36 protein-coding genes and 2 tRNA genes are annotated in these 49,272 nt (G+C 41.2%); 16 read left to right on the forward strand and 22 right to left on the reverse strand.

Translation table 11 applies throughout. The features are described from left to right. Positions 1 to 164 precede the first annotated feature (164 nt). Positions 165 to 533 carry an alr0857 family protein gene (locus ACM5QX_RS24645; RefSeq protein ID WP_414755934.1) on the reverse strand — a complete coding sequence of 123 codons (369 nt, stop codon included), beginning with the start codon at positions 531 to 533 and terminating at the stop codon, positions 165 to 167. A gap of 202 nt (positions 534 to 735) precedes the next feature. Between ACM5QX_RS24645 and ACM5QX_RS24650 the strand changes: the two genes are divergently transcribed. Beyond that, positions 736 to 3,807, forward strand: coding sequence for a HEAT repeat domain-containing protein (locus tag ACM5QX_RS24650; protein WP_414755935.1), 3,072 nt, complete (start codon positions 736 to 738; stop codon positions 3,805 to 3,807). Between the two features lie 7 nt (positions 3,808 to 3,814). Here the strand turns inward: ACM5QX_RS24650 and pstB are convergent, their stop codons facing one another. The 5 genes from pstB to ACM5QX_RS24675 form a co-directional block, all read right to left on the reverse strand. Beyond that, on the reverse strand, positions 3,815 to 4,642 hold the full coding sequence (gene pstB / locus ACM5QX_RS24655) for a phosphate ABC transporter ATP-binding protein PstB (protein ID WP_414755936.1): 828 nt from the start codon (positions 4,640 to 4,642) through the stop codon (positions 3,815 to 3,817). A gap of 61 nt (positions 4,643 to 4,703) precedes the next feature. After that, positions 4,704 to 5,603, reverse strand: a complete 900-nt coding sequence (pstA, locus tag ACM5QX_RS24660) for a phosphate ABC transporter permease PstA (protein ID WP_414755937.1) — start codon at positions 5,601 to 5,603, stop codon at positions 4,704 to 4,706. Positions 5,604 to 5,609: 6 nt separating this feature from the next. Beyond that, on the reverse strand, positions 5,610 to 6,551 hold the full coding sequence (gene pstC / locus ACM5QX_RS24665) for a phosphate ABC transporter permease subunit PstC (protein ID WP_414755938.1): 942 nt from the start codon (positions 6,549 to 6,551) through the stop codon (positions 5,610 to 5,612). A gap of 70 nt (positions 6,552 to 6,621) precedes the next feature. Then, positions 6,622 to 7,623 carry a PstS family phosphate ABC transporter substrate-binding protein gene (locus tag ACM5QX_RS24670; RefSeq protein ID WP_414755939.1) on the reverse strand — a complete coding sequence of 334 codons (1,002 nt, stop codon included), beginning with the start codon at positions 7,621 to 7,623 and terminating at the stop codon, positions 6,622 to 6,624. A 49-nt stretch (positions 7,624 to 7,672) separates the two neighbouring features. Continuing rightward, positions 7,673 to 8,830: a sulfate ABC transporter substrate-binding protein gene (locus ACM5QX_RS24675; protein WP_414755940.1), complete on the reverse strand. Its 1,158-nt coding sequence runs from the start codon at positions 8,828 to 8,830 to the stop codon at positions 7,673 to 7,675. Positions 8,831 to 9,366: 536 nt separating this feature from the next. Here ACM5QX_RS24675 and ACM5QX_RS24680 point away from each other — a divergent pair. The 3 genes from ACM5QX_RS24680 to ACM5QX_RS24690 all read left to right on the forward strand — a co-directional run bounded on the left by ACM5QX_RS24680 (position 9,367) and on the right by ACM5QX_RS24690 (position 12,214). Continuing rightward, positions 9,367 to 9,708, forward strand: coding sequence for a hypothetical protein (locus ACM5QX_RS24680; protein WP_414755941.1), 342 nt, complete (start codon positions 9,367 to 9,369; stop codon positions 9,706 to 9,708). Positions 9,709 to 9,864: 156 nt separating this feature from the next. Then, positions 9,865 to 11,223, forward strand: a complete 1,359-nt coding sequence (locus tag ACM5QX_RS24685) for a radical SAM protein (RefSeq protein WP_414755942.1) — start codon at positions 9,865 to 9,867, stop codon at positions 11,221 to 11,223. Next, a complete protein-coding gene (locus tag ACM5QX_RS24690) occupies positions 11,216 to 12,214 on the forward strand; it encodes a hypothetical protein (RefSeq protein ID WP_414755943.1) in 999 nt (332 codons plus the stop codon). Before ACM5QX_RS24685 ends, ACM5QX_RS24690 begins: the two co-directional genes overlap by 8 nt. Positions 12,215 to 12,471: 257 nt before the next feature. Here the strand turns inward: ACM5QX_RS24690 and ACM5QX_RS24695 are convergent, their stop codons facing one another. Further along, a complete protein-coding gene (locus tag ACM5QX_RS24695) occupies positions 12,472 to 13,206 on the reverse strand; it encodes a PEP-CTERM sorting domain-containing protein (RefSeq protein WP_414755944.1) in 735 nt (244 codons plus the stop codon). A 627-nt stretch (positions 13,207 to 13,833) separates the two neighbouring features. Between ACM5QX_RS24695 and ACM5QX_RS24700 the strand changes: the two genes are divergently transcribed. Further along, complete coding sequence (locus ACM5QX_RS24700; RefSeq protein WP_414755945.1) at positions 13,834 to 18,885, forward strand: caspase family protein; 5,052 nt, start codon at positions 13,834 to 13,836, stop codon at positions 18,883 to 18,885. Between the two features lie 331 nt (positions 18,886 to 19,216). Here ACM5QX_RS24700 and ACM5QX_RS24705 read toward each other — a convergent pair whose 3' ends face one another. The 4 genes from ACM5QX_RS24705 to ACM5QX_RS24720 form a co-directional block, all read right to left on the reverse strand. Continuing rightward, positions 19,217 to 19,603 carry a hypothetical protein gene (locus ACM5QX_RS24705; protein ID WP_414755946.1) on the reverse strand — a complete coding sequence of 129 codons (387 nt, stop codon included), beginning with the start codon at positions 19,601 to 19,603 and terminating at the stop codon, positions 19,217 to 19,219. Positions 19,604 to 20,291: 688 nt separating this feature from the next. Continuing rightward, positions 20,292 to 20,678, reverse strand: a complete 387-nt coding sequence (locus ACM5QX_RS24710; RefSeq protein ID WP_414755947.1) for a type II toxin-antitoxin system VapC family toxin — start codon at positions 20,676 to 20,678, stop codon at positions 20,292 to 20,294. A gap of 2 nt (positions 20,679 to 20,680) precedes the next feature. After that, on the reverse strand, positions 20,681 to 20,929 hold the full coding sequence (locus ACM5QX_RS24715) for a type II toxin-antitoxin system Phd/YefM family antitoxin (protein ID WP_414755948.1): 249 nt from the start codon (positions 20,927 to 20,929) through the stop codon (positions 20,681 to 20,683). A gap of 364 nt (positions 20,930 to 21,293) precedes the next feature. Further along, complete coding sequence (locus ACM5QX_RS24720; protein ID WP_414755949.1) at positions 21,294 to 23,234, reverse strand: FAD-dependent oxidoreductase; 1,941 nt, start codon at positions 23,232 to 23,234, stop codon at positions 21,294 to 21,296. Between the two features lie 371 nt (positions 23,235 to 23,605). Between ACM5QX_RS24720 and ACM5QX_RS24725 the strand changes: the two genes are divergently transcribed. After that, positions 23,606 to 24,097: a hypothetical protein gene (locus ACM5QX_RS24725; RefSeq protein ID WP_414755950.1), complete on the forward strand. Its 492-nt coding sequence runs from the start codon at positions 23,606 to 23,608 to the stop codon at positions 24,095 to 24,097. 34 nt (positions 24,098 to 24,131) lie between these two features. On the opposite strand, the gene ACM5QX_RS24730 is transcribed toward ACM5QX_RS24725, so the two are convergent. From ACM5QX_RS24730 to topA, 5 genes are all read right to left on the reverse strand, one after another. After that, the gene (locus ACM5QX_RS24730) at positions 24,132 to 26,657 is read right to left on the reverse strand and encodes an HD family phosphohydrolase (protein WP_414755951.1); all 2,526 of its coding nucleotides are present in this window, start codon (positions 26,655 to 26,657) and stop codon (positions 24,132 to 24,134) included. Between the two features lie 263 nt (positions 26,658 to 26,920). Next, positions 26,921 to 27,856 (reverse strand): ADP-ribosylglycohydrolase family protein, encoded by a 936-nt coding sequence (locus ACM5QX_RS24735; protein WP_414755952.1) that lies wholly within the window; start codon positions 27,854 to 27,856, stop codon positions 26,921 to 26,923. A gap of 180 nt (positions 27,857 to 28,036) precedes the next feature. Further along, positions 28,037 to 28,486: a type II 3-dehydroquinate dehydratase gene (gene aroQ / locus ACM5QX_RS24740; protein ID WP_011316930.1), complete on the reverse strand. Its 450-nt coding sequence runs from the start codon at positions 28,484 to 28,486 to the stop codon at positions 28,037 to 28,039. A 19-nt stretch (positions 28,487 to 28,505) separates the two neighbouring features. Continuing rightward, entirely contained in the window at positions 28,506 to 28,604 is a 99-nt protein-coding gene (locus ACM5QX_RS24745) for a DNA topoisomerase I (protein ID WP_162470529.1), read from the reverse strand. 372 nt (positions 28,605 to 28,976) lie between these two features. Further along, positions 28,977 to 31,622 carry a type I DNA topoisomerase gene (gene topA / locus ACM5QX_RS24750; RefSeq protein ID WP_414755953.1) on the reverse strand — a complete coding sequence of 882 codons (2,646 nt, stop codon included), beginning with the start codon at positions 31,620 to 31,622 and terminating at the stop codon, positions 28,977 to 28,979. 379 nt (positions 31,623 to 32,001) lie between these two features. Between topA and ACM5QX_RS24755 the strand changes: the two genes are divergently transcribed. After that, positions 32,002 to 32,199 carry a hypothetical protein gene (locus ACM5QX_RS24755; RefSeq protein ID WP_414755954.1) on the forward strand — a complete coding sequence of 66 codons (198 nt, stop codon included), beginning with the start codon at positions 32,002 to 32,004 and terminating at the stop codon, positions 32,197 to 32,199. Positions 32,200 to 32,790: 591 nt separating this feature from the next. After that, positions 32,791 to 33,090, forward strand: coding sequence for an RNA recognition motif domain-containing protein (locus tag ACM5QX_RS24760; RefSeq protein WP_011316925.1), 300 nt, complete (start codon positions 32,791 to 32,793; stop codon positions 33,088 to 33,090). A gap of 316 nt (positions 33,091 to 33,406) precedes the next feature. On the opposite strand, the gene ACM5QX_RS24765 is transcribed toward ACM5QX_RS24760, so the two are convergent. Beyond that, on the reverse strand, positions 33,407 to 33,775 hold the full coding sequence (locus tag ACM5QX_RS24765; RefSeq protein ID WP_414755955.1) for a Lin0512 family protein: 369 nt from the start codon (positions 33,773 to 33,775) through the stop codon (positions 33,407 to 33,409). Positions 33,776 to 33,912: 137 nt separating this feature from the next. Between ACM5QX_RS24765 and ACM5QX_RS24770 the strand changes: the two genes are divergently transcribed. Together ACM5QX_RS24770 and ACM5QX_RS24775 are read left to right on the forward strand one after the other, a co-directional pair. Beyond that, positions 33,913 to 34,296 (forward strand): nuclear transport factor 2 family protein, encoded by a 384-nt coding sequence (locus ACM5QX_RS24770; RefSeq protein WP_414755965.1) that lies wholly within the window; start codon positions 33,913 to 33,915, stop codon positions 34,294 to 34,296. A gap of 734 nt (positions 34,297 to 35,030) precedes the next feature. Beyond that, positions 35,031 to 35,543 carry a hypothetical protein gene (locus ACM5QX_RS24775; RefSeq protein WP_414755956.1) on the forward strand — a complete coding sequence of 171 codons (513 nt, stop codon included), beginning with the start codon at positions 35,031 to 35,033 and terminating at the stop codon, positions 35,541 to 35,543. Positions 35,544 to 35,748: 205 nt separating this feature from the next. Here ACM5QX_RS24775 and ACM5QX_RS24780 read toward each other — a convergent pair whose 3' ends face one another. Further along, positions 35,749 to 36,423: an ABC transporter ATP-binding protein gene (locus tag ACM5QX_RS24780; RefSeq protein WP_011321637.1), complete on the reverse strand. Its 675-nt coding sequence runs from the start codon at positions 36,421 to 36,423 to the stop codon at positions 35,749 to 35,751. A gap of 320 nt (positions 36,424 to 36,743) precedes the next feature. Between ACM5QX_RS24780 and ACM5QX_RS24785 the strand changes: the two genes are divergently transcribed. Next, positions 36,744 to 37,682, forward strand: a complete 939-nt coding sequence (locus ACM5QX_RS24785; protein ID WP_414755957.1) for a Sll0314/Alr1548 family TPR repeat-containing protein — start codon at positions 36,744 to 36,746, stop codon at positions 37,680 to 37,682. Between the two features lie 79 nt (positions 37,683 to 37,761). On the opposite strand, the gene ACM5QX_RS24790 is transcribed toward ACM5QX_RS24785, so the two are convergent. Next, complete coding sequence (locus tag ACM5QX_RS24790; protein ID WP_414755958.1) at positions 37,762 to 40,017, reverse strand: RelA/SpoT family protein; 2,256 nt, start codon at positions 40,015 to 40,017, stop codon at positions 37,762 to 37,764. Positions 40,018 to 40,302: 285 nt separating this feature from the next. Between ACM5QX_RS24790 and patD the strand changes: the two genes are divergently transcribed. Then, positions 40,303 to 40,662 (forward strand): heterocyst frequency control protein PatD, encoded by a 360-nt coding sequence (gene patD / locus ACM5QX_RS24795; RefSeq protein WP_414755959.1) that lies wholly within the window; start codon positions 40,303 to 40,305, stop codon positions 40,660 to 40,662. A gap of 368 nt (positions 40,663 to 41,030) precedes the next feature. On the opposite strand, the gene ACM5QX_RS24800 is transcribed toward patD, so the two are convergent. Beyond that, the gene (locus ACM5QX_RS24800; protein WP_414755960.1) at positions 41,031 to 41,630 is read right to left on the reverse strand and encodes an RloB family protein; all 600 of its coding nucleotides are present in this window, start codon (positions 41,628 to 41,630) and stop codon (positions 41,031 to 41,033) included. Further along, positions 41,623 to 42,882 carry an AAA family ATPase gene (locus ACM5QX_RS24805; protein ID WP_414755961.1) on the reverse strand — a complete coding sequence of 420 codons (1,260 nt, stop codon included), beginning with the start codon at positions 42,880 to 42,882 and terminating at the stop codon, positions 41,623 to 41,625. Before ACM5QX_RS24805 ends, ACM5QX_RS24800 begins: the two co-directional genes overlap by 8 nt. Before the next feature lie 338 nt (positions 42,883 to 43,220). Here ACM5QX_RS24805 and ACM5QX_RS24810 point away from each other — a divergent pair, with 338 nt between their 5' ends. After that, positions 43,221 to 44,873: a dipeptide ABC transporter ATP-binding protein gene (locus ACM5QX_RS24810; protein ID WP_414755962.1), complete on the forward strand. Its 1,653-nt coding sequence runs from the start codon at positions 43,221 to 43,223 to the stop codon at positions 44,871 to 44,873. Between the two features lie 114 nt (positions 44,874 to 44,987). Here ACM5QX_RS24810 and ACM5QX_RS24815 read toward each other — a convergent pair whose 3' ends face one another. After that, positions 44,988 to 46,307 (reverse strand): NAD(P)/FAD-dependent oxidoreductase, encoded by a 1,320-nt coding sequence (locus tag ACM5QX_RS24815; protein ID WP_414755963.1) that lies wholly within the window; start codon positions 46,305 to 46,307, stop codon positions 44,988 to 44,990. Positions 46,308 to 46,597: 290 nt separating this feature from the next. Here ACM5QX_RS24815 and ACM5QX_RS24820 point away from each other — a divergent pair, with 290 nt between their 5' ends. The 3 genes from ACM5QX_RS24820 to ACM5QX_RS24830 all read left to right on the forward strand — a co-directional run bounded on the left by ACM5QX_RS24820 (position 46,598) and on the right by ACM5QX_RS24830 (position 48,856). After that, positions 46,598 to 48,415, forward strand: a complete 1,818-nt coding sequence (locus tag ACM5QX_RS24820; RefSeq protein ID WP_414755964.1) for an ABC transporter ATP-binding protein — start codon at positions 46,598 to 46,600, stop codon at positions 48,413 to 48,415. A gap of 226 nt (positions 48,416 to 48,641) precedes the next feature. After that, positions 48,642 to 48,724 (forward strand) — tRNA-Tyr (locus ACM5QX_RS24825). A gap of 60 nt (positions 48,725 to 48,784) precedes the next feature. Further along, positions 48,785 to 48,856: transfer RNA gene (locus ACM5QX_RS24830), tRNA-Thr, on the forward strand. Positions 48,857 to 49,272 lie beyond the last annotated feature (416 nt).

Here is a 49,272-nt window from a genome sequence, read left to right on the forward strand (position 1 = left end):
GTCCCCCAAGCCCCCTCCAAAAAATAGATCTGTTTTATGTGTAGCAGTTAATTTATTTTCTTAACTGAACCGTATTGAATTATAGCTGGGGATTGGGTGAAAAGTCTTGTTGTGTCTATGTTGTATCATCTATTGATGTCCTAACACTACTGGCAACAGCTATACTAAGCGTGGCAGAGTTGCTGCCTTTGAGATAATTGTTGGAGCAATAATTCTACAGATGAAATCAAATCTGTAACGAAAACCCCTGTCTCACTGTTTTCAGTTGATGTTATGTATATACCTTGGAGAGTAACTTCAAAGTATGAAGGATCACAAGGATAGAAATCTATCAAGTTGGCTTGGGCTAACTTTTCTAAAACAGCTAGGGGGGATGATTCGATAGGTAATAGAAAAGCCGCCGTGCTTGGTTCCGTGTAGATATTTGTGCCAGTGTTGAGAGCTAAATTTACTCTTTGATTTACCCAATTTTCTAAAGGTATGTCGAGATAATCTAAACTAACGCTATTTTCGGTATAAGTGAGTTTTAACATATGAATTAATAATATCTACATGGATATATATTCAAGTGTTTGGTTGTGTGCTTCGGATAAAATCAGAATATTCTGGTGAACTTCCCTGAAGCTAACTGTGGAGGTGCAACCGGAAATGCTGGTGAAATCAAGTTTAGATGGCTAGGGGAAGTTGCTAAACTTGGGGGAATCCCCGAACTTTGTTGAGTATGCAGCTACGATAATGGCAAGAGCGAGTTATGGCCCAGAGGCGAAAAGGCGATCGCGGCATTTATTAGAGGTACTATTAGCCTATGCTAATGATGAGCTAGGCTGCGATGAAGCGGCTTTAGATGCCCTGCGTCCCCAAATACAAACTCGCTGGCAAAGTGAAACTCGCCTAGTTGTCAGAACTAAAGTCAGATTTTTGCAGGCTTTAACGGGGTTAATATCAGATGAGTTAACATCTGAACAAATCAAAGAAGCTTTAAAACGGTTTGCAGATTTCTTAGAAATCTTAGAAGATAATCGCCCATCTCGCGGTGGTTCCGAAACTTGGCACTTCACCCTCAATCTTTGGTACAAACGCCAAGATACAGCAGCCAACTTACAACAATTTGATTCCCACTGGGAAAGTCGCCGTCCAGAAAAGTCCAAGGAAGTCACAGCAGCAAAAGCCGACAAACAAGCAAATCCCCCCACTCCCCAACTAAATTGGCAAGAACTATGTCGCGCCAACCTCAACAACCGCCTGACAACAAATCCCCTCACCAGTGCAGATGGTGTCACTTTTGAATTGAATCAGGTTTACGTACCTTTGGGCTTAGTGCAGCGAAAACAGCGTTTACGTCACCGTGATGATGTAACTCCCCAAGAGGGTTCGCGGTTATATGAACCAGAGGACTTGGATATTACCCAAACCTTTGACCATAATGAATTTATTCAACAGGTACTAGGACAAAAACAAAGTCAGCGAATTGCCATTGTTGGTGAACCAGGTGCAGGGAAAACTACTTTTTTGCAGAGAATTGCTGCTTGGGTGTTGGAAAATACCGCAGATTTACCAGTTTGGATTTCCCTAGCAGATTTACAAGGTAAAACTTTAGAACAGTATTTAATTCAAGATTGGTTACCTTCAGCTATGCGTAAACTTAGGGTTTCGCCAGAACTTGAAGACGCATTCTGTGAACAGTTTAACCAAGGAAGGGTTTGGTTACTGATGGATGCAGTGGATGAAATGGCAATTGAATCTACCAGCGCCTTGGCGAAAATTGCTAGTTTCCTAAAAGGCTGGGTAGGCGATGCCACAATTATTCTTACTTGTCGGCTGAACGTTTGGGATGCAGGGAAGAATGCTTTAGAAAATTTTGATACCTATGGCAATTTACATTTTACTTATAGCGATGAGCAAACACAGGATCGGATAGGGCAATTTATTTGTCGATGGTTTCAGTACAATCCAGCTTTAGGCGAAAAACTGCGACATGAGTTAAACCAACCAGAAAGACGACGAGTCAAAGATACGGTAAAAAATCCCCTACGCTTGGCTTTGTTGTGTCGAATTTGGGGCATCACTCAGGGAGAATTACCTTATAGTAAGGCGATGCTTTATCAGCAGTTTGTGGAAGCAATTTATGAGTGGAAACAAGACATTTTCCCTACTACTTCCACTCAGCGACAGGAGTTAAACCGGGCGTTGGGAAAATTAGCACTGTTGGCAATAGCCCAAACACAAACCAAGTTTCGTCTGAGACATCGTTTTGTCTGCCAAGTTTTAGGCACTCCCGATGATGGGTTGTTCCAACTAGCACTCCAGTTAGGCTGGTTGAATCAAGTGGGTATTTTAGAAACTCAAGGGGAGAAAGTTTATGCTTTTTATCATCCCACGTTTCAAGAATATTTTGCAGCTCAGGCGATTACGGATTTTTCAGGGGAAAGTAGTTACCGAAGAGGCGGAGGGGCAGGGAGCAGGAAGAGAAGTCGCAAGGAGGGTTTCCCTCAGGGCGAACTTCGGGAGCAGGGGGAGCAATCCCTGCCCAGTAGCCGTGAAGCGGAGCGAAACATCGGTACAAGCCTCGCCCTTACAGGGCGCTCTTGCCGGGTCGGAGTACAAGCTCATTCCCAGTTTTCCCCCTTGCTCCCTGCCCTCTGCTCCCCTGCCTCTTTTGACCGGATTTTTGAGCCGCAATGGCGAGAGGTAATACTATTGTGGCTGGGTAGAGATGATGTACCACAAGTAGAAAAGGAGGCTTTGATTAACGCACTGATTCAATTTGAGGATGGATGCGGGGGATTCTATAATTATCAAGCTTATTTCTTGGCAGCCCAGGGAATTGCTGAATTTACCGATTGTCAACAAGCTGAGGCAATTATTCAGCAGTTAATTAAGTGGCGCTTTGGCTACTTTGATTCACAAAAGCAAAAATGGTATAGATATCCATCACCAATTGTAGAAGGTGCGCGCATAGCTTTACTCAAAACCGATCGCCTAAAAGCGATAGCCTGCTTAGAACAATTTATCACTTCCTGCGACAATGAGTTTGATAGTTGGAATGCAGCCTACAGCTTAGGTAAGATTTTCGACCCTGGAAACAAGATTGCGATCGCTTCTTTGGAAAATCTTGTTAAAATAGCTCGGCATGAAACTATTCGTTGGCAAGCTGCCTATAGTTTAGGCAGAGTCGATGCAGAAAATCCCACGGCTATGACTGCATTGCTGCAAATTATCGCAACTACTGACAATGAATCTACTCGTCGTAAAGCTGCTTATAGTTTAGGTAAACTTGATTCCCACAACGCAACGGCTATTACCACATTAGAAAAAATCGCCCAATCAGCCACAGATGTTTCCCAACGCTGCCAAGCCGCCGAGAATCTAGCAACTTTACGCGGTGAAGAAATTACACATAAATGGCAAGGTAAACAACAACAAAAACAAAAGGTACTTTACCCTGTACCTGAAAAAATCACAGCCTTAATCCGTGGTATCTCTTCATGTGAGGATGAAGACACCAAAAGACGTAGAGCCTACAAATTAGCACAACTTGACCCAGGTAATAAGATTGCATTGATAACCTTACTACAATTGCTCAAGTCAACCCAACGCGAATCCTTACGCAAACGCGCAGCAGACAATTTAAAAGAAATCCTGATTGATGAACAGTTACCACAAGTAATCTTTTGCCTGAAAGATTGCTTTTCTCCCACAGTTAGGGAACACGAGTTGGAACTACACCGAGATTGTTACAAGTTACTGTGGTACTGTGCCGAAAATCTGACTTATCAGGAGTTTTACCAAGCTTGGCATAGCAGTTAATAAGAGTTTACCCAAAGCGTCCACTGATATATTCTTGTGCTTCTTGAGTATTAGGAGAATTGAACATTTGTACTGTAGGACTAAATTCTACTAATTTACCCCGACGCTTACCATATTCATCAATTTCCGTATTAAAGAATGCTGTCCAATCTGCTACTCTAGAAGCCTGCTGCATATTATGAGTCACCATAATTATGGTGTATTGCTCCTTCAGTTCTAAGCAAAGTTCTTCTACTTGACGTGTAGAAATAGGGTCAAGAGCAGAGCATGGTTCATCCATTAATAATACATCGGGCTTCATGGCGATCGCTCTGGCAATACACAGCCGTTGCTGTTGTCCACCAGATAAAGCCGTACCTTTGGCTTTGAGTTTGTCTTTGACTTCATTCCAGATAGCAGCACGTCTGAGAGAATTTTCTACTAATTCATCCAGATTCCCTTTATAACCATTAGCACGAGGGCTAAAAGCAATATTTTCATATATAGATTTAGGAAAAGGGTTTGGTCTTTGAAACACCATTCCTACTTGACGGCGCAATTTTACAGAATTAATTCTGGAGTCATAAATGTTGCGATCGCGGTAATGTAATCTCCCTTCTACCTTAGCTCCGGGGATTAAATCATTCATGCGATTAAAGCAGCGTAATAATGTACTTTTACCACATCCAGAAGGGCCAATAAACGCAATAATTTCCTTATCTGGTATTTGCAAATGTACATCAAGTAGCGCTAAAAATCCACCATAATAGACCTTGACACCTTCAACATTAAATACGGCTTGATTTTTCTGATTAATTGTGGCACTATCTCGTTGATTTCTACTGTTGTAGGACATAATTAAATTTTCCTCATCTGAATGAAATTTGGACTAATTTTATGAAGATTCGCTGGATTATTTAACGAATGGAAAATCGCTGTCGGATATAAATTGCCACACCATTTAAAAGTAAAATCAAGCTCAAAAGTGCAATAATTGTTGCTGCTGCTGCACTAGCAAAACCCGGTTCAGGACGAGTGATGTAACTGTAAATTTGAATAGGTAGTGCCATAAATCTCTGGAACAAACCAGGATCGAAAGTGAGAAAACCCACAGCACCTACAACAATTAACGAGGCTGCATCACCGATAGCGCGAGACACTGAGATAATCACCCCAGTCAAGATACCGGGAATAGCATAGGGTATGACATGACTGCGGATAGTCTGCCATTTGGTAACACCTAATCCGTAAGAAGCGTTTCTTAAAGAATCAGGAACAGCGCGAATGGCTTCTCTAGAGGTGACAATAATCACTGGTAAAGACAGTAAAGATAAAGTCAAGGCTCCAGAAATTAAAGCAGGGCCAAACCCTAATAAATAATTAAACACCCCTAAACCTAGTAACCCATAGACAATAGAAGGTACACCCGCTAGATTACTGATATTTATCTCAATAATCGCTGTCCACCAAACTTTAGGTGCATACTCTTCTAGATATAAAGCTGCTCCTACACCAATGGGAACAGTAACAAAAATCACAACAAGTCCCAAAAGAATGCTACTGATAATAGCAGGACGGATACCACCTTGGTCAGGAAAGCGAGAAGGGGTTTCCGTCAGAAAACCAGGTGTTAAAAATCTACCTAATCCGTCTCCAAAAATATCAAATAGTAGCAATGCTAGGACGAATATACCAATCAATAATCCTAACAAAAAAACTAATTCAAATATTTTTCCTATAGTCTCTCTTTTGTCAAAATTATCAGTAAATTCTGTTTCAGATGCCAAGGAATCATTCGATTGATAACTATTAGCCATACCTAATTACTCGTACTTTTCTTTATAACGATTAGCAATCCAGTAACTAACAATATTTAAGGATAGGGTAAGGACAAACAAAACTGCCCCCACAGCATATAAAGTCTTGAAATTGAGACTTCCACGCGGACTATCTCCTCCAGAAATTTGCGCCATGTAAGCTGTCATGGTTGCTATTGATTCTGCAAAGCTAATAGTCAGTTTTGGCTGTAGTCCAGCAGCGATGAGGACAGTCATTGTTTCACCTACGGCGCGAGAAATACCTAAAATAATTGAGGCAACAATTCCCGAAAGTGCTGCTGGTAAGACTACTTTAAAAATGGTTTCCAATTTAGTAATACCCAAAGCATAAGCTCCTTCCCGCAAAGAACGTGGAACTGAGCGAATAGCATCCAAACTAATAGAACCAACGGTAGGAGTAATCATTATTCCCATCATCAATCCTGCACTCAAGGCGTTGAATATTTCCAAAGGAATCAAATGCCGCAGTAATGGTGTGAGAAACAATAGCGCAAAGTAGCCATATACTACCGTTGGCACTCCCGCTAAAAGTTCCACCGCAGGGCGTAAAACTGCTGCTACTTTGGGTTGAGCATATTCACTCAAGTAAATGGCAGAAGATAAACCCAAAGGAATCGCCACCGACATAGCAATAGCTGTAGTCAAGAAAGTGCCATTAATTAAAGGCCAAACACCAAAATGTCTTTCTGCAAACAGAGGTGTCCATTTAGTATCGAGAAAGAATTGGGCAAAGGAAACTTCTTGGAAAAAACTAAATGTTTCCTGAAAGATAATTAAGACAATACCAAATGTCGTCAACACGGAAACTAAAGCACAAGCAAATAAAATTGCTCTCACAATCCTTTCTATTATATCTTCAGATATATTTTTATCTAGTGATTGTCTAGATAGTAAATAAGGATCATCGTGAAAAGTGTTATTTTGCATAGATATTGAATTTATAAATACAAATCAAATTACAAATGACCATGTTTGAATTGCTACAACTGGGTATTTTCTAAATGAAATTTGTGATTGGTTCACCTGGTTTGGCTTTTTGAAATTTCGTTCCAGTCTCTCCAGCAGCAAATTTTTGTTTTACTTTGACGTAGGCTTCATCAGGTAGTGCTACATAACCAGCGCCATCTACCCACTTCCAAGAATTTTCTAAATAAAAATCTACAAATTCTTTAACTACTGGTTTGTTATCTAAAGATATTTTACTGACGTAGATAAAGAGGGGACGAGACAAAGGTGTGTAGGTGTTTTTGAGTACGTTATCTAGAGGAACTGGCTTTTTACATTCACCTTTGAGATTTTCTATAGCAACTAAATTGAGCTTTTCTTGGTTTTGAATATAGTAAGATATTCCCACATAGCCCAATGCTGATTCATCGCCAGAAACACCTTGCACTAGTAGATTTTGATTATGACTAGGAGTGTAATCTGTGCGTCCATTTTTGGCTTTACCAGTAACAGCTTGAGTTAAATAATCAAATGTTCCTGTATCAGAAGCTGGAGCATAAAGCTTCAGAGGTAGCTTAGGAAATTTAGGATTAACTTGATTCCAAGTCAAGATTTTACCGTCTGATTTGGCGTTCCAAATCGTATTCATTTCTTTAATAGTTAGACATTGAGCAAATTTGTTTTTAGGGTTAGCAATTACAGCTACACCATCTAAACCTATGGGTAATTCTACAAACTCTATATTCTTACTTTTACATTTGGCAATTTCTTCATTTCTAATGGTACGAGAAGCACCAACAATATCAATATCACCATTACAAAACTTACTAAAACCGCCACCTGTACCACTAGAAGCAACGCTAACTTTTGCGTCAGCTTTAACTTTCTGGTATTCTTCGGCAACAGCTAAAGAGATAGGAAAGCCTACGGCTGCACCATCAATACTCACTTGACTTTTCAATTCTTGTCCACTGTTACAACCAGTGATAGTACTAGTAGAAAGTATTAAAGATGTTAAGCAAAAGCTATATTTAAATTTGTCATGAAATCTCATAAATTCCCAATTGAAATAAAGTGACTATTTGCTACATGAAAAGTGATGCTTACGCTTTTTTTGCAACTTGAATTTTGTCAAAAATTGCCCCATCTTCAAAAAACTTTTTCTGGATAAGCTCCCAACCACCTAAATCTTGTGAGGTGAATAAAGTTTTAACTGGCGGTTGCTGTGATACGACTTCTTGAGTAACGGTGGGGTTTACAGGGCGATATTGCAATTTAGCAAATTCCCGTTGCGCTTCTGTTGAATAAAGAAAATCAACAAGTGCTTGTGAAACTTCTCTTGTACCGTGTTTATTAACGTTTTTATCAACGAGAGCCACGGGATTATCAATGGAAATATTGACCTGAGGGACAATATAAGGCAGTTTGTTACCATTTTTACCTGCCAAAATGACCTCATTTTCGTAATTAATTAAAACATCTCCTTCGCCTTTCTGGAAAAATAAATCACTAGCTTCACGAGCATCTTTCGTTAGCACAGGAATATTCTTGTAAACCTTAGTGACATAATCTAATGCTGCTGTTTCATCACCACCCGTTAGGCTGACGGAACTCCAAAAAGCTAAGAATTCCCAAATAGCAATACCAGAAGTTTTTGGGTTAGCTGCAATTATTTTTACCCCATCTTTGGCTAAATCTGCCCAAGTCTGGATGTTTTTAGGATTACCCTCACGAGTAACGATCGCCGCCACTGATTTACTAACAATACCATTTCTGGGAGTTTTGATTTCCCAACCTGATTTAATTAAACCTGCTTGTTGGAGTTTGATGACATCTAAAGGTAGTGCTAAGTGTACTATGTCTGCTTCTTGCAAGCCTGCAATAACCGCCGCAGTTTGAGCGCCAGAACCTCCGTAAGTCGCTTCAACTGTGACATTTTGGTTATGTTCCCGTTTCCATTTCTCTACAAACTTAGGAATTATCTGATCATGTGCGGCTTTGGTGACAGAGAAGGAAACAAGCTTGAGTTTTACATCACCTTTGTTAGCAAAACCACTTCCAGAGCAGGAGGCGATCGCTACACTTAATATAGTACCTATCAAGAATAGGCTCATATACTTTTGATTAGAGCTTCTATTCCCGGTAATCTGCATAATTTTTTCAGCCGAAAGCTGTACAGTTTGCCCAGCCTTCACAACGCAAGTATGTATTCGCTGTATCTGGCAAGTTAATAAATGCACCCAATATTGCGACTTATTCATCTAAGTAATCACCCTCATAATCATCGGTATTCCGATCTGTATACCGTGATTTATGATCATTATCAAACATGAAAATCCGATAGCTGTCAAGAATGTAACTTATCCATTACAAATGTTTAAATTATGTAGTAAGGTGATACGCACCTAAATCAAATATTCTTGCGTCAGGGCTGTCCAGAGTCCAGAGTCAAAGGCTAGCTTGGACTGTGGACTTTTGACAACCTGAGCGCGAAATATACAATTTAAATTCGTAACAGCTTAATACTCAGACTGTCTAAACGTTTGAGTTTCATCAAAGTAACTTCAAGTATGGGTCATAGGTGATTGATCAATCACCAAATTCCTTTATGGGTAAGGATTTTCAGCAATAAGTTCACCACAGCAAAATTTTTTTTTTGAGAAAACTGCATAAAAAAATAAACCCCAACCTATGAGTAAGTGAAGGGTGAAACCTGAAAACAAAAATCTCAGTTTTTCAGTAGTTATCACACAATTCAACATCTGTTTATTCACTTCTTTCTATAGGGATATCTGTCATGTCTACTCAAAAATCCAGCAAAATCAAGTTCATTTTCAGCATGATTGCAATGACAAGCATTGCAGCTTTAAACCCAGCCGTTAATGCTCAAACTCCCCAACCTGGTGCTGTTGATAATTTCCTGAACCGCGCTAATTTAAGTACTGATTCTATCAAAGTGCGCCCAGGGTCAGTTAATAATGTAACTCCTTCTGTGCAGAAACTTCCAGGGACTATCAAACCGGGTGGAGAGAACGCACATAATGCAGGTTGTGTTAACGCAGGTTGCTCTGAACGCCTACCTGATAACGGACGCAGAGTTATTAATCCAGCTATTTTCAAGGATCAAATCCGTAAGTAATTTATGAGTTGCTAGTTATGTAGATATGGTTTCTGGATTTGGTAATTTGTAACTCGTAATTGAGTCGGAATTATTACCTATTACCAATCCTTCAATTGATAACTAGCAACTTACTGTACAAGTGTTTTTTGTCTATTTTGTAGGGAAATTATCAATATGAAGCTTTCACATTATCATGTAGTAACACAACCATTTTTTGATGAAATTGAAGAGCGAACAAAGCGCGTTGTTTTTTCTAGTCGAACATCAAATGTCAGAATTATTGATGAGCATAGTTGGCACATTTTAGCTAGTGGTGATTTTGCCCAATTACCTCAAGATATTTTGTTTGACCTCGTTGATATTGAACTAATTGTACCTGATGATGAAAACGAATTACAAACTATTTTAGATTACAATAATGCCTTAGCAATTGATAACGATGACCTATATTTAGTTGTTCAACCAACTGCTTTTTGTCAACTGGGTTGTCATTACTGCGGTCAGGAACATACTAGCAAAATGATGACTGAAGATGAGCAACAAAAATTTATAGAACGAACTGCTAAAAAACTCGCTAGTAAGAACTTTCGTAGTCTCTCAATTGGTTGGTTTGGTGCAGAACCTTTGGTAGGTCTGCCAGTGATGAGAACTCTTACGCCAAAACTACAGGCTCTTGCGGCCAGTTTTGGTTGTAGTTATCATGCAAAAATTGTCACCAATGGTTTAGCTTTAACACATCAAGTAGCAACGGAAATTGTTCAAGAATTAGGCGTAAATTCTATTGAAATTACCCTTGATGGTACGGGCGAATATCATGATGTTCGGCGGATGCAGAAAAATGGCTTACCTACTTTTGATAAAATTTTTACTAATACGGTTGCCTTAGCTCATCGGCAAGATTTGGATGTACAAATTAATATTCGTTGTAATGTTGACTACCAAAATTATGAATCTGTTTCTTTGTTGCTCCAAAAGTTAGCTGAGGCAGAGATACAAGACAAGATTAATTTCTACGTCGCACCGATTCATTCTTGGGGAAATGACGCTCATACTCGTTCCCTATCGAAAGAAGAATTTGCTGATTGGGAAATAACTTGGTTTGGGGAAATGGTTGAGTTAGGTTTCAAAGTTGGGTTATTACCAGAGCGCAGACCTCTAGTTTGTATGGCTGTAATGCCCCATTCGGAATTAGTTGATGCCTATGGCAATATTTTTAATTGTACAGAGGTGTCTTATGTCCCTACATACAGCACACCTAATGAATATGCCATTGATCATTTATCAGGTAAACAGATGCCCGGTAAAAGGGAACGTTTAGCTAGTTTCAATGATAAAGTGCGTCAAGGTGCATATCCCTGTTCCACTTGTCCCATGTTACCTGTTTGCGGTGGTTCTTGTCCAAAGAGTTGGTTAGAAGGTATTGAACCATGCCCTAGTGCTAAACATAACATTGAGCAACGTTTATTACTTACCTATGCGTTATCTCGGATTGAAGAAGCAGAAGCCAACAAGGAGGCTTTAGTTTATGCTTGATATTTCCAGTCAACTCCTAGCAGAAATCACAGAAAGTTATCGCCAAGGGTGTACTGCAACTATGAATATACCCGCAGGTAGTGGTGATTTATTTAGCGAAAAACTAGAAGCTTTGATGGCAAAACGTTTACCCTTACAAGAGCAATTATTACTGCGTCGCTATAGTAATGCTCGTAGTCAAGGGATGGTAGCTGCTCGCCACCGCCAACTGACAACAGCCACGCAGTTATTTGAGGAAGCGCGTAAACCTTTGCAAATGGCTACATTGTCACGGGAATCTAAGCTACTACATCAGTCATTTTTAGAACAATCAGCAGCTTATCTCGATTATTGTCATCAAGATTTTGACCAAGTTTACAGTCGCACTGAGGAGGCTTTAAGCTTAAGTGCAATTTTAGAGGAAGAATATGGTTATGATATTCTCCTGATGCAGCGTATCCAACTGTTACATAATTTGGTGCGGACAGAAGCACGACGATTAAATTTTACAGGAGCGATCGCACTTGCTGCTCAACTTCTTGCCTATCTTGATGGACAATTGCAGACTTTACCTACTCCCCATCCTTGGGGTTTTGAACGCATAGCACGTCAGCCGCCTGAGTTTGTTTCTGTGATGTTTGCCCAAATTACTGGTGAAGTTGCTTTAATTTTGGCAGGTCAAGACCGCAAGCAAGCAGCTAATTTGTTAACAATTGCAGCAGATTATTTACAGTTACCAGTTCACTCTGAAAAATCTCGCTACCCACGTTCCTATGCTTGGTTTTCCATCAAACAAGCATTTGTGGAGCAAGATATCACCACTTTTCTCACACAAGCTGCTCAGTTTCTTGTCCAAGGACGCGCTGATACACCTCTGCTTTGGTACACAATAATTAATGATTTGTTGGCTTTATGCAATGAGCAAGGTTGGTTAGATTTTCGTCAAGAAATTGTCCAAGATTCACTGTCTTGGAATGATTTGCCACACAAACTTATTTTAATGAGAAGTTGACAGTTAACCGTCAACTGTCAACACAAAAATATGTGCAAATTAAAGCAAGAACAGCTCATCTTAGTAGGGACGTACCGTTGTACGCCCCTATAGCCATATCTGCTTTGCAAAGATTATTGAAAAAGATCAAGAGCTAGGGGTACATAATTATGTCCTTGCCAACTCTTGAAAGTGCTATTATGACTTAGGTATATAGTTAACTAAAAGCTAGATGCTTGCTAGCTCTAACTTTTAGTCATACTTAGTTAACGAAACAGTTACTGGTGTCTTGCACACGCCAGTGACTGTGTTTTTTCTTTTCTGACCTTAGATACAAGTCCTAAGCCAGCAAGGGCGATAAACCCTAAAATAGAACCAGGTTCGGGAGTAGAAACTTGAGCTACACCGCTATATTGACCTCCTCTTCCTCCTGGAAGATCCTGAAAACCTAGTTGAAGTTGACTGGGATCGTAGTTGATTCCCTGAATGGTAATCACTGAAGCTGGAGCCTCTAAGTCTAACTCAAACGCCACACCTCCACCAGCAAAAGTACCTAAAAATTCAGAGTCTTTTGCATATTTCACGCTCACATCTTGAAGCGGATTAAAAACGCTATCACCGTCGGCATCGAACTGAAACACTAAATCATTGGTAAGTTTGTATATAAACTCAGCACCACTAGTACCCGCGTACAAAAAGTTTCCCACCGCAGAGTCTGGTGGCAAGATTGAGCGAAACACAGGAGGGTTGGGAGGAATTGTGGGGAAAGGTGGTGCAAACTCTCCATTAGCTTGAAAAATCGCCGCAACTCCTCCCAGTGATGTAGGAGAGAAAGTGACGGAAAAAGTATCTTCAGGAGAAAAACTCACCTGTTCAAAAAAGTTGCTAGTTCCATCATCCCAGCCAAGAGTTCCAGCTTGAGCAGGAGAAGCAGTCATACTTGCACCAATCGCAACACCAAGTGTTACCGATGCACAAGCAAAGGTTTTGCTTAATTTATTAGTTGTAAACATGATCAAAAAGTCTTTAATGCAGTGGTTAATACCAAGCAATTACATTAAATCAACGACTATTTAGAGAGGGAACAGGGAACAGCCAAGAGTCAACAGGGAACAGCAGCAAATAAGACAAAAGGGTGTTTAGATCGCACCTGAAACTGTTAATGCTTAGTTGCAGGGGTCTTTTGTTCCCTTCTTTGATGAAGAGTCTTAACTATGATAATTGCTTGACTATCTAGTAATATAAGTTATTTTTTTCAAAAAAAAACAACGCGCTACATAACGTTACGTTTTGACATTTTTATATCACTTTCAGCAGAGAATAAATTAGAGGGTTTACCTTAGTGTTCTTGACTATATCTAAGGTCTATCTCTTAAGGAATAAGCCATAAGGGATAGATTTTGGGATTATTGATTTCTATTTATGAATGTTGAATATTGATTAATTGAATGACGATCGCATTGCATTTAGGAGCAACATTTGCATAACACTACATAAAAAAAGAGTGTCAAACATATTTAGTCAATGAAAACGGAAAATCAAGGGTATAGGGATATGGGGATATAAAAGTATAGGGGTATAAATGTTTAAGTTTAAAACCCTCACACCCTTACTCATCTTTAGCTATTGTTGTGTAAAAAATGCCACCAATTGGTCTTTCAACTAGCCGTACACCTCATACCAAACAAACCAACATCCCTAAGTTGTGGTTAATTCTGGTGGGAGTAAATCAATATCAAGACGAACACCTACCCAACCTGAATTACTCAGCAATAGATTGTCAGGGTTTATCTGAGGCTTTAACTGATGCGACCTCCCAATTTCCCCAAAAGATTGTCAACATTTACCACGATTTTGCACCACAATCACCATCTTTAGCAAATGTCCGTCATAGACTACAAGATATAACGTCTACTGTATCCCCAATTGACACGATTTTATTTTATTTTTCTGGTCATGGGGTAGTAGATCCCAAGACACAAGAAGTATTTTTGTGTTTAGCAGATACGCAAAAATCAAACTTGCAAAATACAGGTTTAGCTTTACAAGAAATATTGCAACTTTTGGGTAACAGTGGGGTACAGAATCAGCTAGTGTGGTTAGATGCTTGTCATAGTGGGGGGATGTCTCTTAGGGGAGTAACGCTGCAATTAGTTGAGTTATTACAACAAAGCGCGGCTAAGAGTAAAGGTTTTTATGCTTTACTTTCTTGTGACAATAACCAGCAATCTTGGGAATTTCCTGAATTAGGGCATGGGGTATTTACATATTATTTGATGCGGGGTTTGCAAGGTGAGGCGGTAGATAGTCAAGGCTTGATTTATTTGGATGGGTTGTATCGTTATGTATATCACCAAACCCTGCAATATATTGATAAAACTAATCAACAATTACGGCTAATTAATCAGCAGAAACGGGGGAAGGGTGATACGCAACTTTATAATGAATATCCCCTGCAAACTCCTAAAAGAATTGTGGAGGGAGTGGGGGAATTAATTTTAGGGAAAAGATTAAATAAAATTGTCCCTGGGGTGCATCGTGGTCTGGGGATGGTGGTGGAGGGGTTATCAAATAGTAAAATTACTTTAGATATTAGTAAATTCCTGGGTAGTACTGGAGATTTTGCGATTGAGTATTTGCCAGCAACTAAAACATCGGCTGAGGATATTAAAGCAGCGATCGCTCGTCATTGGCAACAACCCCAAGCAGAATTAACTTTGTTATATCTGCGGGGACGCATTGAGGAAAGCGAAGCTGGGGAATGGTTACGACTGGGAGAAGATATCTGCATCAAACGTTCCTGGTTAAAACAACAGTTACGCCAATGCACTAGCCAACAGGTAATTATCTTGGATTGTCCGCTAGGGACTGCATCGTTAGGGGATTGGATAGAAGATTTACAAATTGAATCTCATCACGGACAATGTTTAATTGCTTGCGCCTCACCTCCAGAAGCACCAGAAAACTTTGCCCAAAAATTCCTCGATACCTTGATGATATCTGCTCAAGGAGATGGTTTGTCTGCGGCTGGGGCGATCGCTCAATTACAATTATCTTTAGCGGATAGTAAAACCCCCCTCTACGTCTGGTTATCAGGTACCCAGGGAATTATCGAAATTTTGACTAACAACACACACAAAAGCCAACAGGCAAGCGGGTTGGATTTAGGGGTGTGTCCTTACATGGGTTTAAATGCTTTTGCGGAAGCAGACGCAGCCTATTTTTATGGGAGAGAAACTGTCACCCAGCAGTTAATTCATCATCTGCGGGATAATTCATTTTTAGCTGTCATTGGTGCTTCTGGTAGTGGTAAATCTTCCGTAGTGCAAGCTGGACTAATTCCCCAACTGCGACAGGGGAAACACATCCCTAATAGTGAACAGTGGGGGATTAAAACTATTCGTCCTGGTGTCAATCCCGTGGAGACTTTAGCCAGGAAGTTGGGGGAATGGGGAGAAACCCATCTTGTGATTGAGGGAATTTTACATCAAGGAGTGGAAAGTTTTGTTTACTGGCTGCGTAGCCTTCCCCATAGGGTGACGGTGTTGGTAATAGACCAGTTTGAGGAATTATTTACCCTTGCACCCTCACCAGATAGGGAGTTATTTCTAGAATTATTATTGGGGGCTATACAGTATGCAGGCGATCGCTTTAAATTAATTATTACTTTAAGGGCTGATTTTATCGCTCCTTGTTTGGAAGTACCAGCTTTAGCTGAGGCGTTACAGGTAGCTAGTGTGTTGGTTCCCCCAAAACTGAGTTTGGATGATTATCGGCGGGTGATTCTACACCCAGCACAGCAGGTAGGGTTGCAGGTGGAACCGGAACTGGTAGAAGTGCTGTTACGGGAGTTAAATCAATCCGTGGGGGATTTACCTTTACTGGAATTCGTTTTAGAACAGTTATGGCAACAACGAACGTCTGGTAAATTAACTCTACAAAGCTATCAAGAACAACTAGGGGGAATTAAAGGCGCATTAGAGCGATCGTGTCAAGGGGTTTATGAAAGTTTACCGCCACAATTGCAAGAATGTGCCAAGTGGATTTTTCTTTCATTAACTCAGTTAGGGGAAGGTACAGAAGATACCAGAAGACGCATATATAAGTCAGATTTAATAGTTAAAAAATATCCGGCTGGGTTAGTAGAACAAACTCTCAATGTTTTGACTACCGCCAAATTAGTAGTAATTAACCTAGAAGCAGACATAGAAGCACAAGGTAAAAGTTCCTCTTCCACTCCCCCCACTCTCCCCCCTCTCTTCGTGACAGTAGAGGTCGCCCACGAAATTTTAATACGCCATTGGTCAACTTTGCGCTGGTGGTTAGAAGAAAACCGCGATCGCTTGCGTAAACAAAGACAAATTAATCATGCTTGTCAGTTGTGGCAACAAAGCGGCAAACAAGCAGACTTTTTATTACAAGGTGCTAGGTTGGCGGAAGCCGAAGACATTTATATTCACTGGACTGATGAACTAGGGGCGGATGTGCAAGAATTTATTGGTGCTTGTTTAGCAGAACGCAAGCATCAACAATTACAAGCAAAAAATCGCCTCAAACAAGCACAAAGGGCTGTAGTCGCCTTGAGTGTTTTAGGTATTGCATCTATCAGTTTTGGGGGTTTAGCTTATTGGCAAGGTAGGGAAGCCCAATTTAGGGAAATTGCGGCGTTAAATTCTTCATCTCAGGCAAATTTGTTATCTCATCAACAATTAGCAGCACTTATCGCCAGTCTCAAAGCTGCACAACAGGTCAATCATGCAATAGCAGTTCCCAACAATCTCAAATTAGCAACTGTCACTACCTTACAACAAGCCTTGTTTGAGATGCAGGAACGTAACAGGTTAGAAGGACATAAGGACGGCGTGATTAGTATTAGTATCAGTCGGGATGGTCAAATTATCGCCTCTGGTGGCTTAGATAAAACTATTAAACTTTGGAGTCGAGACGGTCGCTTATTAAGAACTCTCAACGGACATGAAGACGCTGTTTATAGTGTCAGTTTTTCTCCCGATGGTCAGACCATTGCTTCAGCAGGGAGTGACAAAACCATTAAACTTTGGCAAACCAAGGATGGAACCCTACTCAAAACCATCACAGGTCATGAGCAAACAGTCAATAATGTCTATTTTAGTCCCGATGGTAAAACTCTCGCCTCCGCCAGTAGTGATCACAGCATCAAGTTGTGGGATACTACATCTGGTCAACTCTTAATGACTCTCAATGGTCATAGTGCGGGAGTTATCAGCGTGCGTTTCAGTCCTGATGGTCAGACCATCGCTTCCGGTAGCGAAGACAAAACTGTTAAACTGTGGCATCGCCAAGATGGAAAATTATTAAAAACCCTCAATGGTCATCAAGATTGGGTAAATAGCCTCAGTTTTAGCCCAGATGGTAAAACTCTCGCTTCTGCTAGTGCGGACAAAACCATCAAACTTTGGCGTATCGCTGATGGTAAATTGGTCAAAACCTTGAAAGGTCACAATGATTCAGTTTGGGATGTTAATTTTAGCCCAGATGGTAAAGCGATCGCCTCTGCTAGTAGAGATAACACTATCAAACTGTGGAACCGTCACGGCATCGAACTAGAAACCTTTACAGGCCATAGCGGTGGCGTGTATGCTGTAAATTTCCTGCCAGATGGTAAAACTCTTGCTTCCGCTAGTTTAGACAACACCATCCGACTTTGGCAGCGTCCCTTGATATCTCCCTTAGAAGTTCTCGCCGGGGGTAGCGGCGTGTATGCGGTCAGTTTCTTACCTGATGGTAGTATGATTGCTACAGCTGGTGCAGATGGCAAGATTCAACTTTGGCACAGTCAAGACGGTAGTTTACTGAAAACTCTACTAGGGAACAAAGCAATTTATGGTATTAGTTTTACACCCCAAGGTGATTTAATCGCTAGCGCCAACGCTGATAAAACTGTGAAAATTTGGCGTGTTAGAGATGGTCAGCTTTTAAAAACACTCATCGGACATGACAACGAAGTCAACAAAGTAAATTTTAGCCCAGATGGTAAAGTGATCGCTTCCGCCAGTCGGGACAACACAGTTAAACTTTGGAATGTGAGCGATGGTAAATTAAAACAAACCCTCAAAGGTCATACAGACGAAGTATTTTGGGTCAGTTTTAGCCCCGATGGTAAAATTATCGCCTCTGCTAGTGCGGACAAAACTATCCGACTCTGGGACAGTGTTAGCGGCAACTTAATTAAAACTCTTCCAGCCCATAATGACTTAGTATACAGCGTTAACTTCAGTCCTGACGGTAGTATACTTGCCTCAACCAGCGCCGACAAAACCGTCAAACTCTGGAGGAGTCATGACGGTCATTTACTGCATACTTTCTCAGGCCATAGTGATGTAGTTTATAGTAGTAGCTTCTCTCCCGATAGTCGTTACATTGCATCAGCCAGCGAAGATAAAACAGTAAAAATTTGGCAAATTGACGGTCACCTGTTAACCACCCTACCCCAGCATCAAGCCGGAGTCATGAGTGCAATTTTTAGCCCAGATGGTAAAACTCTCATCTCCGGCAGTTTAGACACTACCACCAAAATTTGGCGTTTTGATAGCCAGCAAGCGGAAACTTCTCACATGAATACTCTAATCATGTCTGCTTGCAACTGGCTACAGGATTACCTCAACACCAATCCCAATGTTACGCCCAACGAACAAAAACTCTGTTCTAATTAAGCAAAGAACCTAACCCCCAACCCCTTCCCTACAAGGGAAGGGGAGTAAGAATAAATTAGGACTTAGTCAACATATAGCAATACAGTTCAGTTAAGGCAACAACTTAGACTGGCGTAGGTTGGGTGGAGGAACGGAACCCAACATTCTCAAGACTTTGTTGGGTTCCGCTATCGCTTCACCCAACCTACCATTCTCTTAACTGCGTAAGTCCTATAAATAAGGGTTTTAAGCCTCTCTCCGTGTCGGGGAGAGGTACCCTGCGGGAAGCTGCTCCGCATCTAGTGGAGAGGGGTTTCAACAATAAATTGCACATCCCGTAAATTCAGAATTCTTAATATTGAGTTTTAAATTTAGTATTTTGAACACCCTCTAGTTTAGGTTGCTCTAAAAGAGTAGGTGCTAAGTGAAGGAATTGCCCTTGTACTGCATTAATTCCGTCTTCAGAACCCTTTGGCCCTCTTGGTCTAGGACGTTCCCGTAATCCTGATGGGTTAATTAGAGTTGTTTCTTGTACGGCCTCGACTTCATGACCACCGGGGCCACGGGGTCTAGGTCTTGATACTTCATCTGCACCAGTACTTTGTATCTGGGCAACATAACTAGCATCTAGTCTCTGAATCTGGGAAGCGTTATAATTATTGCCTGCCAAGCTAGGCAATGCGCTGAGTAATATAGTTGGTAATGCGATCGCTACACTATAAATTTGACTATTCATCATTAACCTACGTTTTTTTAAATAATTACTCGTAGCCAAATCACCGGAAATCACACATAAAAACAAACTACAGCCATATCTGTGTAGATATTGCATTGTGGTCGTTAACTACAAACTCAACTCACAGCATTCCTGATTTCCAGAAAAAATTTCCTTACATTATCCCAATAGATGTGACTTGTGTTTTTTATGCACAAAAACTAGTAACTACTAATAAGGGCTGTTGACGGTTGACGGTTGACTGTTAACAGCCTTCACGATTGATTATGCAACTTAAAAGCAGAATTGGTATTACTCCATAATGTTATATCTGTGTGCTAGTGAACTCACTGAAAAAACTCGCGTTGGTCACGAAACCGAGTTGATTGGTCACGAAATGAGTTGATTGGTCACCAAACTAACTTCATTCGTCACGAAACTAAGTTGATTGGTCACGAAACTGAGTTGATTGGTCACGAAACTAAGTCGATTGTGGACGATAATCTCCGACAGACAGCCTCTTACACTCAGCGCCCCTCCGCGCTTACCTCCGCGCCCCTCCGCGTTAAAAATCCCCAAAAATCCAAATTTTCCGCTTAAATTACGGGAATACACACACCAGCTATGTGTTAATACAAAGATATACCGATACTAAAATAGTACATGGAACCACTAACTACTGCGGCGATCGCTTTTATCGGAAACAATCTTCTTACCAAATAGTCTCAACACTATACTGTGCAATGAGTGGGTCGATTGTCAAAATTGGCAAATTCTCTACTTGACTTTGAGCAATCAGAATGCGATCAAATGGATCTCGGTGGATATTCGGCAAGGTAGCAACCTTGAGAGTATGTGTCAATTGAATACTTAGACTCTCAAAACGGTTTAAAGCCAGTCGGCTGGGAATATATTCTTCTACAGATTCAGGTAAAGTCAGTTTACCTGATTTATTTTTAATGACAATCTCCCAAGTACTGGCCACACTCAGAAATAAGACATTGCTTGAGTCAGCAATTATACTGCGACTGGCAAAAGATAATTGAGGGTCATCTGTCACCCACCAAAGAAATACATGGGTATCTAACAAAACTCTCATTGCTAAACTAGATGAGAACTATCAAAATCATTGAGGATATCCTCTGGTAAAGGATCGTTAAAATCAGGTGCGATGATCACTTTGCCTTTATCTAATCCTGCAATTCGAGGAGAGGTAGTATTTGTGAGTGAAACTAAGCGTGCAACAGGAATACCCTTCTCAGCAATCACTACTTCTTCCCCAAGTAATACCTGACTTAGCAGTTCAGAAAACTTGGCAGTTACTTCAGAAACATTGACAGTAATAGTCATTTGCCCAAGTAATTGTTAATTCCTCATACTTCTTAGGATAACACTTGCCAAATTTAGTAGGGTGCGTCAGTATGAATAATTGCTGAGTATAGTTAGGGTATATCGCACTGACACACCCTACATCTTGGATATTTTTTGATCTGGAAGTCTCTTAACTTTCGTTGCGATCGCTTTGCCATATTGTAGGCGATCGCCTTTTACAATTAAAGTATTAATTGTCTAAAACGCACACACCTAATGAATTAATTCAAAATACCCTACGGGAAGCTAAAGCTACAAAATTCAAAATGAAGAAAAATTCTGTAGACGCACTACAAAAGATGCAGATACCCGACTTTTTGAAAAAGTCGGGTATCTCTAATTTTTAAATCTGCAACAACCCCTCTGGATTCACCGATAAAAGCGATCGCCTCTGCAAACCTTCCCGGTGTAAAATCTCATTAGCTGCGATTAAACCACTACTGACAGCCCGTTCCATTAAGCCGCAGGGGAAGGGCATTTTTACCCAATCACCAGCAAACAATAAATTAGAAATATTTGTACTGGTTTCTGGACGTTCTCCATAACTATTGGGGGGATAACCAGAAAAGTTATGTTGATTTACCAATTCCCGATGCAGGAGTTTTGCTTGTTTCAGTTGGGGGACTATGTCATATAGTTCGTTTTCAAAGGTAGTTAACAAAGCTTCTTGGGTGGGAAATTCTTTTTCTTTGTAACAATAGGCGTGTAACTCTACGACACTACCGCCAGTTTTTTGCGACCAATCAATAAATTGTTGCTGAATGCGATGATATAAGGTGATGCTGTCGGTTAACTGATAGCCAGATAAGGAAGTAAAGTTACTTTGTTCCCACTCAAAATCTTGATCAAACCAGAAACGACACACAGCAAAAGGATCAGCGATACTCAAGTTTTCTACTTGCGATCGCACTGTTTGATCTACATCACCACTAATATGCTTAAATAATTGTTGTACTCCGGGGACATCGGTAGCAAACACGTAATAATCTGCGGTGATTGTCTCTGGTAAGGGTGCATCATTAGTTGTGGCTAGCAGTTGCAATTCATCATTTTGTTTTTGTACAACCTGCAACTTTTGTAAATCCCGCTTGGCTGGCCCCTTCAACACTTTACCATCAGCCGCAAACTCAGCCCCATGACAAGGGCAACGGTATTTACCATCTGTGGATTTTTTGACAGTACAACCTTGATGAGTACAAGTTAAAGAAATTGCTGTGTCGCTACCAGATTCTACAGCAAATACTTCATCAGCCGCACCAAAATATTCGGTTTTTTCTTCAGTAATCACTGAGTTACGTTTTACCCAAAAAGGCACATTATTTTGATTACTGCCAACATAATATTTTAAGCCTTGAATTTTCCCATCTTTGGCAATAATTTCACTTACCGTTGCATCGGTAATAATTTTCCCGCTATTATTTTTCACACTCTTGGCGATGGGTTGGACTAAACTTGTACCCATATCATCTTTCGTACCATTAAAAGCCAGTCCTTCTGGATTGCCAAAAAAGTAAAAATGGAAGAATTGCATTAATTCCCCCACGCTCATCGTGTCTGGCGCGTTCAAGCTAGACTTAGCAAATGGGAGAAAATACAAATCATATAAACCTTGGGGAAATTCTGTTTTTACCCAATCAGCCACCGATATATTATCAAAGCGTTGATAATTCTTTTCTCGCTGAAAACCTGTGATGGCTTGAAATACTTGTAGGTGTTTAATTTTAGTTAAATTAATTCCCCATTGGAAGCGATTAGGCGAGGCGATCGCTAAGTCTACAATATTCCAAGGGAAGGCTGAATGACTAGGACGAAAAACCTCTGGTTTGTATTGATCTCCTCGATAGACAACTGAATAAAAGTTTAATGATTGAAAATTATCATTTATTCCCAGTTCTGCAACTATACTTTTCAAATTATAGTACTGAGGAAAAAAGCCATGAAAGCCATGTTCCATCATGAAGGTTTCGCCCACGGCTTCTATTTGCCAGCTAGCAATTTTACCACCTAGTTGGGGTGATTTTTCTATCAGTGTGACTGTAAACCCCCGTTGACTCAATTCATACGCACAAGCTAAACCCGCTAAACCACCCCCGATAACTATGACACTTTTTGCTTGATTCAGTAACCGTGGCAAACTTAAGGTATCTTTTTGAAATACTGTTGGCTGAGGCTTAGTAAAGCGAGAGTATCCTGTTACTCCTGCAACTGCACCAACACCAAACACCTTTAAAAGGGTGCGACGGGATATATTAGTAGACTCTGGCAAATTAGGTAATAAACTCATTGGTGATAAAATTAACTCTTCACAATGAAATACTGGCGTAACATTATCAGTAAATTTTGGGTTATTTTTCCCTAATGTTTGTTAACTCTAAACGAAATTATTTTTACAGAATCAAGAAAATTGTCAATTGTTTGGCGTAAAAAGTGTAATAAATTACATTTACTTGGGATAATGCTGTATGTAGATTTGTTAGCATATATGTATCAAAATAAAAAAGCAACCCCCTGCATTAATACAAATGAGTAAACGTTTTAATAGTGTCATTTTGTAAGTGATTAGTAACTTCTCTACCGTAACCTTCTGTTATATAGACACTTTTCTATAGTTGGTGCAGTCAAGACTAATCAAATGAATTAGCTAGACTGAAACTTATGAAAAACTGGGTGCAATCAACAAATATTGCTAAAATATTCAGCCCAATACTTCTTTTAGGAACAATTACCGCTACAGCACAAGCACAATCAGCACAAGGGCCTTTATTTTCGCCTAATGTCAATCTTCAGGTGCAGCGCATTAGTGGAGTTTGTCCGCCAACAGTGGGATTATGGTGGATTATCTTACCTTATGAGGGTGGTGCAGAACATACAGTAGTGGCTGATATCAGGGCTTTTGCAGATAACACGCAGTTAGTTGCGTCTGATAATCAGCAGTTTGTAGAATTTGTTTCCCCTCTACGCAGCAACTACGCTTCTTGTGTAGGTCAAGCAAGCAGTCAGGAATATATTTTTTACAATGTAGAGTTTAAAAATAAGAAAGCATATTTTCGTGTAGATTTGCGAAATATTAATGCACCAGGACGGTTAATTATTGATAAAACTGTAGCTGGTTTTCGTCCTTATGTGCGGTGGGCGATCGCCGACTAGAATTAGAGTTAAAAATAATATCAAATTTGCCTAATTACCCCTTACCAGACTTCATTTTGGGATAAGCGATGCGTTTATGATGAAACTGTTGCCAAACTTCTACAAAAATTTCGGCAATTTGTGACATTTCTTCCCGCGTCAAACCTGAATCAATAAGTTGATTATCTTGCCATCTAGCGCGGAGAATATTATTCAGAACAGTTAAAGCTTGTTCAGTATTTACATCCTTGAGCGATCGCAATGCAGCTTCACAAGCATCAGCCAACATCACTATGGCTGTCTCCCGCGATTGGGGAATCGGGCCGTCGTAGCGAAAATCGGCTTCATTGACGACAATGTTAGGGTCTGCCTGTGCCATCTGTTCTGCTTGATGATGAAAATAAGCAATTAACATCGTCCCTTGATGTTCGGGGATAAAGGCTTGAATCGCCGTGGGTAAAAGATGTCTCCGCGCCATTACCAAGCCTTCACTAACGTGCTTTTTAATAATTTCTGCACTCTTCCACGGGTCTTTGATTTCCGTTTCGTGTTTATTTGGCCCCCCCATTTGGTTTTCAATAAAGCCCAGGGGGTCGTGCATTTTGCCAATATCGTGATACAAAGTCCCAGCCCTCACCAATTCCACATTACATCCCAGGTGTTTCGCCGCAGCTTCCGCCAGGGTTGCCACAAATAGGGTATGTTGAAATGTCCCTGGTGTTTCCGTCGCTAACCGTTTTAATAAAGGTCGATTGGGATTTGCTAATTCTGCCAAGCGAATGGGGGTAACTAAATCAAATAGCTTTTCTAAATAAGGACTTAAACCCAAAGCCACAACACTCCAAGCTAGTCCCGATAAAGTAAATAACCCTGCTTCTTGGAGGATGAGATACCAGGAGGAACCAAAAGCCGCACCAATCAAAACTTTCATCAGTAGGTAAACGCCACCTTGAGTAATAGCGATCGCCCCACCCAAAAGGGCTAATTCCTCACGCGATCGCAATCTGTGGGCGATGTAACTACCTAAAATTCCCCCAGCCGCACCAGCTACTAGTCCAATAGTGCTGATTTCCATACTCATGGGTAAAATGAACAAAAGTAAGCCGATAACTGTCATACTCAACTCACGGCCATAAAAACTACCCAACAGCAAACCGACAGCGCCCCAAGTCGTATAGGACACACCCATTGCTAGGACTCCTGGCGTACTCAAGGTAAGTAACAAAACTAACAGGCGATCGCGTTGTCTGAGTGGACATTTACTGCGTGTTTCCACTAGGACAAATATACAAACTCCCCCAGTCACCAAACCGCCTAATTTCAGCAAAGCTAACCAGTTATTTTCGCGGCTAATCAGCTGATAATGCTCTAATACCTCAAAATCCCACTCAGTAATTTCCTTTCCTTTCTTGACAATAACTGCACCTTGTTTCACCTCAACCATCACAGGTGCAACCACAGATGCAGCTTTTTGAGCGTGTTCTCTGGTTTGTTCCTCATCTTTCTTCAGATTCGGTTCCAGTACAGCCAACAATACTTTAGTCGCTAAAGATTCCGCACTTTTGGGGACAAAAGCCTGCACTTGTAAAGTTACAGCGTTTTGTAACACACTCTGGGGCAAACCCGCAGGAATACCTTGGGCTAAAATCCGTTCTGCACCTTGGCGGATTCCCTTTTGTGTTTGAGTCCATTCATAATCTGACAATTCCAGAAGCACAGTTTCGTGATAAATTGTCTGTGTTGTAATTGTATCTACGTGTAAAATTTGCACACTAGCTTGGGCGTAAGCTTCCCTTGCTTGAGTAATTTGATTGATCAGTCTAGGTAAATTTTGATTGGCAGTGGTCATCCGAAAAGTAGCTAATTCTGCCAACGCTTGCACAAACTGAGTGTTTGTAGAGACTTCAGGATTTTGTGTTTTGGGGGAATATATACTTTCTTTTGGTTGACCAGGGTCAAGAGAAACACCTTGAACTTGACTTTCCTGACCGAGGGAAACTGTCGGAGGGGGAAATACTAAAGAAGTTTGTGTTTCCGTATTCGGCAAATTCTGGGAATTTTCTTGTTTACGCAGGCGGCGAGTACTAGGTTTTTCTAAGAACAATCCCAACCTTTTTTGACCCGTATTTTCTAAAGCCACCAGCATCATTTGCCATTCTGCATCAGAACAAGAGCGCAGGTAATGTTGGCTAGATAAGGACAGGACTGAAGTATCATAAAAAGGGAAAGAACCAGCCGATATGCGAATTTCATTACCCTGATCCAGCATTTTCTCTAGGTTTTGGCCGATTTGTGCTGTAGTTCTGACATCGACCATTAACACTGGTGTTAAACTTTTACGAGCTGCTTTGCGTTCAATTTCAGTGCGTTTTTTATCTTCAATACTAGCGCTACGAGGTGCTTTAATCGTTTGGGGTGCAACCGTCCCTATTTTCAGCTTTGGTTGATTATATAACTTATGACCAATTACCCCCGTAAGAGAGACAATAGCGATCGCCAAAACAACGGATGAACGCTGTTCATGCACCCAGCCCAGATTTACTGCATCTACCCAACTTTTCTTCTTTAACGATTTTGCCATTTTTTGCTAGGTCTCTCAGGCTCAAAAGCTGATGCAACGAGCTTTTTCCCATGTGGCGTTGCATAAATGCGGGATGAATTGGGACTTTTGTACAAATATGAGTAGATAAGCTGTTACGCATTTAAATCGTATATTTCGCACTCAGGTTGTCAAAAGTCCACAGTCCAAGCTAGCCTTTAACTCTGGACTCTTGACTATGGACAGCCCTGACTCAAGAATATTTGATCTAAGCGCGTATCACCTTAGAGAGTTATTTAATCGATCTAACGCCCTCGAATAATGTTAGGCGCTGCATAAACAGAAAATGGAACCGATTGATTAGGCATGATAAACCCTGATTCTGAAAACTCTCTGGAATTTAGGGGAAGATTATACACTCCTGACCACACCCCAGCAAGAGCATCCGCCAATTCTAGCATCTGGCAGAGGTTGGTTTCTTCGTTGGCTGTTGAGTTAGTTGGTAAAAGTGAAGTCTGCCAATTAGCAGGAATACCTACAGTGCTGTTATAACTTCCAGACAAAATACCAGTAATAGCTGTTATTGTCTGTGAGTGCATAGATTCTAGTTGCAAGCTACGCAAAACCGAGAAACGAAAGTCTTCCAAGGTGCTGAGAAAGCAGTAAAATGCCACAGCAGTAGCATGAGAAAGTTTTTCTTCTGTACTCAACTCAGCTTTTAGTCTTTCTAAACCAGCCTGTTCTTCTAAAAGTTTGTGTATTATTAATAATTTTTGTGGAAGTAATGTCTCGGTTTCTCCAATAAAAGAGATGATTTGCGGGATTATAGTGTGGAGGTGCAGCTTTTCTGTCAGTGATTGAGCGATCGCATACCCTATTGCTAGGTTACTATCACGAATAACTGGAGCATCATCCCATATTTTTGATACCCGCACCAAATTCTGACGCAGTTTCACAGGATTTTCATGGAAAAAAAGTGCTACTGGGATTGTGGCAAAAATTAGGTTGTTTTCGATACCTGAGTTTCCAGGCGAAGGAATAAATTCTTTTTGGTATCCTATTTGCCACTCATCTACATCTAGTTTTCCCAGTTTAATTAAACTTTCAGCGCCAGGAATAATAGTTCTAGCAAAGTTGGAGAAACTTTCCCTGTTATTACCTACCCCACCCTTAGCCAAATTTTCCCCTAATATTCCTCCAACAAAAGCACCCCTAAACCTACTAACCAACGAGTAGCGCATAATCTTCAAAAGTTAAAAGCAAGTTATTCTACCTTTCCACTTTTAACTTTTTAACAAGAAAACTGCTCAGTTGAGAGTAGATAAAAACTGATTAGGGACTTCCAGAAATTAAATTATTCAGTTTGGCGCGCGAAGATAATAGAGAGACTCTTTCTCCCCCTGCTTCCCCTGCTCTAAATCTCATCCCCTCAAATGCGCCACCAGCCCCTGTAAGCCTAATAAATAGCTTTGTACACCAAAACCGCTAATCTGACCAATAACTACGGGGGCGATGTAGGAATGATGGCGGAAATCTTCTCGACGATAGATATTACTGAGATGGACTTCTACTGTGGGTAAATTTACAGCAGCGATCGCATCTCGTAAAGCTACGCTGGTATGAGTATAAGCTCCCGCATTAATCAAAATTCCGTGATGTTTCCCCAACGCCTCATGAATAGCATCTACTAACACGCCTTCATGATTGGATTGTAGGGGAAACACTTGTGCCTGTAACTTAAGAGCTGCTTCTGCCAATAAGCTATTAATCTCAGCCAAAGTTGTAGAGCCGTAAACTCCTGGTTCTCTTTTTCCCAGCAAATTTAAGTTTGGCCCATGTAGCACCAAAATACTTAGAGGTTGCGATGTCAAGTTTCGTACCTTCGGGCTTTTAGCGACGACGTGAGCGATCGTTTACAGGAATCGGAATCAGCTCCGGTTCCGGCTCGGCTTCTGGTCCTAGTAAGGACTCAATTAGCTTACGTGCCAATTCTTTCAGCTTTTCCAGTACCTTTTCTATATAGTCCATTAAACTGACCGCTCCTGAGATACTACCTCAATTTTGACTAACAGCTACGCAGAAACTGGCGTAATTTTGCACCTCTGGCCTACAACCGGACTGATACATTTTTTTGTATTGCAGTCGCAGGCTAATTTTAAAATTTTCGTGTTGTTATCTCTCTTACTTTTTAGAGTATCACATTAGCAACCCATCGGACTGCATCCAAGGATGGTCATTGGTCATTAGTCCATAGTCCATAGTCCATAGTCCATAGTCCATAGTCCATAGTCCATAGTCGAAAATCTTGGACTGTTGACTATTGACTCTTGACCCTTGACTCTTGACCCTTGACCATTAACCTTACGCCCCCTTTTTTTTCGTAGCAGCGCTAGATGATTTCGCCGTTGATTTAGATTTAGTTGTACTAGTTTTACTTGTTTTGCGTGTAGTTTTAGCGGTTGAAGCTTTGGCAGATAGTAATTCTATCGCTGTAGCCAATGTTACATCTTCGACAGATGTCCCTTCAGGAAGACCTACATTGGTCTTACCATGTTTAATATAAGGGCCATAGGGGCCGTCGTAGATATTTATGGGGGCATCATCCTCTGGGTGTGTACCTAATTCCCGTAAAGCAGCCTTTGATTTACTACTAGTAGAACCACGGGTCTTTTTCGGTTCCGATATCAACTCCAGCGCTCTTTCTAAAGAAATTGTTAAAACATCATCACTCGCTTTGAGAGAACGGTAGTCTTTCCCTTCTTTGCCTTGGTCGTGGACGACGTAAGGGCCAAAACGTCCTAGACTGGCTTGGATTTTCCCTCCAGTAGCAGGATGGGTTCCCAAGGTTCGGGGTAGTGATAACAAGCCAATAGCTGTCTCTAGGGAGATATTTTCTGGGGTAACGCCCTTGGGTAGAGAAGCTTGTTTGGGTTTGGGATTCTCATCAGACTTATCACCCAACTGGACATAAGGCCCGTAAGCGCCGATTTTCACGTAAATTGGTTCGCCGGTTTCAGGATGGCGGCCTAGTTGGTCTGGGCCGACGGTTTTTTGCCGCAGGATTATTTCCACCTGTTTGGGGTCGAGGTCGGCGGGTGTTAAATCTTTGGGAATTGAAGCAGTAACTACACTGTCACCGTTTTCCACTTCGATATAAGGCCCATATTTACCAATACGGACTTTAGCATCTAAGTTTTCTAGTTCTACAGTTCTGGCTTTACCTGCATCAATTTGGCTTTCTCGTTCTCTCACCAAAGTTTCCAAACCTTGATCCCCTAGATAAAATTTCTTTAGGTAGGGTAGCCACTGAGCTTCACCTTCAGCAATATCATCCAAGGTTTGCTCCATTTTGGAGGTAAAACTGGGATCAACGATGTCGGGGAAATGTTTTTCTAACAAATCGGTGACGGCGAAGGCGGTAAAGGTGGGGATAAGGGCGTTATTCACCAATTGGGAGTAACCCTTATCGATAATTGTGCCGATGATGCTGGCGTAGGTACTAGGGCGACCAATGCCTTCACTTTCTAGGGTTTTGACTAGGGTCGCTTCAGTGTATCTAGCTGGAGGTTGGGTTTCGTGACCAACTGCTTCGATATTTTTACAGTCTGGATGATCCCCGACTTTTAGACTGGGTAAGATTACCTCTTGGTCTTCCAAGGCGGCTTCTGGGTCATCAGAACCTTCAACGTAGGCGCGTAAATATCCAGGAAAATCAATGCGCTTACCGGAAGCACGGAAACCAGCGTCTTCTACTTGCAACTGCACGGTAATTTGGGTTTGGCGAGAGTCAGCCATTTGACAGGCGACGGTACGCTTCCAAATCAAATCATAGAGGGCAAGTTCTCGACCACCTAAGCCGGTTTCTTGGGGCGTGCGGAAGGTGCTACCAGCCGGACGAATGGCTTCGTGGGCTTCTTGTGCGCCTTTGGATTTGGTGGTGTATTGGCGAGGCTGGGGACTGAGATATTGTTTGCCGTATAGTTGTTCTACACAATTGCGAGCAGCTGCGATCGCCTGTTCTGACAAATGCACCGAATCTGTACGCATATAGGTAATATACCCTTGCTCGTATAAATTCTGGGCAATCCGCATCGTGTCCCTGGCTGACAGGCGCAGTTTACGGTTAGATTCCTGCTGTAATGTCGAAGTGGTAAAGGGTGGCGCGGGTTTGCGCGTCACTGGCCGTTCTTCTACCTCTGAGACATTCCAGGTTTTACCAGTCAGCCGTTCTTGGAGCGCAACTGCTTCTGTTTCACTCAGCAGCACCACATTACGTCCGGCGGTGATCCTACCAGTAGATGGGTCAAAATCGCTCCCAGTCGCTACTTTTGTGCCTGCTAGGGTGGTTAGCTGGGCGGTAAATGGGCTTTTGCTTTGCTCCAAATATGCCTTTAAATCCCAATATGTACCTTCATGGAAAGCCCGGCGTTGGCGTTCTTTGTTTACCAGCAATCGCACCGCCACAGACTGTACCCTTCCCGCAGATAGTCCCCAAGCAATTTTTTTCCACAGCAGAGGGGAGAGGGTATAGCCCACCAAACGATCCAAAATCCGCCGTGTTTCCTGGGCGCGGACTAGCTGCTCATCGATATTGCGGCAGTCCTTTAAAGCTTTTTTGATGGCTTCTTGGGTAATCTCATGAAACACCATCCGCTTTGTCGGCACTTTTGGCTTCAGCAACTGGTATAAATGCCAACTGATGCTTTCACCTTCTCGGTCTTCGTCAGTAGCTAGAATCAGTTCATCAGCATCTTTCAGCGCTTCTTTGAGCTGGGTGACAACTTTCTTTTTGTCTTTGGGGACAACATACACTGGTTCAAAGTCCGCGTCCACATTTACCCCAAGCTGCGCCCATGCTTCCCCTTTAACAGTGGCGGGAATTTCACTAGCTGACTGGGGTAGGTCACGTACATGACCCATCGACGCTTCTACCCGATAGTCTTTTGGCAGGTAGTTACGAATGGTACGAGCTTTGGTTGGAGATTCGACAATGACGAGAGTTGACATGGAATTTCAAAAAAAAGAATAGCTGTGAAGCTAAACAGTTAAATTGAGTTAACTTCGATGAAATGTCAAGATGAAACGTCACAATTGCTTTAGATTGAGCCTCATCAAGATTGTCTGTTGGGTTGAAAATCCTTCAAACTGCGGGTTTAGTCCTTTCTAGAGCATATGTTAGAAGAATGCTGCTGGAAATTCCAGCTATTTCCATCTTTAACTTATCAAAGGCAAATTGGCGACTAGAGTTTTCAATATACCCCGTGAGTTTAGTACAAAGATACCTTAGGGTTCGGGCAGGGGAGATAAGAGAAGCAATGACTCAAAATTAAACCAAACTTGAGAGAAAAAGCGAAGAGGGGTTTGTACTTATTCCAGAGGCAAAATTATGCGGGCGATTCGTCAAGGCGATGTTATTCTACTACCTGTGCAGGAAGTTACTGGAGAAATGATACTTCACTTAACTTTGGCAGAGGGTGAGTTTATAGGGCATCAACACCACATCACTGAGGATGAGGCTCAGTTATTCCAGCAAGGTGACACACTTGATTTGCGTGTGTTTTCCGAGACTACTTTCCTAGATTAAAATTTGCGCCTCTCTGCGCTTTATAAAGATATCCGAGGCTTTTTAACGCAAAGCCACGCTAAGGTACGCGGATCTGGTTCGCTCAAGATAATTCGTTTTGTCAGTAGTTATGTGATCAATCAAAATTTAAATATTTTTCTGAGAAAAGGGTTGGTTCAGTTCTTATCTGCCAATAACTATAAGCGATTGAATTAAATAGTTGGGCAGAATATACCCTTGTGTAGATTGACAACCCCATTGATGTTGAGCCAATCTACTTAATTAAGATGACCTGCCCCAGTACAAGATTCATTGATGTTGTGCGGGTTCCAGTCCAGATTCAGATGAGCCGGTGAGTCTATTTTGTGGATAACCTGGGGAACTGAATCCAGATACTTTCTGTGTAGAAAGTTAATTTCTAGATAGTTAAAAAGTTTTGTATTTTACCATACATTAAAACGAAAAGTTCAATATATACTTTACTAATCATGAAGTTGTGATAAAATCTAATTTAGAGAAGTTAATTTCGGTGATACGTATCTTGTTTTTAGTAATAATTTCAAGCGGCTCTCCGGATCAACATCTCTGCATCAATGGATTCTGGAGAGTTTCATGTCAATATACGTAGGGAATCTGTCCTACAGCGTCACACAAGACGACCTTACTAAAGTATTTTCCGAGTACGGTTCAGTCACACGCGTTCAGTTACCCACAGATAGAGAAACCGGACGTGTTCGCGGTTTTGGTTTCGTAGAAATGGAATCATCAGCCGCAGAAGATGCAGCTATTCAAGCTCTTGATGGCGCAGAATGGATGGGGCGCGTACTTAAAGTTAATAAAGCTCGTCCACGGGAAGAGAAAGGCGCTCGTTCCGGTGGGGGTAATTGGTCAAGAAATAATGGTGGTTATTAATACCGATAAGCTGTTAAGCATTTAAATTGTATATTTCGCACTCAGGTCGTCAAAAGTCCAAAGTCCAAGCTAGCCTTTGACTCTGGACTACTGACTATGGACAGCCCTGACGCAAGAATATTTGATTTAGATGCGTATAACCTTATTGTTTCTTGAGAAAATTAGTATTTCTTAAAAGCAAATCATCCCATAATTAGCAGATTAGTGATTCACTGATCTGCTTTTTCGTAAAATGGGGTACGGGGGTATAGGGGTTTGAAACTCTCACATCCTTACACCTGGTCTCAACAGAAAATCTGGGTGCGTAAGTCCTAGACTATGGACTAGTTTCTACCAAAACTGTTACTGATGCGATCGCTACTAACATTTCGTCATTTTTGTCGTTGAGTTCAGCAATAGCGCGTCCCTGAACTACCATACCCCCAAATTCTACTTTCAAGCTTTTGCGTCCGAAGGGTAAAACCGCTAACACTTCTTCTTCTCTAACTTTTTCTGGATAAGGTACTGCTACCTGGACTTCCACAATCATTTCATTGGGATGACTTAAACCAGCGACTTCCCACACGCCCGGTAAGGCGTTGTGAGCGATCGCATTCCGGACAGCCCTAGCTGCGGCTACTGTCGGTTCCTGTCCATGCTGATCTACTCCCATCCCCATTTCGATAATCAAGCGTTTAAGAGCCACATTGACCTCCTGAATTATGCCATTCTCACTTTAATAGGACTTATGCACCCAGATTTTCTGTTGAGACCGGGTGTAAGGGTGTGAGAGTTTCAAACCCCTATACCCCTACACCCCTATACCCCTATACCCTTCTCCTGATGACACAAGAAGCGATCGAACAAGTTGTTACTGCTTACTTTGCCAATATCACAAGTATGAATCCAGAAGGCTGGATAGATAATTTTGCCGAAGATGCTATTAGTCATGATCCGGTCGGTGAACCACCAGCAAAAGTTCATGAGGGATATCGTCAATTCATCGGACAGTTACAGGCGGTATTTGAAAAACTAGAAGCAACAATCGAGCATATCTTCATTGCTGCTAATGAAGCAGCTGTTAAATGGACGATGGCCGGAATCAGCAAAAGTGGTAAGCCTGTGAAGTTTGCAGGAATTACCATCTTTGAGGTTAACGCTGAAGGAAAGATTCAAACAACCCGTGCTTATTGGAATCCTGCACAGATGATTGCACAGTTACGCTAAAACAACTAATCACGCGCAGGAATTCAATTACTACCAAATGTGAGCAGGATCAGGAAGGAAAATAATAATTAATCTTTTCTTTATCTTCTCTCCATTCCCCATTAGCAATTACCAATTCGCAAAAAAGCCTCTGGTGATTGTATTAATTTACCAAAGGCTTTTTCTGCAATAGTTCATCATGACGACTCTTGCTCTTCTTCGTAAAACCAAATTTCTGCCAACAGGCTCAAGCCCAGCAACCAAATAAAGCAGACAACTGTAATCCAGAGTAGTACTAACATAGCGATCGCCTCCAAACAACAATTTTTTTACCCGCTACTCCTCAGCATTCCAAATTACATTCAGTCCGACTAACTACATACTACACGCTTGGTATCATTGGTAAAGGGTGTAATTGGTTGAGTTTTTTTAATTATTGCTACTTTAATGTTAAATAAATCCCTGAAGAGTTATTTTCACAAATCCTGTTATCTTGAATGTATCACCTTAGATTATTCACATAAGTATAAGTTTTCATTTACTTTACTTACAAATTTATACATCGTAGAGTAAATATAGTTTGGATTATTGGGACTTATATCAAATTTATTTTGATGTTTGTTTATTTAGCTTCCTAAATAAGCAACTTCAGTTAATATTAATCAGGTTTTATTCTTTAGTTGCTCATCCTGACCTAGTAGATCATCTGGTATTAATTACATCTCATTCAATAGCTTTTAGCCCTCATTGCTCCCATGCTGACCCATCACCGCAAGCCCGTGTGCTTATCACTTATATCAACTGACCTACCATTCTGGTCTGTTGTAGAAACTGCTGGAACACTATATCAAAAAGACCTTGATAGGTTCCATTTATTACTGACTACACCGCCGCTTATCACCTGTGAATTAGCAAGTCCTGATACTCAAGAAGAACAACTTGCCCCACGTACTAGTAAAGCTTATGCTCCTGCTAGCCCTAGAGTTTTGTGGTTAGAAATTTCTCCCTATCGAGTAATTATGACCATGCAAGGTAACGATCAAGTGAGTTATCGTCACTTCTGGGAACAGGGCGTTTATGGCGTAAGTCGCTATTGGTTGCCAACCGAGTCGTTACAACCCAGTGATCCCATCCGCTTACGGAACTATACCAATAGCTTGACTCTCAGTGGACACGAACTGCCAGAGCATTTGCGTGTGGAATATGAATTGTGGGCTGAAAAAGTCCAATTAGGGCGCTATATTCTCAATCTGGAAATTCAACATTAGGGACTTCCAGATAAAAAAATATCCCAAATGTAGGGTGCGTCAGTGCGAGAAAACTTAGCTGTACCAAAAAATTATTCATACTGACGCACCCTACTAACCGTCAATTTGGAATAATTTATTTTTTGGTGTTCCCATTAATCACAAAATACTGAATGATGAGTGAGACTCGACCGAAAGAGCGCCACTCATCACGCATATTATGGACTCACGCCATAGGCTGTGGTTCTTTAACTTTTGCTTCTAATGTCGCTGGCTCTACTGATATTAATTCACCGTGGTTTAATGTCCAGCAGTAGTCAGCGATCGCCAACAAATCACCAGCATCATGTGTTACTACTAATAATGTCCAATCTTGTTTAAGTTTGGCTAATAAGTTCACTAGTTGCCGACGCATTGACCAATCTAATCCGGCTGTCGGCTCATCTAGTAATAATAAATTGGGTTGGCGAATTAATTGTACCGCCAAGGCTAACCGCCGTTGTTGACCCCCACTTAAAGCATAGGGTGCAGCCGAAAGCGATAAATGCTCTAGTCCCACTTCACCTAATGCTTGTCTAACTCGCTCTGTCCCTAATTCAGGATGCCCTATGCGTAATTCTTCTAAAATCGTACCACCGCAAAAGTGCCGTTCGGGAAACTGAAACACCAAACCTGCTAATTGTTGTAGCTGTTCGGCTATGAGTTCTTGTTCTCGCCAGAAAACTCCACCAGATGTTGGTTCGGCTAGTCCAGATAAAATCTCTAATAAAGTACTTTTACCAGAACCGCTTGGGCCAATAATCAAACCCAGCTTTTGGGGTGGTAATTCTAGATTGACAGACTTGAGGATAGCTGTTGGGCAAGCGGTGGGATAGTAAACCAGATTTCGGAGATAGAGCATTTGTTAAGATTACCAAACGTTGGCAAAGAACTCACTAACTAAGATTAACTACAACTAGAAAGGCTGGAAACTTTGCTCAGGATTTATAGATTGTTACTTAATTACAACCTCAATTTACCAGCAAAGATCATCCTGATGGTTCCATTGTGACAGATTCCCCAAAAGCGGTGATTACAGTAATTTTGGGAACTTGACATGATGACTCAAGTCTAAGTGTGAGGAGTATATTATCTGCTACACACACAAATCATAACTAAATTATTCAGTATTTTAAGTAACATAGACAACTTTTTCAACCGCAATTATTCTGAGGCTGATTCATGCTCAAAAATTTTCCCTCTCCTCACTCAATAATATTCTCTCAAGTAAATAAGCTGGCTCAGGCAAGTTTTGGCGTGGCGATCGCCTTAACTTTGGCAAGCAATCCATCATGGGCTGGCGATCCCTTCCGCGCAGAGAAACCGCGTAACATTGGCGACAATACAGAACAGGCTTTTAAAGCAGTTTTTCAACGGGGTGATTATCCCACCGCAGAACGTCACCTTAATCAAGCAATCTCCAGTGAAGCCAATGAGCCTCTAGCTTACGCCATGAAAGCATCTTTAGCATACATTAATGGAGATTTGGCAGGGCTGAGTAATTACGGCAAGAAAACCCTGGAAACAGGACAAAAATTAGTTGCTACTGACGAATTACGGGGCAATATTTACACAGCTGTAGGACATTTTTTAGAAGGGGGGGCAATTATTAGCCGTGAAGGTACACTCAGAGGCGCACCTCAAGCTTTGGGACGACTAAGACAAGTATATGAACATCTGGATAAAGCAGAAGCGATTTCTCCGCAAGATCCAGAATTGAATTTACTCAAGGGTTACATGGACTTGATGCTGTCTGTGAGTTTACCCTTCGCCAATCCAGATGAGGCGATTAATCGGCTACAAAGAAATGCTGCACCTCAGTATCTAACTAATCGAGGCATTGCGATCGCCTATCGTGATTTAAAACAGTATCCTCAAGCTCTAGATTATGCTAACCGCGCCATCAAAGAAGCTTCAGATAACCCTGAGTTGTATTATCTCAAAGCGCAAATCCTCAAAGGACAGGGTAGCCAAGAAAAAAGCCAGCAATTAATTCGAGAAGCGATCGCTAATTTCGACAAAGCCTTAACTAAAAGGTCTCAGCTTCCCAGTTCGTTGGTAAAGCAAATTGAAAGCGAACGCAATAATGCTGTTAATAACCTGAATAATGCGGGGCGGTAATTGGGGATTGGGGACTGGTAATGGGTAATTGGGGACTGAACCCATTACCCATTACCCAGTCCCCAGTACCCAGTCCCCATCACTCATCAATTTGTCCCACGCGACGAATATTGAGAATATCGCTCATTTTTTTGATTTGGATGAACACTTGTTCTAGTTGTGGGCGATCGCGTATATCTATACCTAAGTCTATTAATGCTGGTTGATTAACTGCTGTTTTTACCTGGGCGTAACGTACGTTGATCCCTTGGTCACTCAGTCGAGACAAGATATCTTTTAATACTCCCACACGGTCTAGGGCTTCTATTTGAACATTGACTGGGTAAGTTTGGGGACGACCTCTATTTTCTGCGACTGGGTTCCAACTAACGGGGACTAGGCGATCGCATTCCACTGTCTCTAAATTATGACAGCCTTGGCGATGGATGGAAATTCCCCTACCCCGTGTTACTGCGCCAATAATTGGTTCACCGGGGATTGGTGTACAACAACCAGCGAGGTGATATACCAATCCTTCTACACCCACAATTGGTGAATCTGTTGCACGGGTGATGGGTGTGGGTGCTTTGGCGGTAGATGGTTCTTTAGGCAACAATATAGGTGTATCTACTACCGGCTGTTGAGATTTAACCACTTCCCGCCAGCGATTTAACACCAAGTTGAGGGTGACTTCGCCGTAACCCATACCTGCGAGTAAATCTTCAGCACTGTGATAATTACATTTTTCGGAAACAGTCCGCATTGCATCGGACTTTAATAGACTATCTAAACCAGTTTTACCCAATTCTTTTTCTAATAACTCTCGACCACGAGCCACATTTTCTTCCCGGCGCGATCGCTTGTACCATTGTTTAATTCGATACTTGGCGGCGGAAGTTCTCACAAAGTTGAGCCAATCTAAGCTGGGATGGCTATTCTTTTGAGTAATAATTTCTACAATATCGCCATTGCTTAGTCTAGTTGATAAAGGAACCATGCGTCCGTTAACTCGCGCCCCGGCACAGTGATTACCAACTTCTGTATGAATATGATAGGCAAAATCTATAGTTGTAGCCCCAGGACTTAAAGGAATTACATCGCCTTTGGGCGTGAAGACATAAACATCATCTTCAAATAAGTTATCTTTAACGCTATCGAGATATTCTTGTGCGTCTTTGAGGTCACTTTGCCATTCCAACAATTGACGCAACCAAGTAAACTTTTCATCTGATGTTGTTATCAGGCTGTTAGAACCACCAGTTTCTTTATACTTCCAATGGGCGGCGATCCCGTATTCGGCGATGCGGTGCATTTCCATTGTCCGAATCTGCACTTCCAAAGGACGACCAGTTAAACCGATAACCCCTGTATGCAGAGATTGATAACGGTTGGGTTTGGGTAAGCCGATATAATCTTTAAATCTGCCGGGGATCGGGCGAAAAGCGTCATGTACTACAGCTAAAGCCCGGTAACATTCCTCATTGGTTTCGACAATAATCCGCAGCGCTGCTAGATCATAAATTTCATTAAATTCTTTTTGCTGTCGGTGCATCTTTTGGTAAATACTATAAAGATGCTTAGGGCGACCACTGATATCTAGACAGCGAATTCCTGCTTGCTGGAGGCGATCGCGTAAAATTGCTGTAGCTTTGGCTAATTTCTCTTCCCGTGCGTCCCGCTTTTCGGAAACATACTTTTGCATTTGCCGAAAAGCTTCCGGCTCTAAATTCTTAAAGGCTAAATCTTCTAATTCCCACTTAATTCGCCAGATCCCCAAGCGATTGGCTAAAGGTGCAAAGATATCTCGTGTTTCTTGGGCTGAACGGCGACGGCTATCTTCTGACATATATTGCAGAGTTCGCATATTATGCAAACGGTCTGCTAACTTCACCACAATTACCCGAATATCTTGCGCCATCGCCAAAAACATCCGCCGGAAGTTTTCCGCTTGACTTTCGGTTTTGCTTTTAAAATTGATTTTAGAAAGCTTGGTGACACCTTCCACCAACTGCTTGACTTCCGGGCCGAAACGCTCTTCTATTTCCTCAATTGTGACATCTGTATCTTCGACTACATCATGAAGAAATCCAGCTGCTATCATAGCAGGACTACCCCCTAAGTCGCGCAGCAGCCCGGCTACAGCGATGGGGTGACTAATATATAGTTCTCCAGATTTGCGATATTGTCCGTGATGCAGTTGGTAAGCAAAATCAAATGCCCGACAAATTAACGTGTTATCACTACACATTCGGTCATCTTCTGCTTTGCTGCCATGTGTTGATGAATCCCGCAAACATTGCTTCAGCCATTCTGGAAGGCTAAGGTCGGTTGGGGAACTAATAGCGATGCTGCTCATACAATAGAAGAGGTGATCGGTGGATAGTTGAGAGGTTGACGCAATTAACAGCACTTTTGTTGGTCATGCTGTTACCCTGGTGAGGGCAGTAAACGCTGTGTGAGATACCCTATGAGACTATAGTAATGGTCTATTTCGGGTTGGAAAAAACATAAATGGGAAAAAATATATATTGCAAACGCAGCCTCAATACAATACTTGAGGCTGGTGATGCTGATAATAGCCTGATTAGATTTATTGTATAAATAATTTTCTTGACATTAATACTATCGTAAATAGCACTAGATGTCTTTAAATCTTGAAAAATATCAGAGCCTAGTAACATTACTACTGGAGTTCCGTCAGGGAATCAACACGAATCAAATCGTCGTCACAGAAGCACGCCAACGCCTAGCTGGTTTAAAGCAACTCTTTGGGGAGGAAATCGCACCTTTAGCTGAGGAGGATGCACGTATACAGCCCTACAAGACAGAAATTAGCAAACAACTGCGTCTACTAGAGGTAGATGTGATGTTTTTACAAGGAGCGCGACAACCATCTACAGCAAAAACAAGATTGGACACGATAAGCGATCGCCTCAATACTCTAATTCAATATTGCCACGCCATACTGCAACAAACGCCACCAGATACAAATGAAGATTAGATAATTACCGGAGTTGTGGTGTAAAAATAGATAAAAATGATGTGAATCATAGGATCTACGAGATTTTAGGTAACTGTGTAGATTCTATGCTTACTATCAAGTTGAGTATTGGGCAAAGGATTAGTCTAGGATACGCCATTGCTCTGGGAGTTACTATTTTGGGGACAGTATAGGACTCCTATTTGATTTCTGGACGAGTTTTTAGATAAAAGCCTTGTTGGATATATATTGAAGTCTGAATATATTTTGAAAATTCAAACTGGATTCCCATACACAAAAAAACTAAGCCGATACGAGCCTAGATTAAATCAATAGGTCTTACCGTTGATTCTCCTTAAGCAACATCATAGACAATCTCCGTACCATTATTATCGAATAAATTTGTTTAGCTCTAGAACTAAAAGATGTACCGTTGTTGAAGGATTATCTTTTACAGGATTGCAAGGACTGTATTGATTTAGCAAATTCTCAGCATTTCTGATAGCCTTCTGCTGCTTACTTAGCAATTCATCATAGATTGATTCGCTATTTTTAGAGTACTGGTATCCAAGTAATGCAGTTAATTTCCGTAAATAGTCACTTCGGGAAACTCCAGTATCTAGAAACTCAAAATGGAGGATATACCATAACTCAAAGGATTCATTAGAGTAAGCTATTCTAATACCCTCATCATTAGCACTTTTAATGGCAAAACAAAAATCTTGTTCAGTCCATGAATCTCGGTCAAAAACACACCATATTTGATCGTATTCCCCCTGACTTCTCAACTCCTTAGCTCTATCAACTAGTCCAGTTGGATTTATACCCAAACCTTGTACATCTATCACGACCTTGGGAACACGAAAACTCCTAAAATAGTTTGGCTCTGTTTTCTGTCCTTCACATACAATCAAAAATCTTTGTCGAATTTCTTTTATATCTACTTTTCTTGGTGAGTATCCAAGTTGTCTATGTTTCTTTTTAGCCATGAGCATCAAGAAGATGGACTAAATCTCCAATGTAGGGAATTGCACCATATCGACCTTTAATATAATCATTTTCAAATGAGACATCATTACGAACTTTATATTCAGCCAATGAATATAAATCGGTCACTCCATATCTATTTTTCTCAGTAAACCAAATTTGATCTCTCCTAAAAAGCTTATTTGTAAGCAAATTAGTATCATGAGTAATAAATATTAATTGTGAATTATTGGGGTTTGTCTCATTAGAATTAAACAATTCAACAATTGCATAACTAATAAGCGGATGAAGTCTGGCATCAAATTCATCAATAACAAGGGTTTTACCTTCTTGCAATGAATCAACTAGCAGTCCTGATATGGCAAATATTTTTTTAGTCCCTTCAGATTCGTCAGAGTTTAAATCGAAAAGTGCCTTACCAACTAGAACGCCATTATCATCAAATTTATGATGTAGAGTCTTAATTGAGGCAGTTTTTGCTTCTCCTCTGCCATCTAATATTAGTTCTGCTACTTTATTGAAAAGTTCTTTGAATTCATCTGGTAGGTTTTTAGTTTTATCAAGTAAGGACTCACGTGAACCTACTTCCTCGATATCTAGTTCACCAATACCTAAGTCTAACTTTCCTATCAGTTTCAAGATTGCGTCTCTTTTAACATTACTTTTCACCAAGTAATGTGATGTGTATCCTTGATAACCGTTGTCATTTAAACCTGATACAATTTTTAACTGACTTGTTACCCAATTTAATATCTTCTCAGCAATATTGACATTGAATTGAGCAGAGACAGATAAGAATAGTGCATTGTGTCGAGTTTTCTGTTGAATACCATCAGCTTTGTAAATTTTGGAAAAATTAATGCCGCTATGGTCACGCTTAAAAATATTTGTCTCTCTGACTTTAGGAACATAAAAAAGCCATTCTGAAACAACTTTGTCTTGAGTTGCCTCAAAACCATATCTATACTTTTGCTCATCTAATAGAAATACAATTTCAAAGTAAGATGGTCTAGATTCAGTTCCTATACTCAACCTAAAAGGTTCTACATCAATTTTTTCTGTAATTTGAGTTCCTTTAGAAGAGTTGATCATGAACCACTTCATGAAAGTCATTGCTCTAGCAAGATTACTCTTACCACTTGCATTTGCACCATATATTGCTGCGCTCTTAAGCAAACTGAGTTCAGCATCGACACTAAAAATATTATTCTCGTCAAGTCTTTTATCTTTGGCAACAAGATTAGCTGCCACCATGCTGAAAGTGACTATCTCTTTAAAGGATCTGTAGTTGCCAACGCTAAACTCGATAAGCATAACAAAGCCCTAAGCTTAAGAGCAATATTTGTGAAAAAAACACAAAAATACAATTTAAGCATAGCAAGAATTAGTCAGAATAATATAAAGTATGATATTGTTTCACGACGTAGTATTTGTACTCATGCAGCAGGAACCGCATCATAACCTTTCCCTTAAATAAAAGAATATTACGCTTCAATGATGTGATTACCTCGAACAGCTATTTAAAGAATTTGATAGACTAGCTTAAATTTAAAAATATCCCAGATGCTGGCTTTGGGCTGATAACTAAATTTATGAATAAAGAATTATTTTGTATAGAAAATCTGCGTGTCGCCTATCCACAGCGTAGTGGAGAAGAACTACAGTGGGCGATTGATGATGTATCTTTTACCTTGCAACCAGGGGAAAGAATGGGGTTGGTAGGTGAATCTGGTTGTGGTAAATCGACCTTGGGAAGGGCGGCGATGCGCTTGTTACCAGCTTCTAGTCTGGTAGAAGGACGCGTGACTTTTCAAGGACAGTCGGTATTTGATTTAACACCAAATGAATTGCGGAAATTTCGGGGGGAAGCTGTAGCTTTAATCTTTCAAGACCCGATGACGCGCCTTGATCCTTTGATGACGATTGGGAATCACTGTATCGAAACTTTGCAAGCCCACGCACCGGAATTATCAGCCAAGGAAGCAAAGGAAAAGGCGCTGGCGACTTTGGAAAAGGTGAAGATTCCGGCTAGTCGTTGGGGTCAGTACCCCCATGAGTTTAGCGGAGGAATGCGCCAAAGGGTAGCGATCGCTCTTGCCCTCCTCCTCAACCCCAAGTTAATTGTTGCTGATGAACCCACTACCAGTTTAGATGTCACTGTCTCGGCTCAAATATTACAAGAGTTAACCCGCCTATGCAGTGAAGAAAACATGGCGTTGTTACTGATTTCTCACGATTTAGCAATGGTAGCTGAGTATTGCGATCGCATCGGTGTAATGTATAACGGCAAAATGGTGGAAATGGGTACAACTGAATCTGTATTTAAAAACCCCCAACATGAATATACGCGATCGCTCCTCAAAGCAGCTCTGCATATTCAAGCAGTAGATGAAGGTAGTAGCGAAGCCTCCCAATCCCCAGTACCCAGTCCCCAATCGCCAATCCTACGAATTACAGAACTGAAGCAGTATTACACGATAGAACCTAACTTTGTAGAACGACTATTTAAGGCGGAAAGCCAAACTATTAAAGCTGTAGATGGGATTAACTTGGAATTATATCCAGGGGAAATTTTAGGGTTAGTGGGTGAATCTGGATGCGGTAAGAGTACGCTTTCGCGGACGATATTACAGTTAATTCGTCCCACCTCAGGCAAAGTAGAGTTTTTAGGCCAAGATTTAACCAAGTTATCGCGTCAAGAAATCCGCGCTTGTCGGCGACAAATTCAAATGGTGTTTCAAGACCCCCACGCTTGTCTGAATCCAGCCATGACGGTGGGAGAAAGTATTGCTGACCCTTTATTAATCCATCACCTAGCTGATGCGGCTAAGGCGAAAGAACAAGTGTTGTGGATGTTGCAAAAAGTCGGCTTAACGCCACCAGAAGTTTATTATCAGCGCTACCCCTCCGATTTATCTGGGGGACAACAGCAACGGGTGGCGATCGCTCGTGCGTTGATTACTCGTCCTAAAATGTTAATCTGCGATGAACCTGTGAGTATGTTAGATGCTAGTGTGCAATCGCAAGTGCTGGATTTGATGTTGCAACTCAAGGAAGAATTTGAGTTAACTTATTTGTTTATCACCCATGACTTGTGGTTAGCAAGATTTTTGTGCGATCGCATTGCTGTCATGCACGGCGGTAAAATTGTCGAACTTGGGGAAACAAAGCAGATTTTTGCTCATCCCCAGCATCCATACACCCAAACTCTTTTAGCGGCTGCACCCTTACTTGCAAGAGCGTAGTCATACCGTTTCTTCATGAAGATGTGCTTTATTCTGGACTGTAGAGACGCGACTCATCGCGTCTTCACTCAATGATGTGTTGCTGGGAAATCAGTTAGCCATAGATAGTCACAGCTATTGTTGATTTACCGTTTTTGGTTCTACAAAAGCTTCTCGACCTGTAATCAATCTGGAGCGACGATTACGAGTGATATAATTCCACGCCCACTGAAATACTACTAGTAATTTAGTGTCAAACTCGATTAAGAAGTAGATGTGAATTAATAGCCAGAATACCCAAGCAATAAAACCTTGCAGCTTAATTAAGCCTAAATCTACGACAGCTAGGTTTTGCCCAATCATTGCCAAACTGCCTACATCATTATAACGAAATTCTGGCAAAGTTTGACCTTTTAGGCGTTTTTTAATGAGTTTGGCTACATACTCTCCTTGTTGTGTAGCTACGGGTGCAACACCGGGTAAGGGTTTACCATTTTGATGGGAGAAGTTGCCTAAATCTCCCACAACAAAAATGTTTTTGTAACCTCTAACAGTTAAGTCTGGTTCTACAATTACACGTCCGGCGTGGTCACACTCTACACCTGTGCGTTCTGCTAGGACTTCTCCCATTGGGGAAGCTTTTACACCTGCTGCCCATAATATAGTTTTTGAGGGAATTTCTTTAACTTCATCGCCATTTTTGAAAGTAACGATGTCATTTTCAATATTGGTCACCCGCGTTTTAGTTTGGATAATTGCACCCAACTTTTGCAAAGATTCTGCTGCTACTTGGGATAACTCTGGCGCAATGTGGGGAAGGATGCGATCGCCCCCTTGCAATAGTAAAATTTTTGTTTCTGAGGTGTCGATGCTGCGAAAATCTTCTTTGAGGGTTTTGTATGCTAATTCGGCGATCGCACCCGCTAATTCTACACCAGTCGGGCCGCCCCCTACAATCACAAAAGTCAGCCAAGCACGGCGCTTTTCGGGGTCTGTTTCTTTTTCTGCTGCTTCAAATGCGCCAAATATCCGGCGACGCATTTCTATCGCGTCTTCCACGGTTTTCAAACCGGGTGCCAGGTCTTTCCAGTGGTCTTTCCCAAAATAAGAATGGTTAGCACCTGTGGCGACGATCAATGTATCATACGGTACTACTTTATCATCCAAGATAACGTGTTGTGCTTTGGGATTAATATCCTTTACTTCTCCCAGCAACACTTGTGTATTCTTACTTTTACTGAATACAGCTCGTAATGGTGAGGAAATGTCGCCAGGTGATAGGGTACCTGTAGCAACTTGATATAAAAGTGGCTGAAATAAGTGAAAGTTACGTTTATCGATAAGAGTAACACTTACATTTGCTTTCGCAAGAGTCTTCGCTGTATAAAGTCCACCAAAGCCACCACCAACAATTACAACCTGATGTGGTGCTTTTTTTTCATGTGAATCTACCATAAAACATAATCCTGTGTTAAGAGCGTTGTAACTTTTCTTAACAAAGATGTAGCAGAATTATGCTTAAGGTCGCCGTTTATTCAGAACAATTGAAAAAATCATGAAAGTAGCGAAAGTTATCTTTAGAACTTACCCATGAAAACGAAAAATCAAGAACTTGAACAAACCCTAAATCCTGTCTTTCTCCCCCAAATGGGTGATTTAATTCTCTAAACCATTGACTACATTTGTAGTATTAATGTAGTATATATTCTCCAAGCTAACGCTCGCGCTCTTGGACAGTGTGCATCATGGCTAAATTTAAAGATATTGTCAATTACTTTCGTGACGACTGGAAACTGAGTGCCTTCACTATTGCAGCGTCTAGCGTGTACGAAATTGTGGATTTACTTGTTCCTTATGCAATTGGGCAAATTTTGAATGTTTTGTCCAATCAACCTTTGGATAAACCCTTAGAAGGTGCGATCGCCACTCTATCACAATTAACTAATTACCCAGTTAGCAAACCTCTATCTTTGGGCGTATTAATGGGTTTAATTTTTCTGGTTACCGTAGTGAGAGCGCCGACTCAACCTTGGTTAACCAGTTGGTTTCACTGGGATATAGCCTTAAGGTCGCGTCGGAATAAAACCCAATCGGCCATTGAGAAAATTCTCACACTTCCCTTAGAATTTTATGATGTCAATAATCCCGGACGCATTGCCGGAAGAGTAGCTAGAGGTATTTCTAATCACACTTGGACATATCCAGAAATAGCTGGACAGTTAATTCCCAAACTGTTTCGTGTCTTAGGCATTTTTGTATTTATCGTATTGATTGAATGGCGAATTGCAATTTTATATCTGATCTCCTTCGTCATTATTCTCGGCTTTAGTTTGAAACAGTTACAGAGAATAATTTGGCACGAAAGTCTTCTAGATAAATACGCAGAAAACACAGAAAGCCGCACATCTGAACTAATCACAAATATCAAAACGGTAAAAGCTTTTGCTACAGAATCGCAAGAACTAAAGCGCCAAACCCAGCGTTTAGATCGTGAGTTAAAAGTAGTAGATTATCGTATCCACAAAGGCTATGTTAACCTGCTGACTTGGCAAAAAACTGTGATTCAGTTTTGTGTATTTAGCATCTTGGGTTTAACATTAGCCGCAACAGTAAGTGGTAGGGTTTCCCTTGGTCATTTTGTCATGACTTTAACCTTATCTAGTATGGCGTATTCTGAGTTAGAACCGATTAGCACCTTAGCAGAAGTGTTTGCTCGTCGCTATTCCTCCATGCTGCGGTTTCACGAGTTTCTGCAAGAGCCGACTGGATACGATGCAGCTAGTCTTTTGGAAAAAGACGACACATCCTCACCCTACAAATTTACTGGCAAAGTTGAATTCTCTCATATCAGTTTTGGTTATGATGCTAGCCGGAAAGTGTTACAAGATATCAACTTATTAATTGAACCATACCAAACAGTGGCCTTAGTGGGGCGTTCCGGTTCTGGTAAGTCTACCTTGGTAAAACTACTTTTGCGCTATTTTGAACCCCAGGATGGGCAAATTTTGATTGATGGTCAAGATATTCGCACCTTGAATGTAGGTAAGTATAGACGCAGACTGGCGATCGTTCACCAAGAAGTAGACGTTTTCAACGGTACTGTTTTAGATAACCTCACCTACGGTAGACCTGAGGCTGCTTTTGAGCAGGTGAAAGAAGCTTGTAGAATTGCCAGAGTTGACGAAGTAATGCAGCAATTACCCCAAGGTTATTACACTGTTGTCGGGGAACGTGGGGTGAGGTTATCTGGTGGACAAAGACAACGTTTGGGGATTGCTAGAGCCTTGCTAGTAGAACCCGATGTGCTGATTTTTGACGAAGCCACCTCTAGCCTAGATTATGAGTCTGAACGTGCAATTCAATTGGCGATGCGATCAATTCAGGGTACTTGCACTACAATCGTCATTGCTCACCGTCTCAGTACAGTCCGGGAAGCAGATAAGATAGTAGTTCTAGACCAAGGAAAGATTGTCGAAGTTGGTAACCATGATGAACTTTTGCGTCAAGAAGGGATTTACCGCCGCTTGCACTCCCTCCAAGAAACTGGGGAACTCCTAGATTAGATGGGTACCGGTTTGTAGTGTTAAGCTATTACGCCTTTAAATTACTTAGTCGTTCTTGCTGGGGCGAAGTACAAGCTTCGTCCCAAGTTTTCTCCCTTGCCCCCTGCTCCCTGCCCCTTTTCCTCTTTTGACCGCAAACCCTTATTTCTTCTACTCCAAAAAAATTTTGCTCACCCACTTGCCATTTCTAAAATACGCTGCTATTATTGTAAATCGTGGGACATACGGGTCGGTGTCCGAGTGGTTAATGGAGACGGACTGTAAATCCGTTGGTTTACACCTACGCTGGTTCAAATCCAGCCCGGCCCACCTTCAATTTTAGATTTTGAATTATAACCTAGTTCAAAATCTAAGATTTAAATAACTCCCGCCCGTGTGGCTCAGTGGTAGAGCACACCCTTGGTAAGGGTGAGGTCACGAGTTCAATCCTCGTCACGGGCTTTCGAGAAATGTCGTAGATTAACTCAGTATTACTTGGCATACTTTGGTTGAACTTCTATAAGGTCTGATTTCTGTTCGGTTTTGGCTTGAATCCCGCTTTGAACTTGTTCCCCCATATCGATCGCCACAATTTATCTAGCTAGTAATCTGTCTACATACTGTCCTAACTGTGATTCCCCAAACCGATTTGGCGCAGCGAGGGTTTGAGAGATTTGGCGTTTGTGGGTTAATAAATGTTTTTGTTGTCGCTGTTGGTTTAAAAGTCTGTAATTATTGTTGACAGTTGACTGGTATAAAATCTCCCTTATCTAGCAATACGGTTCAGTTAAGAGAATAGTAGCGACTGTCTTAAAAGTCAAGAGATCGGGAGCAAAAAAAAGAAGCAGAGGAAGTAAAGAAAAAAGAAACAAGAGAAA

This window comes from Anabaena sp. CCY 9910 (assembly GCF_963920875.1).
GTDB lineage: Bacteria > Cyanobacteriota > Cyanobacteriia > Cyanobacteriales > Nostocaceae > Trichormus > Trichormus variabilis.

Coding starts and splice junctions, on each gene's coding strand:
- ACM5QX_RS24645 (WP_414755934.1), bottom strand. CDS start 533: ATGTTAAAACTCACTTATACCGAAAATAGCGTTAGTTTAGATTATCTC.
- ACM5QX_RS24650 (WP_414755935.1), top strand. CDS start 736: ATGGCAAGAGCGAGTTATGGCCCAGAGGCGAAAAGGCGATCGCGGCAT.
- pstB (WP_414755936.1), bottom strand. CDS start 4,642: ATGTCCTACAACAGTAGAAATCAACGAGATAGTGCCACAATTAATCAG.
- pstA (WP_414755937.1), bottom strand. CDS start 5,603: ATGGCTAATAGTTATCAATCGAATGATTCCTTGGCATCTGAAACAGAA.
- pstC (WP_414755938.1), bottom strand. CDS start 6,551: ATGCAAAATAACACTTTTCACGATGATCCTTATTTACTATCTAGACAA.
- ACM5QX_RS24670 (WP_414755939.1), bottom strand. CDS start 7,623: ATGAGATTTCATGACAAATTTAAATATAGCTTTTGCTTAACATCTTTA.
- ACM5QX_RS24675 (WP_414755940.1), bottom strand. CDS start 8,830: ATGAATAAGTCGCAATATTGGGTGCATTTATTAACTTGCCAGATACAG.
- ACM5QX_RS24680 (WP_414755941.1), top strand. CDS start 9,367: ATGTCTACTCAAAAATCCAGCAAAATCAAGTTCATTTTCAGCATGATT.
- ACM5QX_RS24685 (WP_414755942.1), top strand. CDS start 9,865: ATGAAGCTTTCACATTATCATGTAGTAACACAACCATTTTTTGATGAA.
- ACM5QX_RS24690 (WP_414755943.1), top strand. CDS start 11,216: ATGCTTGATATTTCCAGTCAACTCCTAGCAGAAATCACAGAAAGTTAT.
- ACM5QX_RS24695 (WP_414755944.1), bottom strand. CDS start 13,206: ATGTTTACAACTAATAAATTAAGCAAAACCTTTGCTTGTGCATCGGTA.
- ACM5QX_RS24700 (WP_414755945.1), top strand. CDS start 13,834: ATGCCACCAATTGGTCTTTCAACTAGCCGTACACCTCATACCAAACAA.
- ACM5QX_RS24705 (WP_414755946.1), bottom strand. CDS start 19,603: ATGATGAATAGTCAAATTTATAGTGTAGCGATCGCATTACCAACTATA.
- ACM5QX_RS24710 (WP_414755947.1), bottom strand. CDS start 20,678: ATGAGAGTTTTGTTAGATACCCATGTATTTCTTTGGTGGGTGACAGAT.
- ACM5QX_RS24715 (WP_414755948.1), bottom strand. CDS start 20,929: ATGACTATTACTGTCAATGTTTCTGAAGTAACTGCCAAGTTTTCTGAA.
- ACM5QX_RS24720 (WP_414755949.1), bottom strand. CDS start 23,234: ATGAGTTTATTACCTAATTTGCCAGAGTCTACTAATATATCCCGTCGC.
- ACM5QX_RS24725 (WP_414755950.1), top strand. CDS start 23,606: ATGAAAAACTGGGTGCAATCAACAAATATTGCTAAAATATTCAGCCCA.
- ACM5QX_RS24730 (WP_414755951.1), bottom strand. CDS start 26,657: ATGGCAAAATCGTTAAAGAAGAAAAGTTGGGTAGATGCAGTAAATCTG.
- ACM5QX_RS24735 (WP_414755952.1), bottom strand. CDS start 27,856: ATGCGCTACTCGTTGGTTAGTAGGTTTAGGGGTGCTTTTGTTGGAGGA.
- topA (WP_414755953.1), bottom strand. CDS start 31,622: ATGTCAACTCTCGTCATTGTCGAATCTCCAACCAAAGCTCGTACCATT.
- ACM5QX_RS24755 (WP_414755954.1), top strand. CDS start 32,002: ATGCGGGCGATTCGTCAAGGCGATGTTATTCTACTACCTGTGCAGGAA.
- ACM5QX_RS24760 (WP_011316925.1), top strand. CDS start 32,791: ATGTCAATATACGTAGGGAATCTGTCCTACAGCGTCACACAAGACGAC.
- ACM5QX_RS24770 (WP_414755965.1), top strand. CDS start 33,913: ATGACACAAGAAGCGATCGAACAAGTTGTTACTGCTTACTTTGCCAAT.
- ACM5QX_RS24775 (WP_414755956.1), top strand. CDS start 35,031: ATGCTGACCCATCACCGCAAGCCCGTGTGCTTATCACTTATATCAACT.
- ACM5QX_RS24780 (WP_011321637.1), bottom strand. CDS start 36,423: ATGCTCTATCTCCGAAATCTGGTTTACTATCCCACCGCTTGCCCAACA.
- ACM5QX_RS24785 (WP_414755957.1), top strand. CDS start 36,744: ATGCTCAAAAATTTTCCCTCTCCTCACTCAATAATATTCTCTCAAGTA.
- ACM5QX_RS24790 (WP_414755958.1), bottom strand. CDS start 40,017: ATGAGCAGCATCGCTATTAGTTCCCCAACCGACCTTAGCCTTCCAGAA.
- patD (WP_414755959.1), top strand. CDS start 40,303: ATGTCTTTAAATCTTGAAAAATATCAGAGCCTAGTAACATTACTACTG.
- ACM5QX_RS24800 (WP_414755960.1), bottom strand. CDS start 41,630: ATGGCTAAAAAGAAACATAGACAACTTGGATACTCACCAAGAAAAGTA.
- ACM5QX_RS24805 (WP_414755961.1), bottom strand. CDS start 42,882: ATGGTGGCAGCTAATCTTGTTGCCAAAGATAAAAGACTTGACGAGAAT.
- ACM5QX_RS24810 (WP_414755962.1), top strand. CDS start 43,221: ATGAATAAAGAATTATTTTGTATAGAAAATCTGCGTGTCGCCTATCCA.
- ACM5QX_RS24815 (WP_414755963.1), bottom strand. CDS start 46,307: ATGGTAGATTCACATGAAAAAAAAGCACCACATCAGGTTGTAATTGTT.
- ACM5QX_RS24820 (WP_414755964.1), top strand. CDS start 46,598: ATGGCTAAATTTAAAGATATTGTCAATTACTTTCGTGACGACTGGAAA.